The organism is Kitasatospora sp. NPDC002227 (assembly GCF_040296285.1).
Classification (GTDB): domain Bacteria; phylum Actinomycetota; class Actinomycetes; order Streptomycetales; family Streptomycetaceae; genus Kitasatospora.
Window position 1 is genome coordinate 102974 of record NZ_JBEOWY010000008.1, and the last position, 55206, is coordinate 158179.

55 protein-coding genes and 2 pseudogenes (1 of these 57 running past the window's edge) are annotated in these 55206 nt (G+C 72.5%); 26 read left to right on the plus strand and 31 right to left on the minus strand.

Features of this window, described 5'->3' with window-relative positions; genetic code table 11:
* Positions 1-133: 133 nt before the first annotated feature.
* Complete coding sequence (locus ABT095_RS09830) at positions 134-943, plus strand: TerD family protein (RefSeq protein WP_502884846.1); 810 nt, start codon at positions 134-136, stop codon at positions 941-943.
* 3 nt (positions 944-946) lie between these two features.
* Here ABT095_RS09830 and ABT095_RS09835 read toward each other — a convergent pair whose 3' ends face one another.
* On the minus strand, positions 947-1672 hold the full coding sequence (locus ABT095_RS09835; RefSeq protein WP_350528813.1) for a TerD family protein: 726 nt from the start codon (positions 1670-1672) through the stop codon (positions 947-949).
* A 197-nt stretch (positions 1673-1869) separates the two neighbouring features.
* Between ABT095_RS09835 and ABT095_RS09840 the strand changes: the two genes are divergently transcribed.
* Positions 1870-2919 carry a DUF2637 domain-containing protein gene (locus tag ABT095_RS09840; RefSeq protein WP_350528814.1) on the plus strand — a complete coding sequence of 350 codons (1050 nt, stop codon included), beginning with the start codon at positions 1870-1872 and terminating at the stop codon, positions 2917-2919.
* 71 nt (positions 2920-2990) lie between these two features.
* Here the strand turns inward: ABT095_RS09840 and ABT095_RS09845 are convergent, their stop codons facing one another.
* The 5 genes from ABT095_RS09845 to ABT095_RS09865 form a co-directional block, all read right to left on the minus strand.
* The gene (locus ABT095_RS09845; RefSeq protein ID WP_350528815.1) at positions 2991-4067 is read right to left on the minus strand and encodes a DUF475 domain-containing protein; all 1077 of its coding nucleotides are present in this window, start codon (positions 4065-4067) and stop codon (positions 2991-2993) included.
* 41 nt (positions 4068-4108) lie between these two features.
* On the minus strand, positions 4109-4684 hold the full coding sequence (locus tag ABT095_RS09850; protein WP_350528816.1) for a TerD family protein: 576 nt from the start codon (positions 4682-4684) through the stop codon (positions 4109-4111).
* A 230-nt stretch (positions 4685-4914) separates the two neighbouring features.
* Entirely contained in the window at positions 4915-5490 is a 576-nt protein-coding gene (locus tag ABT095_RS09855; RefSeq protein WP_350528817.1) for a TerD family protein, read from the minus strand.
* 77 nt (positions 5491-5567) lie between these two features.
* Complete coding sequence (locus tag ABT095_RS09860; protein ID WP_350528818.1) at positions 5568-6026, minus strand: peroxiredoxin; 459 nt, start codon at positions 6024-6026, stop codon at positions 5568-5570.
* Between the two features lie 298 nt (positions 6027-6324).
* Positions 6325-6762 carry a DUF3052 domain-containing protein gene (locus ABT095_RS09865; protein ID WP_350528819.1) on the minus strand — a complete coding sequence of 146 codons (438 nt, stop codon included), beginning with the start codon at positions 6760-6762 and terminating at the stop codon, positions 6325-6327.
* A gap of 490 nt (positions 6763-7252) precedes the next feature.
* On the opposite strand from ABT095_RS09865, the gene aceE reads away from it, so the two are divergent.
* Positions 7253-10003 (plus strand): pyruvate dehydrogenase (acetyl-transferring), homodimeric type, encoded by a 2751-nt coding sequence (gene aceE / locus ABT095_RS09870; protein WP_350528820.1) that lies wholly within the window; start codon positions 7253-7255, stop codon positions 10001-10003.
* Positions 10004-10048: 45 nt separating this feature from the next.
* On the opposite strand, the gene ABT095_RS09875 is transcribed toward aceE, so the two are convergent.
* The gene (locus ABT095_RS09875; protein ID WP_350528821.1) at positions 10049-11671 is read right to left on the minus strand and encodes a serine/threonine-protein kinase; all 1623 of its coding nucleotides are present in this window, start codon (positions 11669-11671) and stop codon (positions 10049-10051) included.
* The gene (locus ABT095_RS09880; RefSeq protein WP_350528822.1) at positions 11668-12291 is read right to left on the minus strand and encodes a TetR/AcrR family transcriptional regulator; all 624 of its coding nucleotides are present in this window, start codon (positions 12289-12291) and stop codon (positions 11668-11670) included. Before ABT095_RS09880 ends, ABT095_RS09875 begins: the two co-directional genes overlap by 4 nt.
* A 56-nt stretch (positions 12292-12347) precedes the next feature.
* Here ABT095_RS09880 and ABT095_RS09885 point away from each other — a divergent pair, with 56 nt between their 5' ends.
* Entirely contained in the window at positions 12348-13214 is an 867-nt protein-coding gene (locus ABT095_RS09885) for an alpha/beta fold hydrolase (protein WP_350528823.1), read from the plus strand.
* A gap of 78 nt (positions 13215-13292) precedes the next feature.
* Positions 13293-13835: a dihydrofolate reductase family protein gene (locus tag ABT095_RS09890; RefSeq protein ID WP_350528824.1), complete on the plus strand. Its 543-nt coding sequence runs from the start codon at positions 13293-13295 to the stop codon at positions 13833-13835.
* Here the strand turns inward: ABT095_RS09890 and ABT095_RS09895 are convergent.
* Positions 13819-14229, minus strand: a complete 411-nt coding sequence (locus tag ABT095_RS09895) for a carboxymuconolactone decarboxylase family protein (RefSeq protein ID WP_350528825.1) — start codon at positions 14227-14229, stop codon at positions 13819-13821. The genes ABT095_RS09890 and ABT095_RS09895 overlap by 17 nt on opposite strands.
* Positions 14226-14891: a class II aldolase/adducin family protein gene (locus ABT095_RS09900; RefSeq protein ID WP_350528826.1), complete on the minus strand. Its 666-nt coding sequence runs from the start codon at positions 14889-14891 to the stop codon at positions 14226-14228. The genes ABT095_RS09895 and ABT095_RS09900 overlap by 4 nt, the downstream gene beginning before the upstream one ends.
* A gap of 125 nt (positions 14892-15016) precedes the next feature.
* On the opposite strand from ABT095_RS09900, the gene ABT095_RS09905 reads away from it, so the two are divergent.
* Entirely contained in the window at positions 15017-15394 is a 378-nt protein-coding gene (locus ABT095_RS09905) for a MerR family transcriptional regulator (RefSeq protein WP_350528827.1), read from the plus strand.
* Here the strand turns inward: ABT095_RS09905 and sigJ are convergent.
* Positions 15342-16232, minus strand: a complete 891-nt coding sequence (sigJ, locus tag ABT095_RS09910) for an RNA polymerase sigma factor SigJ (RefSeq protein WP_350528828.1) — start codon at positions 16230-16232, stop codon at positions 15342-15344. The genes ABT095_RS09905 and sigJ overlap by 53 nt on opposite strands.
* A gap of 75 nt (positions 16233-16307) precedes the next feature.
* Between sigJ and ABT095_RS09915 the strand changes: the two genes are divergently transcribed.
* Complete coding sequence (locus tag ABT095_RS09915; protein WP_350528829.1) at positions 16308-16700, plus strand: hypothetical protein; 393 nt, start codon at positions 16308-16310, stop codon at positions 16698-16700.
* 60 nt (positions 16701-16760) lie between these two features.
* Here ABT095_RS09915 and ABT095_RS09920 read toward each other — a convergent pair whose 3' ends face one another.
* The gene (locus tag ABT095_RS09920; protein ID WP_350528830.1) at positions 16761-17252 is read right to left on the minus strand and encodes a YcxB family protein; all 492 of its coding nucleotides are present in this window, start codon (positions 17250-17252) and stop codon (positions 16761-16763) included.
* Positions 17253-17478: 226 nt separating this feature from the next.
* Between ABT095_RS09920 and ABT095_RS09925 the strand changes: the two are divergent.
* Positions 17479-18456, plus strand: a pseudogene (locus tag ABT095_RS09925) (translation factor GTPase family protein); the annotation flags it as partial.
* A 393-nt stretch (positions 18457-18849) separates the two neighbouring features.
* On the opposite strand, the gene ABT095_RS09930 reads toward ABT095_RS09925, so the two are convergent.
* Positions 18850-20445, minus strand: a complete 1596-nt coding sequence (locus tag ABT095_RS09930) for an MFS transporter (RefSeq protein WP_350528831.1) — start codon at positions 20443-20445, stop codon at positions 18850-18852.
* Between the two features lie 205 nt (positions 20446-20650).
* On the opposite strand from ABT095_RS09930, the gene ABT095_RS09935 reads away from it, so the two are divergent.
* Positions 20651-21340, plus strand: coding sequence for a TetR/AcrR family transcriptional regulator (locus ABT095_RS09935; protein WP_350528832.1), 690 nt, complete (start codon positions 20651-20653; stop codon positions 21338-21340).
* 31 nt (positions 21341-21371) lie between these two features.
* Here ABT095_RS09935 and ABT095_RS09940 read toward each other — a convergent pair whose 3' ends face one another.
* Positions 21372-21821: a hypothetical protein gene (locus tag ABT095_RS09940; protein WP_350528833.1), complete on the minus strand. Its 450-nt coding sequence runs from the start codon at positions 21819-21821 to the stop codon at positions 21372-21374.
* A gap of 137 nt (positions 21822-21958) precedes the next feature.
* On the opposite strand from ABT095_RS09940, the gene ABT095_RS09945 reads away from it, so the two are divergent.
* Together ABT095_RS09945 and ABT095_RS09950 are read left to right on the plus strand one after the other, a co-directional pair.
* The gene (locus ABT095_RS09945; protein ID WP_350528834.1) at positions 21959-23236 is read left to right on the plus strand and encodes a sensor histidine kinase; all 1278 of its coding nucleotides are present in this window, start codon (positions 21959-21961) and stop codon (positions 23234-23236) included.
* Entirely contained in the window at positions 23233-23898 is a 666-nt protein-coding gene (locus tag ABT095_RS09950) for a response regulator (RefSeq protein WP_350528835.1), read from the plus strand. The genes ABT095_RS09945 and ABT095_RS09950 overlap by 4 nt, the downstream gene beginning before the upstream one ends.
* Here ABT095_RS09950 and ABT095_RS09955 read toward each other — a convergent pair.
* The gene (locus ABT095_RS09955) at positions 23882-24193 is read right to left on the minus strand and encodes a hypothetical protein (protein WP_350528836.1); all 312 of its coding nucleotides are present in this window, start codon (positions 24191-24193) and stop codon (positions 23882-23884) included. The two genes, ABT095_RS09950 and ABT095_RS09955, sit on opposite strands and share 17 nt — an antisense overlap.
* A gap of 172 nt (positions 24194-24365) precedes the next feature.
* Between ABT095_RS09955 and ABT095_RS09960 the strand changes: the two genes are divergently transcribed.
* The 4 genes from ABT095_RS09960 (at position 24366) to ABT095_RS09975 (ending at position 28416) form a co-directional block, all read left to right on the plus strand.
* Complete coding sequence (locus ABT095_RS09960) at positions 24366-25478, plus strand: alpha/beta hydrolase (RefSeq protein WP_350528837.1); 1113 nt, start codon at positions 24366-24368, stop codon at positions 25476-25478.
* Positions 25465-26679: an acyltransferase family protein gene (locus ABT095_RS09965; RefSeq protein WP_350528838.1), complete on the plus strand. Its 1215-nt coding sequence runs from the start codon at positions 25465-25467 to the stop codon at positions 26677-26679. The genes ABT095_RS09960 and ABT095_RS09965 overlap by 14 nt, the downstream gene beginning before the upstream one ends.
* A 19-nt stretch (positions 26680-26698) precedes the next feature.
* Positions 26699-27061, plus strand: coding sequence for an MmcQ/YjbR family DNA-binding protein (locus ABT095_RS09970; protein WP_350528839.1), 363 nt, complete (start codon positions 26699-26701; stop codon positions 27059-27061).
* A gap of 149 nt (positions 27062-27210) precedes the next feature.
* Positions 27211-28416 (plus strand): alpha/beta hydrolase, encoded by a 1206-nt coding sequence (locus tag ABT095_RS09975; protein ID WP_350528840.1) that lies wholly within the window; start codon positions 27211-27213, stop codon positions 28414-28416.
* Positions 28417-28423: 7 nt separating this feature from the next.
* Here ABT095_RS09975 and ABT095_RS09980 read toward each other — a convergent pair whose 3' ends face one another.
* Entirely contained in the window at positions 28424-28924 is a 501-nt protein-coding gene (locus ABT095_RS09980; RefSeq protein WP_350528841.1) for a DUF6624 domain-containing protein, read from the minus strand.
* A gap of 114 nt (positions 28925-29038) precedes the next feature.
* Positions 29039-30022, minus strand: coding sequence for a helix-turn-helix transcriptional regulator (locus ABT095_RS09985; RefSeq protein ID WP_350528842.1), 984 nt, complete (start codon positions 30020-30022; stop codon positions 29039-29041).
* 116 nt (positions 30023-30138) lie between these two features.
* Between ABT095_RS09985 and ABT095_RS09990 the strand changes: the two genes are divergently transcribed.
* Complete coding sequence (locus ABT095_RS09990; protein WP_350528843.1) at positions 30139-30720, plus strand: TIGR03086 family metal-binding protein; 582 nt, start codon at positions 30139-30141, stop codon at positions 30718-30720.
* Positions 30721-30755: 35 nt separating this feature from the next.
* On the opposite strand, the gene ABT095_RS09995 is transcribed toward ABT095_RS09990, so the two are convergent.
* Together ABT095_RS09995 and ABT095_RS10000 are read right to left on the minus strand one after the other, a co-directional pair.
* The gene (locus ABT095_RS09995) at positions 30756-31760 is read right to left on the minus strand and encodes an aldo/keto reductase (protein ID WP_350528844.1); all 1005 of its coding nucleotides are present in this window, start codon (positions 31758-31760) and stop codon (positions 30756-30758) included.
* A complete protein-coding gene (locus ABT095_RS10000; protein WP_350528934.1) occupies positions 31757-32215 on the minus strand; it encodes a MerR family transcriptional regulator in 459 nt (152 codons plus the stop codon). The genes ABT095_RS09995 and ABT095_RS10000 overlap by 4 nt, the downstream gene beginning before the upstream one ends.
* 138 nt (positions 32216-32353) lie before the next feature.
* Here ABT095_RS10000 and ABT095_RS10005 point away from each other — a divergent pair, with 138 nt between their 5' ends.
* On the plus strand, positions 32354-33187 hold the full coding sequence (locus ABT095_RS10005) for a serine hydrolase domain-containing protein (RefSeq protein WP_350528845.1): 834 nt from the start codon (positions 32354-32356) through the stop codon (positions 33185-33187).
* A 147-nt stretch (positions 33188-33334) separates the two neighbouring features.
* Here the strand turns inward: ABT095_RS10005 and ABT095_RS10010 are convergent, their stop codons facing one another.
* Positions 33335-34111: a pirin family protein gene (locus tag ABT095_RS10010; protein ID WP_350528846.1), complete on the minus strand. Its 777-nt coding sequence runs from the start codon at positions 34109-34111 to the stop codon at positions 33335-33337.
* Between the two features lie 81 nt (positions 34112-34192).
* Here ABT095_RS10010 and ABT095_RS10015 point away from each other — a divergent pair, with 81 nt between their 5' ends.
* From ABT095_RS10015 to fabF, 5 genes are all read left to right on the plus strand, one after another.
* Positions 34193-35566: a PucR family transcriptional regulator gene (locus tag ABT095_RS10015; RefSeq protein WP_350528847.1), complete on the plus strand. Its 1374-nt coding sequence runs from the start codon at positions 34193-34195 to the stop codon at positions 35564-35566.
* 90 nt (positions 35567-35656) lie between these two features.
* On the plus strand, positions 35657-36607 hold the full coding sequence (locus ABT095_RS10020) for an ACP S-malonyltransferase (RefSeq protein WP_350528848.1): 951 nt from the start codon (positions 35657-35659) through the stop codon (positions 36605-36607).
* Positions 36604-37635: a beta-ketoacyl-ACP synthase III gene (locus ABT095_RS10025; protein ID WP_350528849.1), complete on the plus strand. Its 1032-nt coding sequence runs from the start codon at positions 36604-36606 to the stop codon at positions 37633-37635. The genes ABT095_RS10020 and ABT095_RS10025 overlap by 4 nt, the downstream gene beginning before the upstream one ends.
* A gap of 121 nt (positions 37636-37756) precedes the next feature.
* Positions 37757-38005 carry an acyl carrier protein gene (locus ABT095_RS10030; protein ID WP_350528850.1) on the plus strand — a complete coding sequence of 83 codons (249 nt, stop codon included), beginning with the start codon at positions 37757-37759 and terminating at the stop codon, positions 38003-38005.
* 114 nt (positions 38006-38119) lie between these two features.
* The gene (fabF, locus tag ABT095_RS10035) at positions 38120-39385 is read left to right on the plus strand and encodes a beta-ketoacyl-ACP synthase II (protein ID WP_350528851.1); all 1266 of its coding nucleotides are present in this window, start codon (positions 38120-38122) and stop codon (positions 39383-39385) included.
* 109 nt (positions 39386-39494) lie between these two features.
* On the opposite strand, the gene ABT095_RS10040 is transcribed toward fabF, so the two are convergent.
* The 9 genes and pseudogenes from ABT095_RS10040 to ABT095_RS10080 form a co-directional block, all read right to left on the minus strand.
* Entirely contained in the window at positions 39495-39989 is a 495-nt protein-coding gene (locus ABT095_RS10040; protein WP_350528852.1) for a DUF3145 domain-containing protein, read from the minus strand.
* Positions 39990-40281: 292 nt separating this feature from the next.
* On the minus strand, positions 40282-41442 hold the full coding sequence (locus tag ABT095_RS10045; protein ID WP_350528853.1) for a M6 family metalloprotease domain-containing protein: 1161 nt from the start codon (positions 41440-41442) through the stop codon (positions 40282-40284).
* Positions 41443-41520: 78 nt separating this feature from the next.
* Positions 41521-42708 carry a M6 family metalloprotease domain-containing protein gene (locus tag ABT095_RS10050; RefSeq protein ID WP_350528854.1) on the minus strand — a complete coding sequence of 396 codons (1188 nt, stop codon included), beginning with the start codon at positions 42706-42708 and terminating at the stop codon, positions 41521-41523.
* 87 nt (positions 42709-42795) lie between these two features.
* Positions 42796-44049 carry an alpha/beta fold hydrolase gene (locus ABT095_RS10055; protein ID WP_350528855.1) on the minus strand — a complete coding sequence of 418 codons (1254 nt, stop codon included), beginning with the start codon at positions 44047-44049 and terminating at the stop codon, positions 42796-42798.
* Positions 44046-45011 carry an ABC transporter ATP-binding protein gene (locus ABT095_RS10060; RefSeq protein WP_350528856.1) on the minus strand — a complete coding sequence of 322 codons (966 nt, stop codon included), beginning with the start codon at positions 45009-45011 and terminating at the stop codon, positions 44046-44048. Before ABT095_RS10060 ends, ABT095_RS10055 begins: the two co-directional genes overlap by 4 nt.
* Positions 45012-45031: 20 nt before the next feature.
* Positions 45032-45817, minus strand: a pseudogene (locus ABT095_RS10065) (ABC transporter ATP-binding protein); the annotation flags it as partial.
* Positions 45814-46806, minus strand: a complete 993-nt coding sequence (locus ABT095_RS10070; RefSeq protein ID WP_350528857.1) for an ABC transporter permease — start codon at positions 46804-46806, stop codon at positions 45814-45816. The pseudogene ABT095_RS10065 and the gene ABT095_RS10070, both read right to left, overlap by 4 nt.
* The gene (locus ABT095_RS10075) at positions 46803-47681 is read right to left on the minus strand and encodes an ABC transporter permease (protein ID WP_502884847.1); all 879 of its coding nucleotides are present in this window, start codon (positions 47679-47681) and stop codon (positions 46803-46805) included. The genes ABT095_RS10070 and ABT095_RS10075 overlap by 4 nt, the downstream gene beginning before the upstream one ends.
* On the minus strand, positions 47678-49351 hold the full coding sequence (locus ABT095_RS10080; protein WP_350528858.1) for an ABC transporter substrate-binding protein: 1674 nt from the start codon (positions 49349-49351) through the stop codon (positions 47678-47680). The genes ABT095_RS10075 and ABT095_RS10080 overlap by 4 nt, the downstream gene beginning before the upstream one ends.
* A gap of 101 nt (positions 49352-49452) precedes the next feature.
* Here ABT095_RS10080 and ABT095_RS10085 point away from each other — a divergent pair, with 101 nt between their 5' ends.
* Positions 49453-50400, plus strand: a complete 948-nt coding sequence (locus ABT095_RS10085; RefSeq protein WP_350528859.1) for a LysR family transcriptional regulator — start codon at positions 49453-49455, stop codon at positions 50398-50400.
* Positions 50401-50404: 4 nt separating this feature from the next.
* Here the strand turns inward: ABT095_RS10085 and ABT095_RS10090 are convergent, their stop codons facing one another.
* Together ABT095_RS10090 and ABT095_RS10095 are read right to left on the minus strand one after the other, a co-directional pair.
* Positions 50405-51064, minus strand: coding sequence for an HAD family hydrolase (locus ABT095_RS10090; RefSeq protein ID WP_350528860.1), 660 nt, complete (start codon positions 51062-51064; stop codon positions 50405-50407).
* 34 nt (positions 51065-51098) lie between these two features.
* Positions 51099-52124 carry an NADP-dependent oxidoreductase gene (locus ABT095_RS10095; RefSeq protein ID WP_350528861.1) on the minus strand — a complete coding sequence of 342 codons (1026 nt, stop codon included), beginning with the start codon at positions 52122-52124 and terminating at the stop codon, positions 51099-51101.
* A gap of 97 nt (positions 52125-52221) precedes the next feature.
* Here ABT095_RS10095 and ABT095_RS10100 point away from each other — a divergent pair, with 97 nt between their 5' ends.
* The 3 genes from ABT095_RS10100 to ABT095_RS10110 all read left to right on the plus strand — a co-directional run.
* Positions 52222-52683, plus strand: a complete 462-nt coding sequence (locus ABT095_RS10100) for a MarR family winged helix-turn-helix transcriptional regulator (RefSeq protein WP_350528862.1) — start codon at positions 52222-52224, stop codon at positions 52681-52683.
* A gap of 168 nt (positions 52684-52851) precedes the next feature.
* Positions 52852-54372, plus strand: a complete 1521-nt coding sequence (locus ABT095_RS10105; protein ID WP_350528863.1) for an LCP family protein — start codon at positions 52852-52854, stop codon at positions 54370-54372.
* Between the two features lie 40 nt (positions 54373-54412).
* Positions 54413-55206: the 5' portion of an alpha/beta hydrolase gene (locus ABT095_RS10110; RefSeq protein ID WP_350528864.1), read on the plus strand. The gene runs 382 nt beyond the window's last position; only the first 794 of its 1176 coding nucleotides appear in the window; it begins with the start codon at positions 54413-54415; its stop codon lies off the right edge, out of view.

Genomic DNA, 55206 nt, shown 5'->3' on the forward strand with positions numbered 1-55206 from the left:
ATCGAGGCCGGTGCGCTGCCCGGGCTGCTGCCCGGCGGGCGCCCGGTGACGGCCGCCGCCGCCCGCGCTCCCCCGCCCGGCGCGGCACCCAGGCCAGCCGGGCCTCGACCGGCTGCCCCCCGAGGTGGACCGGGTGGTGCTGGCGGCCTCGGCCGAGGGCGGCTCCTTCCCGGCCGTGGCCGGGCTGCGCCTGCTGCTGCACGAGGCCACCGCGGGCCCGGGCGCGGCCCCGGTCGCCGAGTTCGCCGTGACGGACGCGGGCGAGGTCACCGCCCTGGTCGCCGCCGAGCTCTACCGCCGCGACGGCGGCTGGAAGCTGCGCGCCGTCGGCCAGGGCTACGCGAGCGGCCTCAGCGGCCTGGCCACCGACTTCGGCATCACCGTGGACGACGCGGACTGCCCCGGCGCCGCCGCCGAGACGCTCCAGCCCCAGGACCGGCCGCAGGGCCAGTCCCAGGACCAGCCGCAGGACCAGATCCAGGACCAGCCCGAGGCGCAGCAGCCCGAAGCAGCACAGACCCAGGACGAGCCCGAGGCGCAGCAGCCCCGGAACGAAGAGCCCGAGAGCTACGCCCTGGCCGCTCCCCAGCCCGTCCCGACCGCCACCGCGGCCCCGACGCCCCCCACCCTGCCCGCGCAGCCCGTGGCACCGCCCCCGCCGCCGACGTACGCCCCTCACCAGCCTGCCTACGCCCAGCCGCAGCCGGCCTACACCCACCCCGGCTACCAGCAGCCCGCCCCGACGGCCTACGGCCACCCTCAGCCGACCTACACCCAGCCGGCCTACACCCACCCCGGCTACCAGCAGCCCCAGCCCGCCTACGGCTACCCGCCACAGCCGGCCCCGCAGCCGATCACACAGCCGGTGCAGCCGCCCGTGCCGCACCCCGCCCAGCCCCAGGTCGCACTCCCCCCGCAGGGCCCCCAGTTCCAGCCCCGCTGACCCCTACTCCCCGCCCTTGTAACCCCGCTGCCACTGCATGCCGAAGCCGTACAACCGGTCCAGGTCCGACTGGAATCCGTGCACGTACCGCACCTCGCGACGGACCGTCAGCTGCCCGTCCCCGGTGTTCTCGATCAGCACCACCGCGCAGGAGCGCGCGGTGGCGGCCCGCTCGTCGAGGCTGATCTCCAGCCGCGGGCCGCTCTGCGGCACGATGGTGACGGTCGCGTGGGTGCGGTCGAAGGCGGGCGTGTCGTCGTAGATGTAGACGAAGATCAACAGCCGCTTGAACTGGTCCTTCTTCTCCAGGTTGATGTACATCGTCTCGCCGGAGGGAGCGCCGTACTGGTCGTCCCCGCTGAGCTTGATGTACGGCGGGCGCTGGAGGTCGCCGAAGAGCTGGCCGAGCGGCTGCACCACGCCCCGGGTGCCGTCGGTGAGTTCGTACATGCAGGCCAGGTCGAGGTCGACGTTGACCTGCTGGGACTGGTAGGAGGTCGGCTCCATCGGCCGCAGGATGCGCGGGTCGAAGAGCTTGCGCAGCGCGCTGCCCCGGGCCGGCTCGGCGGTGCGGGTGGTCCAGTGCAGGTTCACGTACAGGTAGCCGGTGGTGGCGGCGGGGCCCGTGATCGCGTGCTGCGGCTGGGACTTGGTGAGCGTGATCTTGTGCTGCCCGCCGGTGTCGAAGGTGTTCCGGTCCCCCTTCAGGAACTCCCAGACCGAGACCATCGTGCCTCCCCATTTCCGCGCCCACCCGAGCCGGGCATCCGGCCGCTGACCTGTCCGGACCGGCAGCCCGTCAGATCTCCGACAGTCACGGAAAGCGGACCCAGTGTCAACTCCCGTACGATGCCGTTCCCTCGGATGCGATATGGTCCCAGCCGCACAGGTGTACCTTCCCGCCGAAAGCCGAGGCTCGACCCCCGATGAACCTCTCTTCCATACAGCTGGTCTGGGCCGTAGTCGGTGGCTCCGCCCTGCTGTTCGTCGCCGTGATGGTGGCGCTGCTGCGTGTCAAGAACAACGGCCAGAACGACGACTCCAGTGACTCCTGGGAGCGGAGCGAGGAGCGCCGCCGCCGTAAGGAGATGGTCTACGGCATCGCGTCCTACGTGCTGCTGTTCTGCTGCGCCGGCGTCGCGGCCGCCCTCTCCTTCCACGGCCTGGTCGGCTTCGGCACCGAGAACCTCGGGCTCTCGGGCGGCTGGGAGTACCTGGTGCCGTTCGGTCTCGACGGCGCCGCGATGTTCTGCTCCGTCCTCGCCGTCCGCGAGGCCAGCCACGGTGACGCCGCGCTCGGCTCGCGCCTGCTGGTCTGGGTGTTCGCCATCGCCTCGGCCTGGTTCAACTGGGTGCACGCCCCGCGCGGCGGCTCGCACGACGGCGCCCCGCAGTTCTTCTCCGGCATGTCGATCTCGGCGGCCATCCTGTTCGACCGCGCGTTGAAGCAGACCCGCCGCGCCGCGTTGCGCGAGCAGGGCCTGATCCCGCGCCCGCTCCCGCAGATCCGCATCGTGCGCTGGATCCGCGCCCCCCGCGAGACTTTCGCCGCCTGGTCCCTGATGCTGCTGGAGAACGTCCGCAGCCTGGACGAAGCCGTCGAGGAGGTGCGCGAGGAGCGCCAGGCCAAGCAGGACGCCAAGCTCCGCGCCCGCAACGCCGACCGCCGCGAGCGCGCCGAGCTGAAGGCCATCTCGCGTCAGACCGGTGTGCTGGCCCGTGCCCGCGGGGGCCGCCAGGTGCCCGCCCTCACCGCCGGCGGCGGAGACGGCCAGCCCGCTACGGAGCCTGCCCTAGCCGCCGAGGTAGCCACCTCCACCCGCGAGAGCTACGACCGGACCGCTCTCGAGCCGGCCTACCTGAGCAAGCCCCGCAGCAGCACCATCGACCTGACGGCCGATGACGACACCCTGGCGATGCCCAAGCTCGACTCCCTGGAGCGCAAGCTGCGCGCGATCGAGCAGCAGCTCGGCTGAGCCGAGAGCTGAGCCCGGAAACGACGGAGGGGCGTACGGAACCGAGTTCCGTACGCCCCTCCGTGCTTCGACTAGGACGCTTCTTCGAGCTCCTGCTCCCGCTTGTTGCGGATCATCGAGGAGACCAGCGCCGCGCCGATGAAGGCGACCCCGATCAGACCGGTGACGATCTCCGGGATGTGGTGCTTGATCGAGACCAGCAGGATCAGCGCCAGCGCACCGATCGCGTAGTGCGCGCCGTGCTCCAGGTAGACGTAGTCGTCCAGGGTGCCCTTGCGGACCAGGTAGACGGTCAGCGAGCGGATGTACATCGCGCCGATGCCCAGGCCCAGGGTGATCTGGAAGATGTCCTGCGAGATGGCGAAGGCGCCGACGACCCCGTCGAAGGAGAACGAGGCGTCCAGGACCTCGAGGTAGAGGAACAGGAAGAACGCGGCCTTGCCCGCCGCCAGCACGAGCGGCTTGCCCTTGCGCTCGGCCTCCTCCTCCGCCTCCTCCTCGGCCTCCAGGCCGGACTCGAAGACGCCCGAGAGCCCGTTGACCGCCAAGTAGGTGGCCAGGCCCAGCAGACCGGCGAGCAGCACCGTCTCGGCCTTGCCCTCGGCGAACAGGTTGGCCGACACGGCCAGCACCACCAGGGCGATCACCGAGGAGAGCGCGTCCAGCTTGCCGATCTTCTCCAGCGGCTTCTCCAGCCAGCTGAGCCAGTTGAACTCCTTCTCCTCCAGCACGAAGTCGAGGAAGATCATCAGCAGGAAGATGCCGCCGAAGGCCGCGATGGCCGGGTTGGCCGCCTGCAGGAAGTCACCGTAGTTGCTGCCGTTGTAGGTCTTGCTGGAGTCCAGCGCCAGGTCGATCACGGTGGCCGGGTTCAGATGGGCCGTCAGGGCCACCACGGCGAGCGGGAAGACCAGCCGCATACCGAAGACGGCGATGAGCACGCCCACGGTGAGGAAGATCTTCTGCCAGAACGGGTTCATCCGCTTCAGGACGGTGGCGTTGACGACCGCATTGTCGAACGACAGGGAGATCTCGAGGATCGAGAGGATCAGCACCACGCCGAATCCTTCGGCCCCCCAGATCAGGCCGGCCGCGATGAGGCCGACGATCGTGATGGCGAAGGACCATCCGAATGTACGGAGGAACACGGAGTCAGTTACCTTTCACATTCATGTACTTGACAAGGGGTTTACTGTACGTTCACCCCGAAATCGAGGGCAATTCCCCGCAGCCCGGAGGCATAGCCCTGGCCGACCGCGCGGAACTTCCATTCACCCTGGTAGCGGTAGAGCTCGCCGAAGATCATCGCCGTCTCGCCGGAGGCGTCCTCGGTGAGGTCGTAGCGGGCGATCTCCTGCTCGGTGAGCGCGTCCACCACCCGGATGTACGCGTTGCCGACCTGCCCGAAGTTCTGCAGCCGGGCGTCTGCGTCGTAGATCGAGACCGCGAAGACGACCTTGTCGGCCTGCACCGGGACGAGATCGAGGTTGACCAGCACGACCTCGTCGTCCCCCTCGCCGTCACCGGTGAGGTTGTCGCCCTGGTGCTCGACCGAGCCCTCGGGGCTCTTCAGGTTGTTGTAGAAGACGAAGTACTCGTCGCCCATCACCTTCCCGCCGCTGCACAGCAGTGCACTGGCGTCGAGGTCGAAGGGGGCACCGGTGGTCGACCGGGCGTCCCAACCCAGCCCGATCCGAACCTGGGTGAGGTTCGGCGCGGCCTTGGTCAGCGAGACGTTCCCGCCCTTCGCGAGCGTGACACTCATGGTTGTACGTCCTCCGTTCCCCCGTAGCCGGGGATGTAATAACCCAATGTGTATGCCCCCACGACCCCCAGCGGGCGCTTACCGCCCCGCTGAACTTGCTGAACTCCGCCCGTGTCGGCGGGGCGAAGCGGCAGGTGGGGGGCCGTGGGCATGCAGAGGGCCGGGGCCCGGGAAGATGGTCTTCCCCGGCCCCGGCCCCAGACCAAGCGTCAGACGTTGACGACCGAGCGTCAGACGTTGACCCCGAAGTCCTGCGCGATCCCGCGCAGACCCGAGGCGTAGCCCTGCCCGATGGCGCGGAACTTCCATTCCGCGCCGTTGCGGTAGAGCTCGCCGAAGACCATGGCCGTCTCGGTGGAGGCGTCCTCGGAGAGGTCGTAGCGGGCGATCTCCTGGTTGTTGGCCTGGTTCACCACGCGGATGAAAGCGTTGCGGACCTGGCCGAAGTTCTGGTTCCGGGCCTCGGCGTCGTAGATCGAGACCGGGAAGACGATCTTCGCCACGTCGGCCGGCACGGCGGCCAGGTTGACCTTGATCGCCTCGTCGTCGCCCTCGCCCTCACCGGTGAGGTTGTCCCCGGTGTGCTCGACCGAGCCGTCCGGGCTCTTGAGGTTGTTGAAGAAGACGAAGTTCCCGTCCGAGCCGACCTTGCCGCCCTCGTTGCAGAGCAGTGCGCTCGCGTCGAGGTCGAAGTCGGTGCCGGTGGTGGTCCGCACGTCCCAGCCGAGGCCGACGACCACGGCGGTGAGCCCGGGCGCCTCCTTGGTGAGCGAGACGTTGCCACCCTTGCTCAGGCTGACTCCCACTGGTCCTCCAAATGCCGCTGGTGTCCTGTCAACGGCCCGATCGTAGGGCAGGGTTCCCCGGAACGGAGGGCAGGCGCTCAGAGAGCCGCGAGGGCGGTCAGGTACTCCTCGACGTCCCGGGCGTCCGGGAGGCCGTTGACCACCGACCAGCGCACCACCCCGGCCTTGTCGATCACGAAGCTGCCCCGCACCGCGCAGCCCTTCGTCTCGTCGAACACGCCGTAGGCGCGGGCCGCCGCGCCGTGCGGCCAGAAGTCGGAGAGCAGCGGGAACCCCAGGCCCTCCTGCTCGGCGAAGACCCGCAGCGTGAAGGGCGAGTCGCAGGAGAGCGCCAGCAGCTGGACCGAGTCGTTCTGCAGGCCCGGCAGCGCCCGCTGGAGCGCGCCGACCTCACCGGTGCAGACGCCGGTGAAGGCGTACGGATAGAAGACCAGCAGGACGTGCTGCTCCCCCGCGAAGTCGGAGAGCCGGACCAGCTCGCCGTGCTGGGTCTTCAGCTCGAAGTCCGGAGCCTGGGTGCCGACCTCGATCGCCATAGGGGGTGGAGCCTTCCTACGCAGGTGCCGCGGCCCTTGCCGCTAGGGGCATCCTCGCATCAGTTCCGGCCGAATCCGCCGAACGGGTGAGGCGGGCCCGCGTGGCGGAGAGGCAAGCCCGCGTGGCGCCCCGATTCGCCGTGAGTGAACGCGGCCTCCGGAATGAACATTCATTCCAGGCCTGGCGGGCGGAGACGACCGGAGACGACCCCGGAATGAACATTCATTCCGGCCGAAGACGGCCGAGCCCCGCCGGAGCAGGCTCCGGCGGGGCTCGGCCGACAGGCTCTTCGAGCGCTCAGCGCTTGCCGGTCTTGGCGGCCTTCGGGGAGGCCAGGCGGGTGCCGGCCCAGTCCTTGGCCACGGCCACCGAGCTGGTCTGCGAGAGACCGGCCGTCTGGGCGGCCTCGGCGATCTCGTGCGCCTCGACGTGCCCGTCACGGCCCGTCTTGGGGGTCAGCAGCCAGATCAGGCCGCCGTCGGCCAGGTAGTCCAGGGCGTCGACGAGGGCATCGGTGAGATCCCCGTCCTCCTCGCGGTGCCACAGCAGGACGCCGTCTGCGACGTCGTCGTAGTCCTCGTCGACGAGTTCGGTGCCGGTGACGTCCTCGACGCCCTCACGCAGCTCCTGGTCACAGTCTTCGTCGTACCCGAGCTCCTGGATGACCTGCCCGGCGGTGAAGCCGAGACGGTGCGCCGGGTTGGACTTGTCCGCGGGGTCCGCGGTCGCGCTCACGGGAATAACCTCCAGTATTCGGCTCGGCATCATGCCGAGGCTTGGCCGTAGTCCACACGGGAGTGGCGGTTCGCGCAAGTACCCGCTCCCCGATCCCACCCAAAGGTTGACGCCACAGGGCCGGACACGCCGAGTGGTGTGCCGTGAATCACACCGATTTGCCCTTTTCTGTATGCCTCCGTGATGCTGCGGATGCCGACCTGTGGCCCGACCGTGGCGGACCGGACAGCTGACCGATATGCGAACGCCATTCGGGGGCTGCACCCTCGCGGGCGTAGAGTCTCCTGTTGGCCCTCACCTCGACCGGCCGCCATCGGCTGGTCGAGCGCCTGAACAACCTCAGGTAAAGGTCGGACCACCTCCTTGTAGTACCCGGTTTTGCAGCACCCGGTGCGGTTACCGATCGGTAGAGATGACGGATCTCCGAGCAGCGGTAGACGATGGAGGCGGCGCGACACACCTCAGTTACGACCGACAGTGAAGGAACAGCGTGGCTTCCGGATCAGATCGCAACCCGATCATCATTGGCGGCCTTCCGAGTCAGGTCCCGGACTTCGATCCCGAGGAGACCGCGGAATGGCTGGAGTCGCTCGACGCGGCCATTGACGAGCGGGGGCGCGAGCGCGCCCGTTACCTGATGCTCCGCCTGATCGAGCGCGCCCGCGAGAAGCGTGTCGCCGTGCCCGAGATGCGCAGCACGGACTACGTCAACACCATCGCCACCAAGGACGAGCCGTTCTTCCCCGGCAACGAGGAGATCGAGCGCAAGGTCCTGAACGCGACCCGCTGGAACGCGGCCGTGATGGTCTCCCGGGCGCAGCGCCCGGGCATCGGCGTCGGCGGGCACATCGCCACCTTCGCCTCCTCCGCGTCCCTGTACGACGTGGGCTTCAACTACTTCTTCCGGGGCAAGGACGCGGACGGCGAGTCCGGCGACCAGATCTTCTTCCAGGGCCACGCCTCCCCCGGCATCTACGCCCGCGCCTTCCTCCTGGACCGGCTCTCCGAGCAGCAGCTCGACGCCTTCCGGCAGGAGAAGTCCAAGGCGCCGTACGGCCTCTCCAGCTACCCGCACCCGCGGCTGATGCCGGACTTCTGGGAGTTCCCCACCGTCTCGATGGGCCTCGGCCCGCTCGGTGCGATCTACCAGGCCCGGATGAACCGGTACCTGGAGCACCGCGGCATCAAGGACACCTCCCAGTCGCACGTCTACGCCTTCCTCGGCGACGGCGAGATGGACGAGCCCGAGTCGCTCGGCCAGCTCTCCCTGGCCGCCCGTGAGGGCCTGGACAACCTGACCTTCGTCGTCAACTGCAACCTGCAGCGCCTCGACGGCCCGGTCCGCGGCAACGGCAAGATCATCCAGGAGCTGGAGTCGCAGTTCCGCGGCGCCGGCTGGAACGTCATCAAGCTCATCTGGGACCGCAGCTGGGACCCGCTGCTCGCCCAGGACCGCGACGGCGTGCTGGTGAACAAGATGAACACCACCGTCGACGGCCAGTTCCAGACGTACGCCACCGAGACCGGCGCGTACATCCGCGAGCACTTCTTCGGCGGCGACCTGCGCCTGCGCGCCATGGTCGAGAACATGACCGACAAGCAGATCCAGCACCTGGGCCGCGGCGGTCACGACCACGCCAAGGTGTACGCGGCCTTCAAGGCGGCGCGCGAGCACGTCGGCCAGCCGACCGTGATCCTCGCCCAGACCGTCAAGGGCTGGACGCTGGGCCCCAACTTCGAGGGCCGCAACGCGACGCACCAGATGAAGAAGCTGACGGTCGAGGACCTCAAGCGCTTCCGCGACCGCCTGCACCTGCCGATCACGGACAAGCAGCTCGACGAGGGCTACCCGCCCTACTACCACCCGGGCAAGGACTCCGAAGAGATCCAGTACATGCACGACCGCCGGCGCGAGCTGGGCGGTTACGTGCCCACCCGCAAGGTGCGGCCGCGCCAGCTGGAGCTCCCGGGCGACGACGCGTACAAGGCCGTCAAGAAGGGCTCGGGCAACCAGACCATCGCCACCACCATGGCGTTCGTCCGGGTGCTCAAGGACCTCATGCGGGACAAGGGCATCGGCAACCGCTTCGTGCCGATCGCGCCCGACGAGTACCGCACCTTCGGCATGGACTCGCTCTTCCCCTCGGCGAAGATCTACAACCCGCTGGGCCAGACCTACGAGTCGGTCGACCGCGACCTGCTCCTGGCCTACAAGGAGTCGCCGACCGGCCAGATGCTGCACGACGGCATCTCCGAGGCCGGCTGCACCGCCTCGCTGATCGCCGCCGGTTCGTCCTACGCGACGCACGGCGAGCCGCTGATCCCGGTCTACGTCTTCTACTCGATGTTCGGGTTCCAGCGCACCGGTGACCAGTTCTGGCAGATGGCCGACCAGCTGGCCCGCGGCTTCGTGATCGGCGCCACCGCCGGCCGCACCACCCTGACCGGTGAGGGCCTGCAGCACGCCGACGGCCACTCGCTGCTGCTCGCCTCGACCAACCCGGGCGTCGTCGCGTACGACCCCGCGTACGGCTTCGAGATCGCGCACATCATGCAGGACGGTCTGCGCCGCATGTACGGCTCCTCCGCCGAGCACCCGCACGGCGAGGACGTCTTCTACTACATGACGGTCTACAACGAGCCGATCAAGATGCCGGCCGAGCCCGAGAACGTGGACGTCGAGGGCATCCTCAAGGGCATCCACCGGTACGCCCCGGCGACCGCCGGCCAGATCCCGGCCCAGATCCTCGCCTCCGGCGTGGCGGTGCCGTGGGCCCTGGAGGCCCAGCGCATCCTCGCCGAGGAGTGGAACGTCAAGGCCGACGTCTGGTCCGCGACCTCCTGGAACGAGCTGCGCCGCGACGCCGTCGAGGCGGAGGAGTTCAACCTCCTGCACCCCGAGGAGCCGCAGCGCGTCCCGTACGTGACGCAGAAGCTGACCGGCGCCGAGGGCCCGTTCGTGGCCGTCTCCGACTGGATGCGGGCCGTGCCGGACCAGATCTCGCGCTGGGTGCCGGGCCAGTACCAGTCGCTCGGTGCCGACGGGTTCGGCTTCGCCGACACCCGTGGTGCGGCGCGCCGCTTCTTCCACATCGACGCGCAGTCGGTGGTGCTCGGCGTGCTCACCGAGCTCGCCAAGCAGGGCAAGATCGACCGCCACGCGCTGAAGGAGGCCGTCGACCGCTACCAGCTCCTGGACGTGGCCGCGGCCGACCCGGGTGCGGCGGGCGGCGACGCCTGAGCTGCCCCGAAATGACCGAAGGGCCCGGCACGCCGGGCCCTTCGGTCATTTCGGGGCGAAGTTGTCCAGGACGGTGGCGAAGGTCTGCTGGCCCTGGGTCCAGTCGGCGGCGGGGACGCTCAGGTAGACGGCGTACTCGGTGCCGTTCCCGGCGATGTAGGCCTCGTCGGCGGCGACGCGGGGGCCGCGCTGGGTGTCCGTCCAACTGAACTCCCAGAGGGCGGCGGCGCGGCCCTGGTAGGTGTTCGGGTCGAGCACCAGGCGGGTGTAGTCGGGCAGGGTGCCGACGGTCTGTTCCAGCTGCTGGAAGTGCGCGAGCGAGCTCTGGGCGGCCGCCGGGGTGAGGCCGAACCGCAGCAGGTGCGTACCGCCGTCCGGCGAGTAGTCGATCTGGCCGCTCGCCTCGCTGCGCGTCCAGCCCTGCGGTACGGCCACCCGGAACCCGGCCGGGTCGTCCACCCAGCGGTAGCCGGCGGGGGCGGCCTGGACGGTGGGCTGCACGGGGGCCTGCGGCAGCTGGACGGTCTGGGTCACCTGCACGGTGGCGGTGGGTGCGGGGGTGGGGGTGGGTGCCGGGGTCGGCGTGGGGCTGGGCGTCGGTGTCGGCGTCGGGCTCGGTTGGACGGTGACCGTGGCGGCGGCCGTCGGCTGCTTGGCGGAGCTGCCGCTGTTGACCACCGCGAAGGCGACACCGCCGACCAGCAGGGCGGCCAGGGCCGCCGCGGCGGCGATCAGGCCGGTCCGCCGGCGCCGGGGTGGTGCGGGCGGGGGTGCCGACGGCGGGGCGGGGAGCGGGTACTCGGTCGGTGGCGTGGCGGCCCGTTCGGTGACGGGGTGCAGGGCCGTGCCGGAGGTGCGGGCGGCGGAGACGGCGAGCAGGTCCTGGTGGGCCTCGGTGGCGGTGGGGCGTTCGGCCGGATCCTTGCGGAGCAGGGCCTCGAGGACGGGGGTGAGGGCGCCCGCGTGGCGGGGCGGGGGCAGGGGGTCGGTGATCACGGCCTGCAGGGTGCTCAGGGTGGTGGTGCGGTGGAACGGCGAGTCGCCCTCGACCGCCGCGTACAGCGTGGCGCCCAGCGACCAGAGGTCGGACTCCGGGCCGGGGCGGTGGCCCATCGCCCGCTCGGGGGCGATGTAGTCGGGCGAGCCGACGATGTCCCCGGTGCGGGTCAGCCCGGGCGTGCCCTCCAGCCGGGCGATGCCGAAGTCCGTGAGCACGGCCCGGCCGCCGCGCTCGAGCAGCACGTTGGCCGGTTTCACGTCCCGGTGCAGCACGCCGAGCCGGTGCGCCTCGGCCAGCGCCAGCACCAGCTGGGCGCCGATCCCGGCGGCGTCGCGCGGGAGCAGGGTGCCCTCGGTGGCGATCACCTCGGCGAGCGAGCGGCCGTCGATCCGCTCCATCACGATCCACGGGCGGCCGTCCTGTTCGAGCACGTCGTGGATGGTGATCACGCCGGGGTGCTTGATCCGGGCGGCGGCCCGCGCCTCCTGCTGCATCCGGCTCTGCAGGGCCGGGAGTTCGCTCTCCGGCACCCCCGAGGCGCTCAGCTCCTTCACCGCCACCTCGCGGTCGAGCAGCTCGTCCCGGGCCACCCAGACCGTGCCCATTCCGCCACTGCCGAGCCGCTCCCCCAAGCGATACCGCCCGGCCAGTAACCGCCCGCCGTTCATACCTCAAGTCTCGGCCCGGGCCGGGCGAACAGCTCGTCGAGGTGGTACCCGAGCACGGCCAGCGCCGCCTCCCCGTCCCGCTGGCCGCCGAGCACGCTGGAGCCGAGCCCGTTGACCATGGCCAGCAGCCCGGCGGCGGTCAGCTCCGGATTGCGGCGGGGGTCGGCCTCACCGGCCTCCTGGGCGGCGCGCAGCTGCTTGGCGAGGAAGCCCTCGAGCAGGTCGGGCTGGGCGGTGACGTGCTGCTCGGCCAGCGCCGGGTCGCTGAGCACCAGGGTGTAGTACGCGGCGTAGGTCCGGGTGATCCGGCGGCTCTCCGGGTCGGTCGGCAGGATGCAGGAGAGCACCGCCGTGATCATGGCGCGCGGGGTGGGCGGGTCGCCCGCCGCGCTGATCCAGCTCGCCATCCGGGCCTGCAGCTGGCCGCCGAGCCGGGCCAGGGCGTCCATCAGGAGCCCTTCCTTGGTCGAGAAGTAGTACTGCACGAGCCGCAGCGAGACCCCGGCCTCGGCCGCGACCGCCCGCATGCTCGCCGACTGCAGCCCCTGGGTGTCGGCGATCCGCAGCAGCGCCTCGGCGATCTGCCGCCGGCGCTCCTCATGGTCGACCTGCGCGGCCATCCTGCCGCCTCCTCGCTCTCTGGTACACCCGTATCATGCTGTGATACAGATGTATCATGCGAATCGGCGAATTCAGGAACGACCAGGCCCGGGCCCGTTTCACGGCGGCGTACGAGCGGGCGCTGGCGCAGCTGTGGCCGGGCGGGCACACCGCCCTCGACCTGCCGACCTCCTACGGCACCACCCGGGCGTACCTCTGCGGCCCGGCCCGGGGCGGGCCGATCGTGCTGCTCCCCGGCTCGGGCGGCAACTCCCTGATGTGGCACCGGTACCTGGCCGAGCTGAGCCGCGAGCACCGGGTGATCGCCGTGGACACCGTGGGCGAGCCGGGCGCCAGCGTGCAGCGCGCCCCGATCGCCGACGGCCGGGCGGGCGCGGCCTGGCTGGACGAGCTGCTCACCGCGCTGGACGTGACCGGTGCCCACCTGGTCGGCTGCTCCTACGGCGGCTGGCTGGCCCTCAGCCACCAGCTGCACCACCCCGGCCCCCGGGTGGCCGGTCTCACCCTGGTCGAACCGGCCGGGCTGGCCCCGCTCGACCGCCGCTTCTACGGCTGGGTCGTCGCCGGCGGCCTGGCCGCCCTGGCCCCGCGCGCGCTGCGCCCCCGGCTGGCCCGGCTGGTCGGCAACAGCGCGATCCTGGAGACCGAGCTGATGACCCTGATGCGGGCCTCGACGGGCTTCCGCCGCGCCCTGCCCGTCCCGTCCGCCCTGACCGACGAGGAGCTGAGCGGCCTTCCGGTCCCCGTCCAGGTCCTCCTCGGCGAGCGCAGCGCCCTGCACGACTCGCCCGCCGTGGCCGCCCGCCTCGCCGCCCACTGCCCGGCCGCCCGGACCGAACTGGTCCCCGGCGCCGGCCACGCCCTGCCCACCGACGCCCCGGCCCTGGTCACCGCCCGCATCCTGGCCGCCGTCCGGGCCTGAGGTCCGTCTTCCAGCCCCCGGCTGACAGTGGCGGGCCCCACCATGGAGCTGACGCACCGTCCGCCCGGGGAGAGAAGCATGGCCGAACTGGTACTCAAGATGTCCGTGTCGCTCGACGGTTACGTCGCACCGGCGGACGGCAGCGGCGACTGGATCGCGGCAGGGGGCTCCGCCGACTCGCTCGCCTGGGTGGTGGAGACCGTGCGCAAGGCCGGTGCGCACCTCATGGGTGCCACCACGTACGCGGCGATGGCCGCCTACTGGCCCACCGCCGCCGGGCCGTTCGCCGAGCCGATGAACGAGATCCCCAAGGTGGTGTTCTCCGATTCGCTCAGGACCGCCGGGTGGGGCGGGACGACCATCGTCGGCGGGGGCCTCGCGGAGGCCGTCACCCGGCTCAAGCAGGAGCACACCGGCGGGTACCTGCTCGCCCACGGCGGGGCCCGGCTGGCCAGGGCCCTGGTCGCCACCGGGCTGATCGACGAGTACCGGCTGATCGTCCACCCGGTCGTCCTCGGCGGCGGTGAGCGGCTCTTCGAGGCCCCGCTCACCCTCACGCCGAGCAGCACCACCGCCTTCAGCGGCGGCGCCGTCGCCCACGTCTTCACGGCGCAGCGCTGAACCCTTCGGCACTCCGAAGGAGTTCCGCGACGATCTCGATGCCGAGCGCGTAGGCCGGGGTGCCCGAGGTGATCAGGGCTGTCTCGGCCACCCCGGCCAGCTCGGCGAGCTCCGCGCCCGCGTGCAGGGCGCCGATGGCGTGGATCCGGGCCGGGCCCGGGCGGCCGAGGGCCAGCAACTGGCCGAAGTGGACGAGCTGTTGGACTCGGGCGCCGAGCGGGCTGTCGGTCAGCACGATGTGCCGCAGCGCCATGAAGGCCTCCTCCGTGTGGAGCCGGCCGAGCGCCTGGGCCACCTGCAGCCGCTCCTCCGCGCCGTGCGGGACGGCGCCCAGGGTCTCGCGGTAGCGGTCCCGGAGGGTTTCGGCGCGCGCGGTGTTCTCGTCGTGGGTCATCGGGCGGCCCGGGCCATCGACGCGCGGACCGCTTCCAGGGCGCCGTCGGGGAAGTCCACGGCCCCGCCGAGCGCCTTCGCCGCGATCTCCGCCTCGGCGCTCTCCTCGATCGCCGTCACGAGCAGGGCGGCGGCCGCGGCGTCCGGGCCGAAGACCAGCAGGCCGTGGTTGGCGAGCAGCACCGCGGACGTGGTCGGGCGCTGCTCCAGCACCTCGGCGACGCCCCGGACCGAGACGTCCGACCCGCGCGGCCCCCAGGGCACCACCGGCACCTCCTCGGCCTGCCCGAAGCGGAGCATCGGCTCGGTGCGGCACGGTAGCGGCCGGTGGGCCACCGCGAAGGCCGTCGCGGCCGGCGAGTGGGTGTGGATCACCGCTCCCACCTGCGGGCGGGCGCGGTAGACGGCGGCGTGCATCGCGATGATCTCGGCTCCGGCGGCGCGCAGTTCGCCGTCCAGGACCTCCCCCTCGAGGCTGAGGGTCGCCAACTGCTCGGGCCGCAGGTCGCGCACCCACCCCGGGGAGAGCAGGAACCGCCCGGTGTCGAGCCGCACGCTCAGGTTGGCGTGGCCGGAGTGCGACATCACCCCGGCGACGAAGAGCTGCCGTGCCGCCTCCACGAGTTGGTCGGCCAGATCCTTCGGTTCAACTGTGCCTGCCATCGCAGCACCTCCAAGTCTCCTGGTCGGCGGCCCTGTTGCGCCGCCGTCCCGCTGACCGCAAGCCTCCGACTTGAACTATGGTTCAAGTCAAGCGACGGCACAGGGCCAGGAGGAACGAAGTGCTGATGACGATCGGTCGACTGGCCGAACTGACCGGGGTGCCCGCCTCCGCGATCCGGTACTGGGAGCGCCACGGCCTGCTGCCGGCGCCCGAACGCCACAGCGGCCAACGCCGCTACCCGGCGGAGGCCGCCGGGCGGATCGTCCTGCTCCGCAAGTGCCAGCAGGCCGGGCTCACCCTCGCCCAGATCCGGGAGTTCCAGGAGGACCAGCCCCGGCGAGCCGCGATGATCCGCACCAAACTCGCCGAGATCGAGCAACTGCGCACCGACCTCGACCACGCCCACCAGCTCCTGGAGCACGCCCTGCGGTGCAGCCGGCAGGACATCGTCACCTGCCCCACCTTCCAGGCACAGATGGCTGGTTGGCGGACCACACCCTGAGCTTCTCCGGGTTGCGGACCACCCAGATCCGGCTGATCCGGCCCTCTCCCGTCAGGTCGAAAGCGGCCACCGTCAGCACCACGCCGTCCCGGCAGGCGACCAAGCCCGGGCGGCCGTTGACCGTACGCTCCAGAAGCTCCAGCCCCGGCGCCCGGTCGACCACGGCAACCATGTACTGCGCGATGAGCGCGCCGCCCTCGACCGGGCGCAGCGCCGCGCCCGCCAGCCCGCCGCCGTCGGCGGTCAGGACGGCGGCGGGGTCGAGCAGCCCGACCAGGGCCGCGATGTTCTTCGCCTCCCAGGCCTGCTTGAGCCCGCGCACTGCCTCCGTCTGCCCGGCCGCCGGGGCGGCGGGGGCGGGCACCCGACGGCGGGCGCTGGAGGCCAGTTGCTTGCAGGCCGCCGGGGTGCGGCCGAGCACGGCGGCGATCTCGGCGAAGGGGTAACGGAAGACGTCGTGCAGGACGAAGGCCACCCGCTCGGCGGGCGTCATCGCTTCCAGCACGACCAGGAAGGCCATGCTCACCGACTCGTCCAGCACCACCTGGTCGGCCAGATCGGCCGGTTCGGGCAGCGGCTCGGGCAGCCACGCGCCGACGTACCGCTCCCGGCGGGCCCGGGCCGAGCCGAGCACATCCAGGCAGATCCGCCCGGTCACCGTGGTCAGCCACGCCCCCGGGGCCGCGATCTCCGCCCGCCGCGGGGCCGCCAGCGCGTACCAGCGGGCGTACGCCTCCTGTACGGCGTCCTCGGCCTCGGTCAGCGAACCGAGCAGCCGGTAGGCGATGTTGATCAGCTGCCCCCGCTCACCGGCCACCTCGTCGGCCCTCGCCCCCATCGCCCCCGCCTTACCTTTCGCAGCCCCGTGTCGTCGGGTCGGTGAGACCTTACCGACCGACCGAAAGGCCCCGACATGAGCGCCCGTTTCCTGCAGTTCGCCATAGCCCTGCAGACCCTGACCATCTTCCTGCAGGCCGTCTCCGCCGGACTGCTGCTCACCGCCTCGTACGGCGAGACGCTGCACGGCATCGGCGCCCGGGTGATGTACGGCGCGTCGATGCTGTACGTCCTGGCGGCGGTGCTGGCCTGGAAGCCGGGCGGCGGCCCGGCCCGCCCGGTGTGGCAGGCCGTCGGCTTCCTGGCCCTCGCCTCGGTCCAGGTCGTCCTCGGTGTCGCGCACGTCCCCGCCGTCCATCTCCCGCTGGGCGTCGCGATGTTCGGCCTGAGCATGCTCGCGCTGGCCGACCGTACGACGCGCCGCCTCGCTTCTGCGGGTTCGGACCCCAGCCCGCGGCGTTCCGCCTGACTGTTCCCCGAACCGGGCCGGGCCGGGCCGGGCCGGGCCGGGCCGCCGACTGTGCCGCGGTCACGAGAACGGGAGGTACCAGGGGCGCTTGAGCGGCGGCAGCCGGTCGGCGAAGAAGGCCGACACCTGGGCGAGTTGCGCCTCGTCGAAGGCGTGCTGGGGGAGGAAGGAGACGGCTCTGTTGGTCTGCTGCAGGTACCAGAAGCCGGACCGGGAGGTCACCTGGCGGTACGCGCTCCACGTGACCTCGGCCTGGCTGACGGCGGTGCTGAGGCCGTAGTTCTGCTCGGTGATCCGTACGGTCCAGGGCTCGGCGAGCAGCGGAGCGCTCTTCCTGGTGGCCTGGCGGACGACGGCGAGCTCGGTGTAGGCCAGGAGCCCGGGGCCGAAGGCCATCCACCAGAGATTCGGCTCCGCATCGACGACGAGCTTGAGCAGACTCATCAGCAGGAACAGGACCCCGAATGCCGACAGTGTGCGGGCAGCAGGGCTGTTGCGTATCGCTCTGCGGAAGTCGGTCTCGGTCAGCCCGAACGTGGTGGTGATGTCCATGTGGAGTCGTTGATCTCTCTCGGTGTCGCGGTCGGCGTCGAAAAGTCGCGCGGCCCCGTGCTGTCGACGTACGGTCTGGGGTCGCGCAGGCTGCCCGGCGCGCCTCCGGGCCGGCACATGATCCGCCAAGATCCCACGCTCGGTGCGGGACCGTCCAACCGGTTCTCGGGGCTGGCCGTTCCGTCCGCGCGGCCGAAGGTGACGGCCCGGCCGTCCACTCCTGGCGGGCGCCGGCGCTATCGTCGCCGTCATGGGTCCGAACAACACGTTCAACGGTGGGACGCGGTCCGACCGCATACAGCCGGTGGTTCTGGAGCCCGTGGGCAACTCCGCTCCGGTTCTCCAGGTCACCGTCGAACCCCGGTCGAAGGCCGACCAGGAACGGCTCGGCGTCGCGCTCGCACACCTTTCCAAGGAGGAGGCCTCCTTCCGGGTCCACACGGACGAGGAGACGTGCCAGACCTTCATCGGCGGCATGAGCGAACAGCACCTCGAGGTCCTTGTCGGCCGCCTGGAGCGCGAGTTCCAGGTCGGGGCCAACGTCGGCAGGCCGCAGGTCGCCTACCGCGAGACCATCCGCAGGGCCGTCGAGTGCGTCGAGTACACCCACCGCAAGCAGACCGGCTGCGCCGATCAGTACGCCCGGGTGCGGATCGGCATCGAGCCGACCGCCCTTGACGGCGCCCGGTACGAGTTCACGAGCCTCGCCGGTGGTGGAATTCCGGCGGAGTACGTCCCTTCGGTCGACGCCGGCTGCCAGAACACGATGCAGGTCGGCGTCATCGCCGGTTGTGAGGTGATCGGCGTGCGCGTCACGCTGCTCGGCGGCCTCTTCCACGAGGTCCACTCCTCCGAAGTCGCCTGCCGGGAAGCCGGATCAAGGGCTCTCCGGGAGGCCGTGCGCCAGGCCGACCCGGTACTCGTCGAGCCGGTGATGGCCGTGGAGGTCAGCACACCCGAGGACTGTTTGGGGGACGTCATCGCCGACCTAGGCTCCCGCCGCGGCGAGGTCCAGGCGCGGGAGGAGTACGCCGCTGGCCGGGTCGTGAAGGCCCTGGTGCCCGTGTCCGGGCTGCTCGGCTACACCGGCGACCTCGCGGGCAGGACGGCGGGGCGGGCGAGCTGGACGATGCGCTTTCACTCCTATGCCGAAGTACCGCACGATGTCGCCGAGCAGCTGGTCGCAGACGCGGAGAGGAAGTAGCCGCGGGCCTGGTGGACGTGCGCGTAGGTCGCCCCCGCCTACGGGCTGATCTGCGGGAGACACCCTCGCCCGCAGGGTTGAGGATGCCGTCAGGGCGTGCCGGCAGCCCCGGGTGCGCGACCGTGGTGGGGCTGGTGAGCGGGTCCCAGGCTGAGGCAAGGGGAGTGGCCGTGGGGGACGAACGGCTTGATGCTGAGTGGCTTCGTCATGCAGGAGTGCGACCGGAGGGGCGTACCCCCTCCGGCCGCACTCCTGGCTGTGCGGACAGTGACGCTCCGCTCCTGTTGCCGCAGCCGTTGGCGGGGAGTGCTCAGGCAGCAGCAACGGACAGATCCAAAGCACCCACATGACCCGGCACGGGACCGGACGGCGCGTCAGTAGTGGCGGGAGGCGTCAGATGTGGACGGCCGGGCCCGCGTCCGTCGTCCCGCGCTTGGTGAGCAGGCCGAGCACCGCCGCCGCGAAGGCGACGACCGCGGCCACGGCGAAGGCCATCGACATGCCGCTCACGAAGGAGTGGTGGATCGCGGTGGAGAGGCCCTCGGAGACGGCGGCCGGGGTGCCCGGGGGAAGCGGCGGGGTGAGGCCGAGCTGGGCGGCCTGCTTGAGGCCCTCGCCCTGCGGGCCGGGCGGCAGGGCCTGGCCGACGGCGGTGAGGTTGCCGGGCAGCACCGAACTGACCTTGGAAGCCATCACGGCGCCGAGCACGGCGGTGCCCAGGCTGCCGCCGACCTGCATCGCGGCCTGCTGCAGCCCGCCCGCGACGCCGGACAGCTCCAGCGGCGCGTTGCCGACGATGACCTCGGTGGCGCCGACCATGACCGGGCTGATGCCCAGGCCCATCAGCACGAACCAGAGCGACATCACGCCGGTGCCCGAGTCGGTGTCCAGGGTGGACATCCCGTACATCGCGGTGGTGGTGAGCAGCATGCCGACCACGATCGGGATCCGCGGGCCGACCTTGCCGATCGCCGCACCGGCGGCCGGGGCGCCGATGATCATCATGCCGGTCATCGGCAGCAGGTGGACGCCGGCCTGGACGGGCGTCATGGCGTGCACGTTCTGCAGGTAGAAGGTGACGAAGAAGATCGCGCCGAAGAAGGCGAAGGCCATCAGGACCATCAGCAGGGTGCCCGCCGAGAGCGGCACCGAGCGGAACAGGCTGAGCGGGATGAGCGGCTCCTTCGCCTTCGTCTGCCAGAACGCGAAGGCGATCAGCGCGAGGATCGCGCCGCCGAGGAAGAGCAGGGTGCTGGCGTCTCCCCAGCCCCAGGTCGGGGCCTTGATGATGCCCCAGACCAGCATGAACATCGCGGCCGAGAGCAGCAGGATGCCCGGGATGTCGAAGGACTTCGCGGCGTTCTCGGCCCGGACGTCGCGCAGGATCCACAGGCCCAGCGCCAGGGCGATCAGGCCGACCGGGATGTTGATGAAGAAGACCGACTGCCAGCTGACGTGCTCGACCAGCAGGCCGCCGACGATGGGCCCGGCGGCGGTGGAGGCGCCGATGACGCCGGCCCAGATGCCGATCGCCATGTTCAGCTTCTCGACCGGGAAGGCCCCGCGCAGCAGACCGAGCGCGGCGGGCTGCAGCAGCGCGCCGAACAGGCCCTGCAGCACCCGGAAGGCGATCACGGTCTGGATGTTGGTGGCGAAGCCGATCGCCGCCGAGGTGGCGGCGAAGCCCGCCGCGCCGACCAGGAAGGTGCTCTTGTGGCCGAACCGGTCACCGATCTTGCCTGCCGTGATCAGGAAGACCGCGAGCGCGAGCAGGTAGCCGCTGGTGACCCACTGGATGTCGGCGGGCGAGGCCTTGAGGTCGGTCTGGATGACCGGGTTGGCGATGGCGACGACGGTGCCGTCGAGGGCGACCATCATGACGCCGACGGCGACGGTGAGCAGCGTCAGCCAGGGGTGTCCCTTGAGGCTGCTGCCCCCGGCGGGCCCGGCCGGGGCCGGGGCCTTGCGGGCTTGGACGGACTGACTCATGGCTGGGGCCCTCCGGGAGTACAGGACTGGGGAGTGGCGCCCCGGCCCACCCGTCCCCACGAGTCGTCCGGCCGGACGGGCGCCACTCTCGAAGGACAATATGTCAGTGCCTGACATTCGGCAAACACTGTCTTCTGCTAATGGCTGACATATGTCAGAACGCTAGAGTTGACCACGACACACCCACGTCGGAAGGCCCCTCGCCATGACCGCGCGGCTCACGGACCCCGTCCACCCCGGCGCCGTTCTCGGCCCTGCCCTCGGCCTGCGCGAACGCAAGAAGCGCCGCACCCGGGACGCCCTGGTCGAGGCCGCCCACCAGCTCTTCCTGGTCCAGGGCTACGCGCACACCACCGTGGACGAGATCGCCGCCGCCGTGGACGTCTCGCAGCGCACCTTCTTCCGCTACTTCGCCAACAAGGACGAGGTCGCACTCGCCGTCCTCGCCGAGGCCGAGGACCACTTCATCGCGCACCTGCGGGCCCGCCCCGCCGCCGAGACCCCGATCCAGGCGCTGCGCAACGCCATCGTGCTGACCTGGCGCGAGCTGGGCGCCGCCCCCGAAGGCGGCGCGAGCACCATCACCACGGCGCTCGAGCTCATCCAGCTGATCGAGACCACCCCGACCCTGCTCGCCGCCCACCTGCGCCGCATCACCGAGCAGGAGCTGGTCGTCACCGGCATCCTGGCCGAGCGCGAGGGCCTCGACCCGGCCGAGGACCTGCGCCCCCGCGTGATGGCCGCCGTCTTCAGCGGCGTCCTGCGCAGCGCCCACCTCTCCTGGAGCGCCGAGGCCGACACCGCCGGCACCGGCGGGCCCGAGTCGATGATCCAGCTGATCGAACGCCACTTCGACCAGCTCGGCCCGGCCCTGACCGGCCGCTGGCGCGGCTGAGGCCGGTCCGGCGCGATCGGCCGGACAGGCCTCAGCCGTACGGGTTCAGGGCCCAGAAGCGGACGGTGGAGCTACGGCGGTCGAACCACAGCTTGACGGCCGGGCCGCTGCCGTCCCGGTCGAGGTAGGGCGAGCGGATCCACTGCGGGTCCTTCGGGCCCTGGCCCTTGAGCGGCTGCTCGAACCAGGAGGTGAACTCCGCCGGTGGCCGGGCGGCCTCGAAGGGGTGCGCCGCCGTCAGCCGGTCGAGACCGCCGGGGGCCAGCCGGGCCAGGCCCGAGATCACCAACTCCGGTGCGGGGACGCCGCGGTCGTCGTCCCGGCTGCTCACCCAGCGGGCCTCGGTCAGCGGGCCGATCAGCGGGAACGCCCGCTCCAGCGGCGCGCTGTCGGTGTGCCAGCCCCCGCCGGGGTCGTTCACCACCTGGCGCAGCGCCCACCAGGCGGGCAGCACCGCCAGCCCGGCCCCGATCCCGATCACCTTCCGCCGCTCCACCGCGACCACCCCCTGCCTCGATTCGCGGCCACCGACGTCGCCGTGCCGTGCTACCCAGGTATGACCCGGGTTGCTACCCCGGTGGCACGACGCGGGCCGCCCCGCCTCCTAGGCTGGCCCCCATGACAGCCCCGCAGACGTTTCGAGCCCTGCTGGGCGCCCTGCTCCGCCCGTCCGCCGACCAGTCGGTGCTGCTCTCGGCGAGCACCCGCCGCTGGCTGCGGCTGCTGCCGTACGTGCTGGGGGTCGCCGCCACCGCCGCGCTGCTGCCCACCGGTGTCCTGGTGCTCGGCAACGACTACCACCTGGCCCCCGCGCTCGCGGGCGGCCTGGCCGTCGGGCAGGCCGTGCCGCTGCTGCTCTCGGTGAGCCGCCCGCTGCCGGCCTGGTGGATCGTCGGCACCGCCGACCTGCTCACCGGTGTCCTGACCGCCGTCCAGGACGACGCGCCGGACGCGGGGTGGCCCTGGTCGGTGCCCGGCATCATCGGCTACACCCTGCTGATGGTGCCGCTGGCCCTGCGGGAGAGCCGCCGCACGCTGTTCGCCGTCTGGCTGGCCACCGCCGCCGGCTGCCTGGGGCTGCCCCTGTTCTTCGACGGCCTGCACTACCGCTCCAACAACAGCCTGCTGGTGCTCGCCCTCTCCGCCGTGACCCTGCTGATCGTCGGCAGCCTGCGCGAACGGGCCGAGGCGCAGCGGCTGTTGAGCGCCCAGGAGGCGATCAGCGAGACCGAGCGGGCGCAGCGCACCCTGCTCGAGGAACGGGCCCGGATCGCCCGTGAGCTGCACGACGTGGTGGCCCACCACATGTCGGTGATCACCGTGCAGGCCGACAGCGCGCCGTACCGGCTGACCGGCCTGCCGCCGGAGGCCGTCGAGGAGTTCGGCTCGATCGCCGCCGCCGCCCGGGGTTCGCTCACCGAGATGCGGCGCCTGCTCGGGGTGCTGCGCAGCGCTTCCGAAACCTCGGAGAAGCTGCCGCAGCCGGGCCTGGGCGATCTGCCGGGGCTGGTCGAGACGGTGGCCCAGGCGGGCGTGCGGGCCGAGCTGACCGTCACCCCCGAGGTCGAGGCGCTGGGCGAACTCCCGCCCGCCGTGGGCCTGTCCACCTACCGGATCGTGCAGGAGGCGCTGGCCAACGTGGTGCGGCACGCGCCCGGCGCGCAGACCTGGGTGTCGCTGGCCGCCGAGGACGAGACACTGCGGATCACCGTGGTCAACGCCGCCGGTACGGACGGCCCGGCGGTCGAGACCGGTGGCACCGGGCACGGGCTGACGGGGATGCGTGAACGCGTCCGCCTGCTGGGTGGCAGGCTGGACACCGGCCCGCTCCCGGAAGGCGGCTTCCGGGTCGCGGCCGTCCTGCCGATCGAACACCCCGGGGAGCCCACCGCATGACCATCCGCGTACTGATCGTCGACGACCAGGCCATGGTCCGGGCCGGCTTCGCCGCGCTGCTCGCCGCCCAGAGCGACATCGACGTGGTCGGGGACGCCGCAGACGGCGCCCAGGCCCTGGAGGCCAGCGGGCGCACCCACCCGGATGTGGTCCTGATGGACGTCCGGATGCCGGTGATGGACGGCCTGGAGGCCGCCCGCCGCCTGCTCGACCCGGCCGCGGCGCGCCGCCCCAAGGTGCTGATGCTCACCACCTTCGACGTGGACGACTACGTATACGAGGCGCTGCGCGCCGGGGCCAGCGGCTTCCTCCTCAAGGACGCCCCGCCCGCCGACCTGATCGCCGCCGTCCGCGTGGTCGCCGCCGGCGAGGCGCTGCTCGCGCCCTCCGTCACCCGCCGCCTGATCGAGGACTTCGCCCGCACCCGCCCCGCCCCGCGCCGCGACGCCCTGCGCCTCAACGGCCTCACCCCGCGCGAGACCGAAGTCCTCGAACTCATCGCCCGGGGCCTGTCCAACCAGCAGATCGCCGAACGGCTCGTCCTCGCCGAACAGACCGTCAAGACCCACATCGGCCGCATCCTCGCCAAGCTCGACCTGCGCGACCGCGCCCAGGCCGTGGTGCTGGCCTACGAATCCGGCCTGGTCACGCCTGGTCAGTGAGGTGCTCGCCGCCGGTGTCGAAGTACGCGTCGAGGTACTGCTCAGGCTCCAGCCCGCTGTCCCGGAGCAGTGAGAACACCTCGGCGCCCTGACCCGGGGTGTCGTACAGGTGGTAGGACTGGGCGAGTTCCAGGTACCTGAAGCCGTTGTCGGCCGCGTACGTCAGCGCCTCCGCCTCCGCGAGGGCGATCGCCTCCTCGGCCGAGGCGGCCTGCCAGAGCGTGATCCGCTCCTCGTAGGTCCGCCCCTCCCAGGACGTCCACTCGAACACGCACCGGACGGCGTACCAGTCCACGTCCCGCTCCCCTCGCCTCGCCTCGCGCCATTCGATCACGCCCGCGAACTGACGGCCCGTCCGTCATACCCGGGTACTACCTCCGACTTGGCCCTCCGGTCTGACGCCCGGGGGGCCGTCGTCTTCCTACCTTCCTCCCGTCGCAAGCAGTCGTGGAGACGAGGAGGACGGGATGCGCGGGCGTCTGGGGAGGGCGGTGGCGGCGTTGGTGCTGGCCGCCACCGCCGTGGCGGGAGCCGGCGGGTGGGCCGCCGGGGAGGGGCAGGTGCCGCTGAGGGGGCTGCCCGGCAGTTGGGCCGCGGGGCTGCCCGACCCGGGTACGACGCCGCCCGCCGAGGTGGCGGCGTTCTTCGCCGCGCTGACCCCGCGGCAGGCCGAGCGGCTCGCCGCCGAGTACCCCGAGGTGCTGGGCAACCTCGACGGCGCCCCCGTCGAACTGCGCTACCGCGCCAACCACCTCGCCCTCACCCGGCTGGCCGCGCAGGAGCGCGCCCGCGCCGCCGACCCCCGGCTCGGCACCGACGCCCGGGAGCACGCCCGGGCCCGGGCCGAGCGGTACGAGTCCCTGACCGGCCGCCAGATCCTCGCCTTCGACCCGCGCGGCCGCGGCCTGGTCGCCGAGGTGTACGGCGAGCTCGCGCCCGGCCGGCCGACGGCCGTGACGGTGCCCGGGGCCGACATCGACCTGATGAGCTACGACCGCACCAGCTCCCCGTACGGCACCCCCGCCGGCATGGCCCGCGCCCTGCGGGCCGCCACCGGCGGGCAGCTCCCGGTGATCGCCTGGGCGGGGTACACCACCCCGACCGTGACGAGCCTCGACATCGCCACCGAGGGCCTGGCGAAGGCCGGGGCCGAGCGGCTCACCAGGCTCCTGGACGGGCTCACCGCCCCCACCACCCTGTACTGCCACAGCTACGGCTCGGTCGTCTGCGGCCAGGCCGCCCTGCACCCCGGCCGCACCACCGCCGTGGTCGCCCTCGGCTCCCCCGGCATGGGCCTGCGCCGCGCCGCCGACCTCCCCGTCCCCGTCTGGGCCGCCCAGCGCAACAGCGAGGACTGGATCGGCGACGTCCCGAACGTCCACCTCCTCGGTCTCGGCCACGGCACCGACCCGACCGACCCCGCCTTCGGTGCCCGCGTGGTCACCAGCACCGGCTCGACCGGCCACTCCGGCTACTTCGCCCCGGGCACCGCCTCCCTCGCCAACTTCGCCGCGATCGCCCTCGGCCGCCCCGTCACCTGCGCCACCACCAGCAAGGAGTGCCGCGATGCCGCTCACTGACCTCCGCCGGGCCGCCCTCCGGGTCGACGCCAGGACCCCCGCCACGCGCGACCGCGCCCTGGACGGCCTGCGGGCGCTCGCGCTGCTCGCCGTTCCGCTCGGGCACTGGATGCTCGGCGGGTTCACCGTCAACGCCGACGGCGAGCTGCACAACGCGAGCCCGCTCACCGCCCTCGGCTCCCTCGCCCCGCTCAGCTGGGTGCTGCAGCTGCTCGGGATCTTCTTCCTGGTCGGCGGCCACTCCGCCCACCACTCGCTGCAGCGGGCCCGGGCCAAGGGCGCCACCACCGCCGCCTGGCTGCGCGGGCGCTGCGTCCGGCTGCTGCGTCCGGTGCTCGGGGTGGCCGCCGTCTGGGCGCTGCTGATCCCGCTGCTGCGCGGGCTCGGCCTGCCCGAGGCGACCGTCCGGACCGGCACCACCCTGGTCGTCCAACCCCTCTGGTACATCGGCATCTACCTGGTGCTCACCGCCCTCACCCCGTACTGCGCGGCGGCCGGGCGCCGCCTCGGCGCCTGGGCGGCCGCGCCGCTGCTCGCCGCCGTGGCCGTGGTCGACCTGCTCCGGTACGGCCCCTGGGCCGAGGCGATGCCCTCCTGGCTGAGCCTGCTCAACCTGCTGCCGGGCTGGCTGTTCGGCTACCAGCTCGGGGTCAGCTGGGCCCAGGGCCGGATCGGCAGGGCGGGCGCCCGCACCCTGCTCCTCGGCGGCGCCGCCCTCTTCGCCACCCTGCTGCTGGTCTTCCACTACCCGGCGAGCATGGTCGGCGTCCCCGGTACGGCCCGCACCAACTCGCACCCGCCGTCCCTGCTGGTCCTGGCCCTGGCCGCCCTGCAGATCGGCGCCGCCCTGCTCCTGCACGGGCGCCTCGGCCGGGCCCTGCGGCGGCCGCTGCTCTGGCTGCCGGTGGTGGTGGTCAACCTCTCCGCGATGACGATCTTCTGCTGGCACCAGACCGCGATGTTCACGGCCGGCGCCCTCGCCGCCCGCCTCGGCGGCGCCGTCCCCGGCCTGACCACCGCTCCCGACTCCCCCGGCTGGGTGCTGGCCCGGCTCGCCTGGCTGCCGGTCTTCGCCCTCCTGCTGACCGCCGTCGGCCACCGCACCCGCCACTTCGACGGCCCCTGGGCCTCCCGCACCCTGAAGACCCTCGGCGCCGCCGGCGCGGCCCTCTTCACGGCGTACGCCCTCGGCGTCGTATGACGCACCGTAAGGTGGGGCCATGGTGACCTTCGAACAGTTCCTCGCCCTGGGCCTCGCGCTGCCGAGCGCGACGGAGCGGCTCACCTGGGAGACCAGGGTCACCCTGCGGGTCGGGGAGAAGATCTTCGCCATGGGCACCCCGGGCGAGAGCGCGGTCTGTGTCAAGGCCACCAAGGAGGACCAGGCCGAACTGCTGGCCGCCGCGCCCGAGGTGTACTCGGTGGCGCCGTACGTGGGCAGACACGGCTGGGTGCTGGTCGAGCTGGCCGGGGTCGACGCCGAGGAACTGGGCGATCTGCTCACCGACGCCTGGCGGAGCACCGCCCCGAAGAAGCTGGTCCGGGAGTTCGACCGCGAGCTTGGTACATCCCGGCGAACTTGATCGCTTGAAGAGTCCCCTGTGAGCCTTCCCACAGTTTAGACTCTGCACGCCTCTCGCTCGGAGCACCTACGCTGGCTGACGAGTACCAGGCGGTCGTACCACCATCGGGCCCCGCCCGCTGAGTCCAGGGTCCGAGGGAGTTGTCGCCCATGCAGTTGCATCCGAAGCGGCGCAGTCCGCTGCAGCGCCGCCGGCTCAAGCGCGTGCTGATAGGTGTCTTCGCCGCCTCCGCCGTGCTCGCCGACGCCGGGGCCGCCGCCGCGCAGGCCGTCTCCTCCAACGAGCAGCTGGCCATCTCGACCCCGCCGGCCGGGAGCGCCGCCTGGGTCGCCGACCACTCGCTCGGCCTCGACCTGCCCGACCCGGCCACCGCCGCCCCGCAGGCCGTCGCCGCCTTCTTCGCCACCCTCACCCCCGAGCAGACCGCCCACCTGGTCGCCGCGTACCCGCTGGTGGTGGGCAACCTCGACGGCGCCCCGCTGCAGCTGCGCTACCAGGCGAACCGGGTGGCCATCGCCGCCGAGCGCGACCGCGCCCGGGCCCGGGCGGCCGACCCCAAGCTCGACGCCGACACCCGCGCGCTGGCGAAGTCCCGGGCCGACGACAGCGAGGGCCTGCTCGCCAAGGGCCGCCAGATCCTGGCCTTCGACCCGCGCGGCCGTGGCCTGGTCAGCGAGGTGTACGGCGACCTCGCCGCCGCCCAGCGGGTCTCCGTACTGGTGCCCGGTTCGGACGCCGACCTCGGGCACTTCGACCAGACCGTCGACCCGCTGCGCTCCCCCGCCGGGATGGCCCGCGCGCTGCTCGCCGAGGAGCACCGGCAGGCCCCCGACACCCACAGTGCCGTGATCGCGTGGACGGGGTACGTCACCCCCTCCGGCCTCGGCCCGGACGCGGTGACCTCCCGGCTGGCCGACGTCGGCGCCCCGCGCCTGATCCGGCTGCTCGGCGGGCTCGCCGTCACCAGCTCGCCGGCCGCGCCGCCCACGCTGTTCTGCCACAGCTACGGCTCGGTGGTCTGCGGGGTGGCCGCCCCGAAGATCCACGACGACCGGAAGACCGACGTGGTGGTCTTCGGCAGCCCCGGGATGGGCGTGCAGAACACCGGCGAGCTCGGCGACGGCGTCCGGATCTGGGCCACCCGCAACCCCACCGACTGGATCGCCAACGTGCCGTACCTGGAGGTGGGCGGCCTCGGCCACGGCGCCGACCCGACCAACCCGGAGTTCGGCTCCGTCCAGGTCTCCTCCGCCGGAGCGGTCGGCCACACCGGCTACTTCGCCCAGCACACCGACAGCCTGCGCAACTTCGGCTCGATCGCGCTCGGCGACTACTCGGACGTCACCAACCACTGACATTCCGTCAGATGTACTGCGCCACGTACTCGTCGAACGGCGGGATGCCCACCTCGGCCCGCCGCTCGTCCATCCGCTCCGGCTCCCGGCACGGCCAGGGCACCGGCCGGCCCTCGCGCACCCCGGCGATCTGGGTGCCGTAGAGCTGCTCCTCCCCCTGGTTGACCAGCACCCGGTCGCGCAGGAAGGCCAGCTCGCGCCCGCTGGCCCGGCCCGCCGCCACCTCGGCGGCCAGCAGCCGCACCGAGCGCCGCTGCAACTCCAGCTGGCGGTCGGCATGTTGGGCGATCAGCCAGGCCGCCCGGGCCGCCTCCGTGCCGACCAGCTCGGCCGTCGGCCAGCCGTGCTCGTCCAGGAACTCCCCGAGCCAGTCGGCGTGCTCGGCCGTCAGCCGGCGCCAGCGCAACTGCTCGGCCGGGTCCGCGCTGTTGGCCAGCGGAGCGGCTTCGTGGTCGGCGGCGGCCATCGCGGTGAGTTCCGCCGCGCGGGCGGCGAGGTCGGTGGGCACGGTCAGCTCCCCGTGGGTCGACAGGTGGGACGACGAAACCCTACGAGCCCCGCGAGCGCCGAAGATCGTCCCTGAAGACGATGACAGACCGGCCTGCGGCTTGAGAGACTGGCCTCAGCCCCGGTGAGAGGCGTACAGCGCGAGGACTTCCCGCGCGGCGGCCGCGAGTTCGGCCCGCACCGGCTCCGGCTCCAGCACCTCGACGTCCGCGCCGTAGGTCAACAGCAGCCGCGCCGCCCGCACCGAGGCCAGCCCGAGCTCCAGCTCCGCCCACTCCCCCGGCTCGCCCGCCTTCCCGCACGGCCCCGGCGGCGGGCTCAACAGCAGCCCCTGGTGGATGCGCAGGAACATGTCCAGCGAGCGGCGGCGCAGCCTGATCCGGGCCCGCACCTCCACCGGGCGCCGCTCCACGTACTCCCGCAGGCCGGCCCAGACCTCGGCCAGGCCCTGCCCGGCCCGCCGCCGGACCGGCTCCGGCAGGGTGCGGGCCGCCTGCACCCGGTCCGCCCGGAGCAGCTTGGGCGCGCCGTCCACGTCCGCCACCAGGTACCAGACGCCCGCCTTGCTCACCAGGCCGTACGGGTCGACGGTGTACTCCACCTGCTCGCGCGAGCCGCTGTGCCGGTAGCGCAGGGCCAGGCGCCGGTCGGCGAAGACGGCCCGCTGCAGCTCGCCGAGGTCCACCTCCCGGGAGTCGGGGGCCCGCCAGCGGGCCGGGTCCACCAGCACGCGCTCGCTGGTGCGTTCGGCCGCCGGGCGGTGCGGGGCGGGCAGCGCGGCCATCACCTTGCGCAGCGCCGAGTCGATCGCCCCGCCCAGGCCGAGCGCCCGGTGCGCGCCGTCGGCCGCGAGCACGAACAGGGCCCGGGCCTCGTCGCTGGTCAGGCCCGTGACGTCGGTGCGGTAGCCGGCCAGCAGCCGGATCCCGCCGTGCCGCCCGCGCTCGGCCCAGACCGGCACGCCGGCGGCGGAGAGCGCCTCCACGTCCCGGTAGACCGTGCGGACGGACACCTCCAGGCGCTCGGCCAGCTCGGCCGCGGGCACCTGGCCACGGGTCTGGAGCAGGAGCAGGATCGAGAGCAGGCGGTCGGCCTTCATGGCTTCAGAAGATAGCCGGAAAAGCTGACATGAGGTGTCAGGTAATCCCGGCAGAGTGCTCCTTGTCATCAGGACGGGCCGGGCGAACCCCGGTCGGCGAACAAGGAGTTCCCCGCATGAACAGCAACACCTTCGACCCCCGCCCCGGCTACCAGGGCGCCCTCGACCAGCTGGAGAAGCTGATCGCCGCCATCACTCCCGAGCAGCTCGGCCTGCCCACCCCCTGCACCGAGTACGACCTGCGGGAGCTGCTCGGCCACACCGTCGGCGGCATCCACCGGATCGCCTACGTCGGCGAGGGCGGCCGCTCGCAGGACGTCGCGGCCGGGGTCGGCGAGATCGCGGACACCGCCTGGGCCGAGGTCTTCGAGCGGGCCCGGGCCCGGGTCACCGCCGCCTGGGCCGACGACGCCCGCCTGGACGCCCCGGCCTTCGTGCCGTGGGGCGAGGTGCCCGGCCGGGCCGGGCTCGGCGGCTACTACATGGAGGCCGTCACCCACTCCTGGGACATCGCCCGCGCCACCGGTCAGGAGGCCCTGCTGGACGAGGAGTTGGCCCAGGTCGCGCTCGGCGTGGCCCAGGCCGTCCTGCCGGCCGAGCCGCGCGGCGGCGGCGTCCCCTTCGGCCCCGTCCAGCCGGTCGCCGACGACGCCCCGGTCTACCACCGGCTCGCCGCCTGGCTCGGCCGCGGCGTCTGATCCGGTGCCAGGCGGCCCGGGGCACCCGCCCCGGGCTACTCCCGGCCGGCCGAGGTGAAGCTCATGTCGGCGTACCGGTTGCCGGTCACCTGCCCGGCGATCGGCTCGAGCACCGCCAGCTCCTCCTCGCTCAGCCGCAGCGTCGCCGCGGCGGTGTTCTCCGCCAGCCGGCTGCGCTTGCGCGTGCCCGGGATCGGCACCACGGTGAGCCCGTGCACCTCGGCGCGCTGCTGCACCCAGGCCAGCGCGATCTGCGCCGCCGTGACGCCGCGCGCCTCGGCCAGCTTGCCGATCGGCTCGACCAGCGCCGCGTTGCCCGCCGCGTTCGCCCCGCTGAACTGCGGGTGGTAGCGCCGGTAGTCGTCCGCGCTCAGCGTCTCGGCCGCCGCGAACGAGCCGGTCAGGAAGCCCCGCCCGAGCGGCGAGTACGGCACGAAGGCCACGCCGAGCTCCGCGGCGGCCGGCACCGCCGTGTGCTCCACGTCCCGCGAGAAGATCGACCACTCCGACTGGACGGCCGCGATCGGGTGCACCGCGTACGCCTCCCGCAGCTCGGCCCCGGTCACCTCGGACAACCCCAGGTGGCGCACCTTGCCCGCCGCCACCAGTTCGGCCATCGCACCGACCGAGTCGGCCAGCGGCACCTCGGGGTTGCGCCGGTGCATGTAGTACAGGTCGATCACGTCCACGCCGAGCCGGCGCAGCGAGGCGTCCACCGCGGTGCGGATGTACGCCGGGTCGTTGCGCACCCCCCGGTACGTCGGGTCCTCCGCCTTGCGCTCGATGGCGAACTTGGTGGCCAGCACCACCTTGTCCCGGTTGGCCCGCACGAACGGACCGATCAACTCCTCGTTGTGGCCCGACCCGTAGATGTCGGCGGTGTCGAACAGCGTGACCCCGGCCTCCAGCGCGGCGTCCAGCGTGGCCAGCGCCTCGGCGGTGTCGGTCGGTCCGTAGAACTCGCTCATGCCCATGCAGCCGAGGCCCTGGATGCCGACGGTCGGGCCGTTCGTGCCGAGCACGGTGGTGGGGAGAGTCATGCGCTCTGCTTCTTCCTGTCGGTCGTGGCGCAGGTGGCCGCGTCGGCGGCCTTGCCCGCGTACAGGTCGATCTTGTAATCGAGGACGGCGAGGGTCGCGTGGAGGTCGGCCAGCTGCTGGCGGACGGCCTCGCGGTGCTCCACCAGGAGCTCGTGGCGGGCCTCGTAGGTCTGGTTGCCGAGGCGGGCCAGTTCGACGTAGCGCAGCTGGTCGGCCACCGACATCCCGGTCAGCCGCAGCCGGCCGAGGAAGGCCAGCCGGGCCAGGTCGGCGTCGCTGTACCGGCGTTGGCCGGAGTGCGTGCGGTCGACCGGGTCGAGCAGGCCGATCCGCTCGTACCAGCGCAGCGTGTGGGCGGTGAGCCCGCTCGCGGCGGCGACCTCGCTGATGCTGTGCCGGGGGGTGCGGTCCGCGTCCGCGACCGGAGTGCTGTACGCCTGCCCACAGGTGAGCAGGTCGAGACGGATCGGAGCGAGCGTTGCCACGGTTGAACCCCCTGGTTTCGGCGACACGTAAGACGCTACTGAGTTAGAGCGCACTCCAAGCAAGCCTCCCACGCCGGGTCGCGCCAGCGGGTGGTTAGAGTTCGGGCCATGGAGAGCTTGCGGATGATCGAGGACTGGCCGGTGCCGAACGCGGCCACGGTGGTGGTACGGGGCGCCGACGGTGCGGTGCTGGGCTCGCACGGGCCGCAGGAGCAGCTGTTCCCGCTGGCCTCGGTGACCAAGCTGCTGACCGCGTACGCGGTGCTGGTGGCCGTCGAGGAGGGCGTGTTCGAGCTGGACGACCCGGCGGGGCCGGAGGGTTCGACCGTGCGGCACCTGCTGGCGCACACCTCGGGTCTGGCCTTCGACGAGCACAAGGCGATGGCCGCGCCGGGCACCCGGCGGCTGTACTCCAACGCCGGGTTCGACGTGCTGGCCGAGACCCTCACCAAGGCCGCCGGGATCGGCTTCGCCGACTACGCGGCCGAGGCGGTCTTCGCCCCGCTCGGCATGAGCGCCACCCTGCTCAACACCGCCCACCGCTCGCCCGCCGGGGCCGGCGGCCTGTCCACCGCCGCCGACCTGGCCCGCTTCGCCGCCGAGCTGCAGGCTCCCCGCCTGCTCGACCCCTCCACGGTGGCCGCGGCCACCCGCGAGGTGGCCTTCCCCGGCCTGAGCGGCGTGCTGCCCGGTTTCGGCCACCGGCGGCCCAACGACTGGGGCCTGGGCTTCGAGATCCGCGGCGAGAAGTCCCCGCACTGGACGGGCACCACCAGCTCCCCCGCCACCTTCGGCCACTTCGGCCAGTCCGGCACCTTCCTCTGGGTCGACCCCGGCGCCGGCGTCGCCTGCGTCGCCCTGACCGACCGCGACTTCGGCCCCTGGGCCGCACAGGCCTGGCCGGCCTTCACCGACGCGGTCCTCGCCGAGCTCGGGGGGTAGCCGACCGGGGCAGCGCTCCGGGGGCGCGGGGAACTGCGCGGCCGGCCCTGCACGGAGGTGCACGGTTGCGCGCGCCGTTCCCCGCGCCCCTGTTGTGGTTGCTCCGAGCTGTTCACCTGACCGCCCGCAGCGCAGCCCCGGACAGGTTCAGCCGTACTTGACCGGGCTGTGCATCTCCCACACCAGCAGCTGTGCCCCGTCCTCCCCCGCCGTCGGGTCCACGAACGCCGGGCCGGTCGCCCGTACCGAGTCCCCCGGCGCCATCGAGCGCCCGCCGCCCTGCGGGCCGGGGACGGTGCGGTAGCCGAGCCCGCCCGCCGTCAGGTGCAGGTAGCGGTACGGCGCCTCCGGCAGCGGCGGGAGGGCCTCCCAGGGCCCGGCGGTCACGAGCCACAGCGCGGCGTCCGACCGCCGCAGCCGCAACGCCTCCGTACCCGCGTCCCGCTCGAGCCCGGAGGCGAGCAGCGTCAGCCCGTCCGCCGAGGGCGTGGCCTTGCGCAGGCCGTACGCCGGAGCGGCGCCGAACTCGTCGGGCTGGAGCCACATCTGGACGAACCGCACCGGCCCCTCGGCCCCGCCGACGTTGCGCTCCGAGTGCGTCACCCCGGCGCCCGCGCTCAGGTGCTGGATCATCCCGGGGCGCACCACCCCGGCGTGCCCGTGGCCGTCCCGGTGCGAGAGTGCGCCCTCCACCACCCAGGTGAGGATCTCGGTGTCCAGGTGCAGGTGGTCGTCGAATCCGGCGCCCGCCGCCAGGCTCTCCTCGTTGCAGGCGAGCAGCGCGCCGAAGTGGGTGTTCTTCGGGTCGTAGTGCCCGGAGAAGGAGAAGGCGTGCCTGGTCTCGATCCCGTCGGCCGGGGTGGAGAGGTAGCGCTCGGCCGCGCGGCGGAGGTCGGCCCGGGGCCGGGTGGGTGCATCGGTCACGGGCTTCACCGTAGCGGCCCCGGGGCCCGAGCCGAGGGGGGCGTGCACGAGCACCCCTCGCGGTGAGGCAGTCTTGTCTCTGTGCCAGCCGCTTCAGCGAATTCCGACAAGAAGACCGCAGCCAAGAAGGCCGCCACCGACAAGACCGTCGACAGGTCCGCCGACATGACCACCGACCAGGGCGCCGACCAGGGCGCCGAGCAGGCCACCGCCAAGGCGGCCGCCGAGGAGTCGCCCCGGCCCGCCCGGCGGGGGCGGCTGACGGCGCAGGAGCGCCGTCTCGCCTCCGAGCGGGCCGAGCTGCGGGCCGCGACGCTCAAACGCCTGGAGAAGTCCTCCGGCAAGCTCGCCACCGCCGCCATCGCCCGGATGGACGACCAGCTCGGCTGGTACCGGCGGATGCCGCCCGAGCACCGGTCCTGGATCGGCCTGGTCGCCCAGGCCGGTATCGCGGCCTTCACCGAGTGGTACCGCCACCCGGACGCGCCGCAGGCGATCTCCACGGACGTGTTCGGCACCGCGCCGCGTGAGCTGACCAGAGCGATCACCCTGCGCCAGACCGTCGAGCTGATCCGCACCACGATCGAGGTGATGGAGGAGGCCATCGAGGAGGTGGCCGCCCCGGGCGACGAGGCCGGGATGCGCGAGTCCGTCCTGGTCTACGCCAGAGAGATCGCCTTCGCCACCGCCCAGGTCTACGCCCAGGCGGCCGAGGCGCGCGGCGCCTGGGACGCCCGGCTGGAGGCCCTGGTGGTCAACAGCCTGCTCTCCGGGGACGCCGACGAAGGCGTGCTCTCCCGGGCCGCCGCACTCGGCTGGGGCCAGCCCAGCCAGGTGCGGGTGGTGATGGGCAGCGCGCCGGACGGCGACAGCGAGCTGGTGGTCGAGGCGATCCGCCGGGCCGCCCGCTACGCCAAGCTGCACGTGCTCACCGGAGTGCTCGGCAAGCGCCTGGTCGTGGTGGTCGGAGGTGACAAAGAACCGGTGCATGCGGCCCGCGCGCTGATCGGCCAGTTCGCCCCCGGCCCGGTGGTGGTCGGCCCGACCGTCGGCGACCTGCTCTCGGCCACCAAATCGGCCCACGCGGCCGCCGCCGGCCTCAAGGCCTGCGCGGCCTGGCCGGACGCCCCGCGCCCGGTGCTGGCCGACGACCTGCTGCCCGAGCGGGCGCTCGCGGGCGACCAGGCCGCCCGGCGCCAACTGGTGGAGGAAATCTATACACCGCTGGACGAGGCGGGTTCGGCACTCCTGGAGACACTCAGTGTCTATCTGGAGCAGGCCTCCTCGCTGGAGGGCGCGGCCCGGATGCTCTTTGTGCACCCGAACACCGTGCGCTACCGGCTCCGACGTGTGACTGACGTCACGGGCTATGCTCCGTCCGACGTGCGTTCGGCGTTCACGCTGCGCATCGCACTGGCGCTGGGCCGACTTGGAGCCGTTGTCGAACAGGGCTGAGCGGGCTGTAGGGAGTCCACAATCAGCACCGCTTTTCTTCGTTACCGTCGCCTACCCGCCCCTGGGTGCCTGGCGAGAGAGGGTTGAACCGTGCTCGTAATCGTCGCCCCTGGACAGGGTGCTCAGACCCCTGGATTCCTCCGCCCCTGGCTTGAGCTGGACGGCGCCGCCGACCGGCTGCGGCGGTGGTCCGACGTGGCCGGGCTCGACCTCGTCCACTACGGCACCGAGGCCACCGAGGAGGAGATCAAGGACACCGCCGTGGCCCAGCCGCTGCTGGTGGCCGCCGGGCTGCTCACCGCCCGTGCCCTCTTCCCGGACGAGTCCGAGGCCCGCCGGGTCGTCGGCGCGGTGGCCGGGCACAGCGTCGGTGAGATCACCGCCGCCGCCGGGGCCGGTGTGCTCGACGCGGCCGGCGCGCTGACCTTCGTCCGTGAGCGCTCGCTCGCGATGGCCGAGGCCGCCAAGCTCACCCCGACCGGCATGACCGCCCTGCTCGGCGGGGACCCGGAGCTGGTGGCCGCCAAGCTGGCCGAGCACGGGCTGACCGCGGCCAACAACAACGGCGGCGGCCAGATCGTCGCGGCCGGCACGCTGGAGCAGCTGGACGCCCTCAAGGCCGACCCCCCGGCCGGCTCCCGGGTGATGCCGCTCAAGGTCGCCGGTGCCTTCCACACCGAGCACATGGCCCCCGGGGTGGAGCGTCTCGCCAAGCTGGCGCCGACGCTCACCGTGGCGGACCCGCAGGTCGCGTACGTCTCGAACCGGGACGGCAAGGTGATCGGCAACGGCGCCGAGGTGCTGAGCCGCCTGGTGTCGCAGGTCTCCAACCCGGTCCGCTGGGACCTCTGCATGGAGACCCTCGGCGAGCTGGGCGCGACCGCCGTGATCGAGCTGGCCCCGGCCGGTACCCTCACCAACCTGGTCAAGCGCAACCTCAAGGGTGTGGCGACGCTGGCCCTCAAGACCCCCGCCGAACTGGACAAGGCCCGCGAGCTCGTCGCGGAGCACGGCCACGGCGGTCAGGAGCAGAGCGCATGAGCACCCCGCAGATCAAGCCCACCTCCGGCGCCGCGTACTCCCGCATCCACGGCGTGGGCGGCTACCGCCCCACCCGGGTGATCCCCAACGCCGAGGTGCTGGAGTGGATCGACTCCTCGGACGAGTGGATCCGCACCCGCAGCGGCATCGCCGAGCGCCGCTGGGCCGGCCCGGAGGAGACCGTCGCCGAGATGTCGGTGCAGGCCGCCGGCAAGGCGATCGCCCAGGCCGGGATCGACCCCGCGCTGATCGGCGGCGTCATCGTGGCCACCGTCTCGCACCTCAAGCAGACCCCGGCCATCGCCACCGACATCGCCGAGCGGCTCGGCTGCGGCACCGCCCCGGCCTTCGACATCTCGGCCGCCTGCGCCGGCTTCGGCTACGGCCTGAGCCTGGCCGACGGCATGGTGCGCGGCGGCAGCGCCGAGTACGTGCTGGTGATCGGCGTCGAGCGCCTGAGCGACATGACCGACAAGTCGGACCGCTCGACCGCCTTCATCTTCGGTGACGGCGCGGGCGCCGCGATCGTCGGCCCGTCCGACACCCCCGGCATCGGCAAGGTGATCTGGGGCTCGGACAGCTCGCAGAAGGACGTCATCTCGCAGACCCAGGCCTGGGACACCGCCTTCGCCAAGCCGGACGCCGTCAACGGCTCCGGCGAGGAGATCAAGTGGCCCACCCTGCGGATGGAGGGCCAGGCGGTCTTCCGCTGGGCGGTCTGGGAGATGGCCAAGGTGGCCCAGCAGGCGCTGGACGCCGCCGGGATCACCGCGGACCAGCTCGGTGCCTTCATCCCGCACCAGGCGAACATGCGCATCACCGATGCGATGATCAAGAAGCTCGAACTGCCCGAATCGGTGCCCGTCGCCCGCGACATCACCTACACCGGCAACACCTCCGCGGCCTCCATCCCGCTGGCCATGGAGCGCATGCTGGAGAGCGGCGAGGCCCGCAGCGGCGACCTCGCACTGATCATCGGCTTCGGGGCGGGTCTCGTGTACGCCGCGACAGTCGTTACTCTCCCCTAGGCGTCACCAGGCCTCCGGGCCTGACTGAACCTCCGGACCCCGCACCCGCGGTGGCCCGGGAAACGAACTGCCGACTGCCCGCCGGGCAGCGGTCGACACACAGTGAAGAGGAGCAGCCGCTATGGCTACCAAGGACGAGGTCCTGGCCGGTCTCGCTGAGATCGTCAACGAGATCGCCGGTATCCCGGAGGAGGACGTCCAGGAGGACAAGTCCTTCACCGACGACCTCGACGTCGACTCGCTCTCCATGGTCGAGGTCGTCGTGGCCGCCGAGGAGCGCTTCGACGTGAAGATCCCGGACGACGAGGTCAAGAACCTGAAGACCGTCGGCGACGCCGTGAACTACATCCTCGCCAACGCCGAGGCCTGATCCGGCCCTTGCGCCGGCCGGTCGGCCGGGGCGCCCTGAGCGCCCCGGCCGGCCTCCCCTCCCACCCCGGCCGCCCAGGCCACCACCCCAGCTCACGTGAGAGAAGAAGAACCAGTGACCGCTGAAAACCGCACCGTGGTCGTCACAGGTATCGGCGCCTTCACGCCGCTCGGCGGCGATGCCGCCTCGTTCTGGGCGGGCCTGGTCGAGGGCCGCTCCGGGGTGGCCCCGCTCACCGAGGAGTGGGCGGCCGAGCTGCCCGTCCGGATCGCCGCCCGGGTCGCGGTCGAGCCTGGCGACGTGCTGCCCCGCCCGCTGACCCGCAAGCTGGACCGCTCGGCGCAGTTCGCGCTGATCGCCGCCCGCGAGGCCTGGGCCGACGCCGGCTTCGAGACCCCGGCGACCGACGAGTCCTCCAAGCTCGCCCCCGAGCGCCTGGGCGCCGTGATCGCCTCCGGCATCGGCGGCGTCACCACCCTGCTCGACCAGTACGACGTGCTGCGCGAGAAGGGTGTCCGCAAGGTCTCCCCGCACACCGTCCCGATGCTGATGCCCAACTCCCCGGCGGCCAACGTCGGCCTGGAGGTCGGCGCCCGCGCGGGTGTGCACACCCCCGTCTCCGCCTGCGCCTCCGGCGCCGAGGCGATCGGCTACGCGATCGAGATGATCCGCAGCGGCCGCGCCGACGTCGTGGTGGCCGGCGGCACCGAGGCGGCGATCCACCCGCTGCCGATCGTCGCCTTCGCCAACATGATGGCGATGTCCAAGAACAACGAGAACCCCACCGAGGCCTCCCGCCCGTACGACACCGCCCGTGACGGCTTCGTGCTCGGCGAGGGTGCCGGCGTGGTCGTCCTCGAGTCGGCCGAGCACGCGGCCGCCCGCGGCGCCCGGGTCTACTGCGAGGCGGTCGGCCAGGGCCTCTCCTCCGACGCCCACCACATCGCCCAGCCCGAGCCGACCGGCTCCGGCGTGGCCCGCGCGATCGCCGACCTGTTCGAGCGCAACGAGCTCGACAAGGCCGAGCTGGTGCACGTCAACGCGCACGCCACCTCGACCCCGCAGGGCGACGTCGCCGAGATCAAGGCGCTGCGCAAGGAGCTCGGCGAGCACCTGGACCACATCGCCGTCTCCGCCACCAAGTCGATGACCGGCCACCTCCTCGGCGGCGCCGGCGGCATCGAGACGGTCGCCACCGTCCTCGCCCTGCACCACCGCCTGGCCCCTCCGACCGTCAACCTCGACCACCTGGACGAGGAGGTCGAGGCCGACATCGTCACCGGCGAGCCCCGCAAGCTCCCCGAGGGCCCCATCGCCGCCCTCAACAACTCTTTCGGCTTCGGCGGCCACAACGTGGTGCTCGCGTTCCGTTCCGTCTGAGTCCGCTAGCTGGGGCAGCACCACAGGGGCGCGGGGAACTGCGCGACCAGCCACGCACCTCCGTGCACGGTTGATCGCGCAGTTCCCCGCGCCCCTGCTGTGGTTTCTCTCAGACGACTTGGTGCAGCCAGCGGACGGGCGCCCCGTCCCCCGCGTACCGGAACGGCTCGAGCTCGTCGTCCCAGGGCTTCCCGAGCAGCCGAGCCAGCTCGGCCTCCAGATCGGTCCCCTCGGTCTTCGACCGCAACAGCACCGCCCGCAGCCGGTCCTCCGGAATCAGAATGTCCCCGTGCAACCCGGTGACAGCATGGAAGATCCCCAGCGTCGGCGTACTGCTGTACCGCTCACCCTCCGCCGTGGCGCAGGGCTCACTCGTCACCTCGTACCTGATCAGCTGCCACCCCCGCAGCGCGGAGGCCAGCTTGGACGCGGTGCCGGGCTCCCCCTGCCAGGAGAGCTCGGAGCGCCAGTGCCCGGCCGCGGCCGGCTGCCGCAGCCAGTCGAGGCTGACTCGCACCCCGAGCACCCCCGCGACGGCCCACTCGACGTGCGGGCACAGCGCGCGCGGCGCGGAGTGGATGTAGAGCACACCACGTGTCGTCATCGGGACCTCCTGGCGGTGGACGAGGGTCGCCTTCCCCAGCTGCCTCGTACCGTGTACCGATCCGGCCCGGTGTGACTGTCTTGTGCCCCCACGGGACTCAACTTATTCGACATTAGGTCATCAAGTTGAGCAAAACGGACAACCTTTCACACCATGCTAGTCGGATACCCGCCGTGGTCTAGCCCTCGTCCGGTTCTCTCCCCCGAACGGCCCCATCGCCGGGTGGGCACCACCGTAGCGCCCGCACCGGCAAGGCGTATGACGGTCCGTCGGATTGACGCAAAGCCGACCGTCACCAACTCGTGGCCCGCACGGTGTCGCCATAAGCGCCACCGTTCAGGACCTCGATCCGCACACCCCAGTACGGATCGGTGAAGGTCTGTCCGGCCTGGTACGCCGCCAGATCCAGCCCCGCGCACCCGTTCGGCCCCGCCCCGCCGGGGTTGGCCATCACCCGCACCGGCCCCTGCCCGGTCTGCACCGAGGTGTCCACCCTGTACACCAGCACGCCGGTCGAACAGGGCGCCTGGTCCGCGTAGGCCGCCCGCCGGGACTCCACCACGTACGCGAGCGTGTCGGTGAGCTTGAGCACCACGAGCTTCGTACCGCCCACGTACTCCACCGCCGTCAGCGGCACGGTGGTCTGTCCCACCCCCGGCACACAGGCGACCTGACCGTCCGCCAGCCAGCCGAGCTTCCAGGCCTCCCAGCCGACGTACTCCGGCGCAGGGCCGCCGACCTTGCCCATCAGGTCCCAGCCGCCGACGTAGCGGTGGATGTCCGGACCGTCGTAGGCGTACAGGTCCGGCAGCCCGAAGGTGTGCCCGGTCTCGTGGTCGGCGATCTTCGGGCCCCAGTACCAGAGGTCCTGGCCGAAGGTCACCGCCCACTTGATCCGGGTGCCGTTCACGGTGACCCCGGCCGTGCTCGGGTCGTAGACGTAGGTGGGGGTGAAGGTGATCGCCGTGGCCGTCCGGGGCGGCACCACGTAGACCAGGTCGTACTGCGAGAAGTCCGCGTACGGCGCCGCCGCCTCGACGGCCTGGCGGACGTACAGCTCGTGCTGCTCGAAGCTGATGCCCCGGCTGAAGCCGTAGGTGGTGGAGGCCTGCGGCATCCGCAGCCAGCGCGGGAGCTGGGTCATCGCGAGCCAGGTGCGGCCGTAGGAGGCCTGCCACATCCAGTCGGCGGCGGGGGTGATCTGGGCGCCGTAGCTGCTGGTGGGGGCGTCGGCGGGGGCGTCGGGGAAGTCGACGAAGAGCATCAGCACCCGCTTGGTGCCCAGGGGCGACTGGAAGCGGTTGCGGTCGGTGTCCTGGCCCTCGTCCATCCAGCCGGTGGTGCCGGTCAGCGCGCAGGGCGAGGAGCTCGCGGCGGCGGCGTGGTGGACGGGGGTGAGCAGCAGGGTGAGCAGCGTGCACAGGGCGAGCACGAGCGCCCGGAACTTGGCCATGGCGGAACCTCCTGGGTATGGGGGGGTGGAGGTGCCCCGGCCCGGGCATCAGCCGCCCGGGCCGGGGAGTACAGGGGGTTACCGGCTGAGCGTCACCAGGTCGTCGTGCGGGCCCTTGCTCCGCACCTCGATCCGGACGCCGCTCGCCGGGTCGGTGAAGGACTGGCCGGGCTGGAAGGCGGCCATGTCCAGCGCGGTGCAGCCGGTGGGGGGCACGGCGGCGGGGTTGCCGTTGACCACCCGGACGGGGCCCTCGCCGGTCTGCGCGGCGGTGTCCACCCGGTAGACCAGCACACCGGTCGAGCAGGCCTTGGCGTCCGCGCCGAGGGCCCGGCGGGACTCGGCCACGTACGCCGTGGTCGGGCCGGTGGGCAGCACCGCGATCTTGGTGCCGCCGGTCCGCTCGATCGCATTCAGCCGCACCGTCCGCTTGCCCGCCGTGGGGAGGCAGGCCACCTGCCTGTCGTCGATCCAGCCCAACTTCCAGCGCTCCCAGCCCAGATGCTGGGGTGCGGCACCCGCGATGTTGCCCATCAGGTCCCAGCCGCCGACGTAGCGGTGGTAGTCGGTGGCGGTGAAGGCGTAGAGGTCGGGTAGCCCGAAGGTGTGGCCGGTCTCGTGGTCGGCGACCGTCGGGCCCCAGTGGTAGCGGTCCTGGCCGAAGGTGACGGCCCACTTGATCCGGGTGCCGTTCACGGTGATCCCGGCGGCGGTCGGGTCGAAGAGGTAGGTCGGCGAGAAGGTGATCGCCGAGGCCGTCTTCGTCGGCACCACGTAGACCAGGTCGTAGCGCGAGAAGTCGGTGTACGGCGCCGCCGCCTCCACGGCCTGGCGGACGTACAGCTCGTGCTGCTCGAAGCTGATGCCCCGGTCGAAGCCGTAGCTCGTGGAGGCCTGCGGCATCCGCAGCCAGCGCGGGAGCTGGGTGAGCTCCAGCCTGGTGCGGCCGTAGGAGTCCTGCCGCATCCAGTCGGCGGCGGGGGCGAGCTCCTTGAAGTAGTCCTGCGGCGCGCCGTCGGCGGGGGCGTCGGGGAAGTCCACGAAGAGGGTCAGCACGTGCTTGGTGCCGAGCGGCTGGAGGAACTGGGTGCGGTCGGTGTTGTGGCCTTCGTCCGTCCAGCCGGTGGTCCCGGCCAGGGCACAGGCCGAGGTGTCCGGCGCGGCGGCTGCCGTGTCCGGCGCGGCGGCTGCCGTGGCCGGGGCGGCGGCGACCAGGGGGGCCGCCAAGGCGAGGGCCAGGACGGCGGCCAGGGAATGAACTTTCATTCAGCGCTCCTCTTGTCACGGTGCATCAGATCCGGTCGGCAATCGCGGAATGAATGTTCATTCCGCGATCCCCCATGCAACGGCAGTTCAGACCCGGCCGGCGGCCAGGTCCATCAGGCGGGCGAGCACCCGGCCGCCGGAGGCGGTCACGCCGTCGTGCTCCCACTCGTTGGTGACCCAGGTGCGCAGGCCCCCGACGGCCCGGGCGGTGCGCAGCGAGAGGCCGGCGTCCACGTACATGTCGTCGTGGTAGACGGCGGCGGCCACCGGTACGCGGTTGGCTGCCAGCCGGGCCGGGTCGTAGAGGGCGGGCCAGTCGGTGCGCGCGGCGAGCAGGTCGGCGGCCGCGGCGAAGGGGCGCAGGGCGGAGATCTCCTCGAACATCCAGGGGTAGACCATCTCGCCGGTGAGCTGCAGGGGGTCCGCGTACTCGGGGTGGTCGGCCAGGGCCCGGTCGGCGGCCCAGCGGGTGGCGGCACCTTGGCCGTAGATGGTCTCCTGGAGCACCGCGAAGAGCGGGTTGTCGGTGAAGCCGGTGAGCTGCTGGACCTGGTGCAGAAAGGTGGCGCCGAGCCGCCCGTCGGGGGCTTCGTCCAGCAGCCAGTGCAGCCGCTCGGCCCCCTCGCCCATGCCGAGCAGCAGCCCGAGGGTGCGCAGCCGCCGTACGGTGAGCTGGTCCCCGTCGGGCAGGCGTACCGGCAGCTGTTCGGCGATCCGGGCGAGCACGGCGCGGTCGCCGGGGTAGCGGGCGTAGTACGCGGCGACCTTGTCGCGGACCCGGGGGTAGGTGGCGGCGTACACCTCGTCGGCGGTGGCGGTGAGACCTGGCAGCCCGCCGGTGATGTAGCAGGCGCGCAGGCCTTCGGGGGCCGTCGACAGGTAGCTGAGCGTCACGAACCCGCCGTAGCTCTGCCCCAGCGTCTCCCAGGACTCGACACCGAGCCGGCGTCGGATCAGCTCGGCGTCGGCCACGATCGCGTCCGCCCGCAGCAGGCCGAGGTACTCGGCCAGGGCCTCGGTACCTGGGAACCGGGCCGCTTCCCGCGCCGTGAGCGGGGTGCTGCGGCCGGTACCCCGCTGGTCGAGCAGCAGCACCCGGTGGGTCCTGAGCGCCTGCCCGAGCCAGCCGCCGCTCGCGTTGAGCGGGCGCGGCGACTTCCCGCCCGGGCCGCCCTGGAGGTAGAGCAGCCAGGGCAGTTGCTCCCCCGAGCGGGCCGGGTCGGCCACCTCCCGGGCGAACACCTCGATCGTCCGGCCCCCGGGGTCGGCGTGGTCGAGCGGCACGGTGAAGACGTGGTCGGTCACGACGAGCCCGGGCATCCGGTAGCTGGCGTGGATCATCGGGCCCCTTCGGGGTAGTGGCAGGCGACTTGGTGGCCCGGGGCCAGCTCCCGCAGCACGGGCCGCTCGACCGCGCAGCGGTCGTCGGCCTTCGGGCAGCGGGTGCGGAACCGGCAGCCGGCGGGCGGCGCCAGCGGGCTGGGCAGATCGCCGCGCAGGACGATCCGGTCCCGGCCGCGCTCGAGGGCCGGGTCGGGGCGGGGCACGGCGGAGAGCAGGGCGTGGGTGTACGGGTGGGCGGGGGCGGCGAACAGGGTGTCGCGGTCGGCCGTCTCGACCACCGCGCCCAGGTACATCACGGCGATCCGGGTGCTGATCTGCCGCACCGCCCCCAGGTCGTGGGCGATGAAGACGTACCCGAGGCCGCCCTCCTCCTGGAGGTCCTGCAGCAGGTTGAGGATCTGCGCCTGCACCGAGACGTCCAGCGCGGAGACCGGCTCGTCGCACACCACCACCTTCGGCCGCAGCACCAACGCCCGTGCAATGCCGATCCGTTGGGCCTGTCCGCCGGAGAATTCGTGCGGGTGCCGGTCGGCGTGCTCGGCCTTCAGGCCGACTCTCGTCAGCAACTCCTCGACCGGCTCGGCCGGTTCGAGCCCTTGGTAGGCGTACGGCGCCGCCAGGATCTGCCGCACCGTCATCCTCGGATTCAGCGAGGAGTACGGGTCCTGGAAGACAAGCTGCAACTCACGCCGCAGCGGCCTCAGTTCGGATTCGCTGAGCCCGGTGATCTCCCGCCCGCCGAGGCGGACGCTGCCGGAGGTCGGCCGGTCCAGCCGGGTGAGCAGCCGGGCCACGGTGGACTTGCCGCAGCCGGACTCGCCGACCAGGCCCAGGGTCTCCCCCGCGTCGAGGCGCAGCGACACCCCGTCCACGGCCGTGACGTGCCCGACCAGCCTTCTGGTCAGCCCGTGCCGCACCGGGAAGCGGCGGACCAGATCGGTGGCTTCGAGCAGACTCACGCGGTCACCTCCAGGGTGGGGAGCCGGCGCGGCAGCGGCCCGTCGATCCGGGGCACGCAGGCCAGCAGACCCCGGGTGTACGCCTCCTGCGGCCGGTGGAAGACCTCGCCGACGGGGCCGCGCTCGACGGCCCGGCCGCCGCGCATCACCACCACGTCGTCGGCCAACCCGGCCACCACGCCCATGTCGTGGGTGATCAGCATGATCGCCGTGCCGGCCTCCTCCCGCAGCTGGCGCAGCAGGTCGAGGATCTGGGCCTGCACGGTGACGTCGAGCGCGGTGGTCGGCTCGTCGGCGATCAGGAGGTCCGGCTCCAGGCAGAGCGCCATCGCGATCATCACGCGCTGGCGCATGCCGCCGGAGAACTCGTGCGGGTAGGCCTTGGCCCGCCGTTCGGGCTCGGGGATGCCGACCCGCTCGAGCATCCGCACCGCCACTCGGTGCGCGGCCCGGCGGCTCGCCCGGTGGTGGGCCCGGTAGGCCTCGGCGATCTGGAAGGCCACCGAGTAGTAGGGGTTGAGGCAGGAGAGCGGGTCCTGGAAGATCATCGCGATCCGCCGCCCGCGCAGCGCCCGCAGCCGCCGCACCGGCAGCTCGGTCAGTTCCGACCCGTCGAACCGGATCGAGCCGCCCACCTCGGCGCCCTGGAGCAGCCCGAGCACGGCCAGGCTGGTGACGGACTTGCCGCTGCCGGACTCCCCCACCACCCCGAGCACCCGCCCGGGTTCGAGGTCGAGGTCCAGCCCGTCCACAGCACGGGCACCGCCAAACGAGACCCGCAGGTCCCGTACGGTCAGCAGGGTCATCCGACGGCCCTCACTCTCGGGTCGAGCACGGCGTACACCAGGTCCACCAGCAGGTTGGCCAGCACCACGAAGGCGGCGGCGAAGAGGGTCACGCCGAGGATCACCGGCTGGTCGGCCCCGGCGATCGCGTCGGCGGCGAGCTTGCCGACGCCGGGTAGGCCGAAGACGGACTCGGTGATCAGGGCGCCGCCGAGCAGGGCGCCGAGGTCCATGCCGAAGATGGTCACGATCGGCATCAGGGCCGGGCGCAGGGCGTGGCGCCGTACCACCGTCACCTCCGGCAGGCCCTTGGCCCGGGCGGTGCGCACGTAGTTGTGACCGAGGCTCTCCAGGAGTTCGCCCCGGGTGATCCGGGCGTAGACGCCGGCGTAGAGCATGGCGAGGGTGAGCCAGGGCATCACCATCGACTGCAGCCAGCCGGCCGGGTCCTCGGCGAGCGGCACCACCCGGGGATAGGGCAGCACCCGCAGCTCGACCACGAGGAGGTACTGCAGCACCAGCGCCGTGAAGTAGACCGGCAGCGAGGCGCCGCCGAGCGCGGCCGTCATCGCCGCGCGGTCCCACAGGCTGCCGCGCCGCAGCGCCGAGACCACCCCGGCGCTCACCCCGGCCAGCAGCCAGAGCACGGCCGCGCCGCAGGCGATCGAGGCGCTGACGGGCAGCCGGGCGGTGAGCAACTGCCAGACGGGCTGGTCGGTCTGGAAGCTGAAGCCCAGGCACGGCAGGTGGCAGCTGACGGCCTGCGCGCCGGTGCCGTAGGTACGCCCGGCGACCAGGCCGAGCAGGTAGTCGCGGAACTGGACCAGCGGCGGGTGGTCCAGGCCCAGGGTGGTGCGGATCTCGGCCAGCCGCTCGGGGCTGCAGGCCTTGCCGCAGGCGCCCTGGGCCGGATCGGCCGGCATCAGGTAGAAGACCGCGAAGGTGGCGGCGCAGATCACCAGCAGGATCACGGCCGTGACGGCGAGGCGCCGCAGCAGGTAGACGATCACCGTCGGCTCCTGGGGTCGAGCGCGTCCCGCACCGCGTCGCCGAGCACGTTGAAGGCGAGCACGGTGACGAAGAGGAAGACGCCGGGGATGAGGAAGTAGGCCGGGTCGGTGGCGTACCAGGGCACGGCGGTGGCGATCATCTGGCCCCAGGAGGGGGTCGGCGGCCGGACGCCCACGCCGAGGAAGGACAGGCCCGCCTCGGTGGCCACGCAGCCGGGGATCGACATGGTGGCCACCACCAGCACCGGCCCGGTCAGGTTGGGCAGCACCTCGCGCAGCAGCAGCGCCCGCCGGGACGCACCCAACACCCTTGCCGCCGCCACGAATTCGCCCCGGGCCAGCACCATCGCCTGCCCGCGCACGATCCGGCCCACGTACGGCCAGCCGAAGAAGCCGAGCACCACGACCAGGAGCAGCCGCCGGTCGACGCCGGGGGCGGCGGCGATCAGCGCGATCATGAAGATCAGGCTGGGGAAGGACATCAGCAGGTCCATGGACCGCCCGATCAGGGTGTCCGCCCAGCCGCCGAAGAAGCCGGCGAGCAGCCCGAGCGCCGTGCCGAGCAGCACCGACAGCGCGGTGGCCAGCACCGCGATCAGTAGCGACACCTGGGCGCCGTGCACGACCCGGGCCAGCACGTCCCGCCCGTTCACCGGCTCCACGCCGAGCCAGTGCTCCGCGCTGATCCCGCCCGCCGCTCCGCGCGGCAGCCCGCCGAGCGCCGGGTCCACGGCCTCGCCGTGGAAGGCGGTGGGCGAGTTGCCCGTCGCCCAGCTGATCAGCGGCGCGGCCACCGCGAGCAGCACCAGCAGGGCGACCACTCCCAGCGCGAGCGCGGCCGAGCGCTGTCTGAGCAGACTCCGCAACAGGCTCACTTGCGCAGCCCCAACGAGACCAGGTCGAGCCGGCCGACGAAGGCCGTGTGCCCGTACGCGCCACCGACGTTGGGCCCGACCAGCACGGCCGCCTTGTCCCACAGGAAGGGCACCACGGGCGCGTCCTGCATGATCTGCTTCGCCAGTTCGCCGTACCCGGCCTGGGCGGCGGCGGGGTCAGCAACACCGGCGAGCTGATCGAGCTTGGCCTCGACGGGCTTGGAGTCGTACTGGGCGCGGTTGTTGTTGCCCTCGGCCGTGATCAGGCGGCCGTCGAAGAGGATCGGCAGGTAGGTCGAGGCGCCCGGCCAGTCGGGCGTCCAGCCGTCGATCACCAGATCGTGCTCCTGGGCGCTGTTGCCGACGGTGCTGTAGAAGGCCGAGGAGCTGATCTCGTTGATCTTCACGGTGATCCCGGCCCGGGCCAGCGCCGCCTGCACGGCCTCGCCCTGCGCCTTGCCCCCGGCGGAGGCCACGGTGTCCAGGGTCAGCGTCAGCCCCTCGGCGTGGCCGGCCTCGGCGAGCAGCGCCTTGGCCTTGGCCGGGTCCCCCTTGCCGTCCGGGCTCGGGTACGGGTCCTCGGCGGCGTAGCCCGGCAGGGTGGGCGGCAGCAGCGTGGTGGCGAGCTGCCCGGCGATCGGGCCGCCACGGGTGGTCCGCAGGGCATCCTTGTCGAGCGCGTACGCGATGGCCTGGCGCACCTTGACGTCGGGGACGCGCCTGGTGTTGATCGACAGGAACCGGGTGTTGATCGACTCGCCGGTGACCAGCCGCTGCTTCACCTGCGGGTCGTTCACCACCCGGGCCACCGAGGCCGGGCCGATCGGCTCCAGCGCGACGGCGTCCGCGTCCTCACCCTGCCCGGCGATCAGCCGCTGGTCCACCACGGCGGAGTCCAGGTTGAGGTCGATCACCACCTTGTCCGGCAGGCCCTTGCGGACGGTGTCGGTGGCCGGGTCCCAGGAGGTGTTGCGGGTGAGGGTGAGCCGCTTCTTGGGCTCGAAGCTCTCGATCCGGTACGGGCCGGAGGAGAACGGCCGGGCGTCGTAGGAGACGCCGGTGTCCTTGTCCTTGGGCACGGGGGCGAACATCGGCAGCGAGACGGCCGAGCCGAAGTCGGCCACCGGGCGGTTGAGGTGGAACACCACCGTCCGCTCGTCCGGCGTCTCGATCGAGGCCAGCCCGCCCGGGTCCTTGTACGGCCCGTGGTACGCGCTGCCGCCCGCCAGCCAGAGCCGCCCGTACGGCGGGCCCTCGGGCAGCTCGGGGGCGAAGGTGCGCTCGACGCCGTACTTGATGTCGGCGCTGGTGACGGGCCGCCCGTCCTCGTACTTGACCCCGGCCTTGAGGGTGAAGGTCCAGGTCTTCGCGCCGTCGCTGGGGCGGCCGGTGTCGGTGGCCAGGTCCGGTACGACCGTGCCGCCGGCCTGGCCGGGGGCGGCGGCGAAGGTGGTGAGCGTCCGGTAGAGCAGGCGGCCCACGTCCTGGGTGGAGGTGACGTAGGCGCGGGCCGGGTCCAGGTGCTCCAGGTCCAGCGTGGACAGCACGTGCAGCGTGCCACCGCGCACCGGCGCGGCATCCGTCGTCGCCGCCGTGCCGCCCCCGCCGGTACAGCCGGTCAGTCCTGCCGTCACTGCCAGGGCTGCGGCCAGCCCTCTGCGTATCCTCACTCGTCTTGCCCCTTTTGAACTGTGTGACATTTCACATGTGGGACAAGACTGGGGGTTCATAACCCCTTACGGGAGCTGTCACCTGCCCATAACATCCGCGCATGGAGCTTGAAGTACGGCATCTGCGGGTCATCTGTGCGATCGCGGAGACCGGCAGTCTGACCCGTGCCGCCGCCGCGCTGCGGCTGACCCAGCCGGGGCTGAGCACCCAACTGCGCCGGATCGAGGGGCTGTTGGGCGGGCCACTGTTCGAGCGGCGGACCTCGGGGGTGGTGCCCACCGCCTTCGGGCAGGTGGTGCTCACCCGGGCACGGGCGGTGCTGCCCACCATCGACGAGCTGATGGACGCCGCCGCGCTGGCCGCCCGGGCCGAGCCCGGCCCCCGGCACTTCCGGCTCGGTTCGGTCAACGCCCCGCTGCTCGGCGGACTGCTGACCGCGCTCCGCGAGCTGCACCCGGCCGCGCGGCTCACCTCGCGGGGGCAGGGCTCCCCCGTACCGCTGGTGGACGACGTCGCGCACGGGCGGCTGGAGGCCGCGGTGGTGGGCGACAGCCCCGGTTACGAACTACCCGCCCGGCCCGAGGTGGTGCTGCACCCGGTGGTCACCGAACCGGTCTTCGTCGCACTCCCGGCCGCCCACCCGCTGGCCGCCCGCGGCGAGGTCGACCTCGCCGACCTCGCCGAGGAGGCCTGGGCCTCCCCGCACCCGGACGACGACCGGACGCGCGAGTACTGGTGCGCGACCTTCCTGGCGGCGGGCCACCGGATGCACACCGTGCACGAGGTGGACGGCCGCCTGCTGCTCGAACTCGTCCGCAGCGGGCACGCGGTGAGCCTGTGCCAGCCCACCTTCGAGGAGCTCCCGGGCATCGCCGTCCGCCCCATCGCGGGCAGCCCGCTGCACTACCGCCACCTGCTCGCCTGGCACCGCGACGGCCCGCTGGCCGACGCGGGCGCGGCCCTCGCCGCCCACGCGGCGGCGGCCTACCGCACCGCCACCGCGCGGAGCCGGGTCTACCGCCGGTGGCTGGCCGAGCACCGAGCCTGACGGATCACGCCGCCCCGGCCCGGGCGAGGAGGGCGGGGAGTTCGGCCATGTCGTCGAAGACCACCGTCCCGGGCCCCTCGAGCCACTGCGCCGGGGTGAGCCCGCCGGCGTAGCCGAACGCGCGCATGCCCGCGGCCCGGGCGGCCGCCACGCCGAACCGGCTGTCCTCCACGACGACGCACCGCTCCGGGCGCACCCCCGTCCTGGCGGCCGCGTGCAGGAAGAGGTCCGGCGCCGGCTTGCCCTCGGCCACCTCGCTCGCGCTGAAGATCCTCCCCTCGAACCGGGGGAGCAGGCCCGTCTGCCCCAGCGTGGCCCGCAGCCGCCGGTGGCTGCTGCTGGAGGCGACACAGGTGGGCAGCCCGATCGCGTCGAGGGCTGCCTCGATGCCCTCGACAGGGGCCAGTTCGGCGGCGAACGCCTGGTCGTACCAGGGCTGGAACTCCGCCTCCCAACCGGCGGGGAGGGCGCGCCCCAGGTGGGCTTCGACCTGCGAAACCATGGACTCGTGGGAGCGCCCCACGAACCGGTGGACGATCTCCTCGGTGCTCAGCTCCCAGCCGAGAGCGGCGAGCACCATCGCGTCCACGCGTACGGCCAGGCGTTCGCTGTCCAGCAGCACACCGTCGCAGTCGAAGATGACCAGGTCGATCGAGTCAGTCATCCCGCGCAGTGTAGTGCTGTGACGATCTTGGCCGTCAGCCGCCCAGGCGGACGACCATCTTGCCGGTGTTGTCGCCGCGCAGCAGGCCGATGAAGGCGTCCACGGTGTTCTCGACACCCTCGGCCACGGTCTCGTCGTACGCCAGCTTGCCGTCGCGCAGCCAGCCGCCGACCTCGGCGACGAAGGCGGGCTGCAGCTCGGTGTGGTCGTTCACCAGCATGCCCTCCAGGCGCAGCCGCTTGCCGATGGCGAGCGCGAGGTTGCGCGGGCCGGCCGGGGCGCTGGTGTCGTTGTACTGGGCGATGGCGCCGCACAGCACGGCCCGGCCGCGCAGGTTGAGGGCGCCGATCGCGGCCTCCAGGTGGTCGCCGCCGACGTTGTCGAAGTACAGGTCGATGCCCTCGGGCGCGGCCTTGGCGAGCTGCTCGCGGACCGGGCCGTCCTTGTAGTTGAAGGCCGCGTCGAAGCCGTACTCCTCGACCAGCCGGGTGACCTTCTCCGCCGAGCCGGCCGAGCCGACCACCCGGGCGGCGCCCTTGAGCTTCGCGATCTGCCCGACCAGCGAGCCGACCGCACCCGCCGCGCCGGAGACGAAGACGGTGTCGCCCTCCTGGAAGGCGCCGACCGAGAGCAGCCCGGCGTAGGCCGTGAGCCCCGGCATGCCGAGCGCGCCCAGGTAGTAGGAGAGCGGCGCGAGCGCCGGGTCGACCTTGACGGCGTGCGCGGCGCCCAGCGTCGCGTACTCGCGCCAGCCGAGCCCGTGCAGGACGGCGTCGCCGACCTCGAAGCCCTCCGCCTGCGAGGCCACCACGTACCCGACCGCCCCGCCGTCCATCGCCTTGCCGAGCGGATACGGCGGCACGTACGACTTCACGTCGTTCATCCGGCCGCGCATGTAGGGGTCCACCGAGAGGAAGGCGTTGCGGACCAGGATCTCGCCCGGGCCGGGCTGCCGGACGGGGGCCTCGACCAGCGCGAAGTCGGCCGGGGTGGGCCAGCCGCTGGGGCGCGCCACCAGCTGCCACTCGCGACCGGCGGCGGGCGTTGCGGACTCGGACATGGTGCCTCCCAGCCTGAAGAACCTGAAAAGTTGACTTAGTGAAGCAATCGTGAGCTGAAAGGTTCAGGTTGTCAAATGTTCAGCTAGACTGGAGGGCATGGAGACCACGCCCGTCACCCAGCAGCCCACCGACGCGATCACCCGCGAGGTCGTGGACCTCATGGCGGGCCTGGTCGCGCTCTTCCACCGCGAGTACGAGGAGGCCGCGGCCGCCCGCTCGCTCACCGGGGCCCAGGCCAAGGTGCTCGCCCTGCTGCGCCGCGGCCCGATGCCGATGCGGCAGATCGCCCAGACGCTCAGCTGCGAGCCCTCCAACATCACCGGCATCGTCGACCGGCTGGAGACCCGGGACTTCGTCTCCCGGCAGGCCGACCCGCAGGACCGCCGGGTCAAGCTGGTGGCCGCCACCGACGCCGGCAAGCAGGCCACCGAGGAGCTGCGCGAGTCGCTGAACTTCGCCCGCGAGCCGCTCGCCGCCCTCAGCGAGGAGGAGCGGCTCGTCCTGCGGGACCTGCTCCGCCGGATGCTCGAGGGCGCGGCCCCCGAGTCCACGGGCTGACCGCGAGAACTTCACATTCCAGTCGCAGACCGGACAAATTCGCACGCGCATTCAAATTCGTGACCGTCTCTGTGTAACCGTATGGCTCGTCAGGTCGTCCATCCAGGGTGGCAGCCCCGGCCCCGGACAGACCGCCGCACCGGCCCCATGCGTACAGAGAGCCCCACGATGACCGACGCCAAGACCCCACGCCGCCCCAGGTCCACCCGGTCGCGGGTCGCCCGGGCCGCCGGAGCGACGGCCGCCGTGCTGGTGCTCGCCACGGCCGGCACCGGATTCTGGTTCTACGAACACCTGAACCGGAACATCACCACCTTCTCCGCCGACGGCATCGCCACCAGCCGGCCGCCCGCGGCCACCCCGGCCTCCCCCGGCGGCGGCGTGCCGGTCAACCTCCTGCTGCTCGGCTCCGACTCCCGCCTCGGCGGCAACAACATGCTCGGCGGCGGGGACGCCGGCGTCGGCAACTCGGACACCGCGATCCTGCTGCACGTCTACGCCGACCACCGGCACGCCGTCGCGGTCTCCGTCCCGCGCGACACCCTGGTCACCATCCCGCCCTGCAAGCTGCCGAGCGGCCGGTGGACCACCCCGCAGACGGGCCAGATGTTCAACTCGGCCTTCAGCATCGGCGAGTACCCGCAGGGCAACCCCGCCTGCACCCAGAACACCGTCGAGACGCTCACCGGCCTGCGGGTGGACCACACCCTGGTGGTGGACTTCAAGGGCTTCGCCGCGATAACCGAGGCCGTGCACGGCGTGGACGTCTGCGTGCCGAACGACGTGGATGCCAACGGCATCAAACTCACGAAGGGCCGTCAGACCGTCTCCGGCCAGCAGGCGCTGGACTACGTCCGCGCCCGGCACGGGCTCGGGGACGGCTCGGACATCGGCCGGGTCAAGCGCCAGCAGGCCTTCCTCTCCTCGCTGATCCGCAAGGTGCAGGGCCAGGGCTTCGACCTCACCACGCTGCTCCCGCTGGCCGACGCCGCGACCAAGTCGCTCACCGTCGACCCGAGCCTGGACTCGGGGATCAAGCTGGCCCAGTTCGCCCAGTCGCTGCGCGACATCAAGCTCGCCGACATCAGCTTCGTCACCATGCCCTGGCGCTACCAGGGCGACCGGGTGGCCATCGTGCACCCCGACGCCGAGGTGCTCTGGCAGTTGCTGCGCGAGGACCGCACGCTGGACGGCCACGCCACCGGCCAGATCGGCGGCCCGGCCTCCCCCGCCCCCACCGCCTCCGCGACGGCCGCCCCGAGCGCCCCCGCCGGTCCGCTCACCGTGATCAACGCCAGCCACGTCAGCGGCCAGGCCAAGCGGGCCGAACAGGCGCTGCAGGCCAAGGGTTACCGGACGATCACCTTGGGGGCAGACGCCCCCAGCCGACGCGTCACCTTGATCAGCTACCCTGCCGAGCGCTACCAGGATGCCCAGCTGCTGGCTCAGGTCTTCCCCGGCGCCGAACTGAGCGCCGACGCCTCGGCCACCGCCGCTGACGGCATCACCCTGACCCTCGGCCGCGACTACGCGGCCACCGACCCCGGCACGGCCGCCGACAGCACCGAGGACGCCGCCACCGGGGCCACCGCTCCGCCGACCGCCCTGCCCAGCACGATGCCGACCGGCATCACCCAGAACACCCGCACCGCCGACACCGACCTCTGCAGCGACCTCAGCTTCGGCTGAACCACCAGCCCCGCACCACCTCTTTGATCCGGAAGCTTTCGTGACTCTGACCGGCACCCCCTTCCTGCTCCTCACGATCGTGCTGTTCGTGGCCTCCGTCGCCCTGGCGATGGCGCAGTGGAGCGGCAGACCGGCCCGCCGCCACCCCGAGGCTCCGCGCCGCCGGTCCGGGGGCGGCGGCCGCCGGGGCGGTCCGCTGGGGGCGCTCGGCCATTTCGCGACCATCCTGTTCTGCCAGGCCACCGCCGTGACGCTGGTGTTCGTCCTGGTCAACAACTCCAACCAGCTGTACGAGACCTGGGGCGACCTGCTCGGCACCAGCAGCCACGTCCGGGCCGTCCCGGTGCCGCCCAAGGACAACGGGCTGCCCGGGGACAAGCCCACCCCCGGCGCCCCGGCCGCCCCCAAGGAGCTGGTCAAGTTCCACGCGCCGGACTCCTCGGCCGTGCCGCGCAGCGTCAAGCAGGCCGACCTCAAGGGCAAGCTGTCGGGCGTGGACGGCGAGGTGCTGGTCTGGACCCCGCCGCAGTACGACGACCCCGCGTACAAGGACAAGACCTTCCCCGTGGTCGAGCTGCTGGCCGGCTACCCCGGCACCTCCAGCACCTGGTTCGGCGGCATGGAGGTGACCCGCCAGTTGGAGCCGCTGATGAAGGCGGGTCAGATCACGCCGTTCATCCTGGTCGCGCCCCGGGTCTACCTGCTCACCAACAACGACACCGGCTGCGCGGACATACCCGGCAAGGTCAACGCCGAGACCTGGCTCTCCCGGGACGTCCCGCAGATGGTGATGGACAACCTGCGGGCCGCCACCACCGCCAACGGCTGGGCCGT

Coding starts and splice junctions, on each gene's coding strand:
- ABT095_RS10055 (WP_350528855.1), bottom strand. CDS start 44,049: ATGATCCACGCCAGCTACCGGATGCCCGGGCTCGTCGTGACCGACCAC.
- ABT095_RS10105 (WP_350528863.1), top strand. CDS start 52,852: ATGACCGACGCCAAGACCCCACGCCGCCCCAGGTCCACCCGGTCGCGG.
- ABT095_RS09860 (WP_350528818.1), bottom strand. CDS start 6,026: ATGGCGATCGAGGTCGGCACCCAGGCTCCGGACTTCGAGCTGAAGACC.
- ABT095_RS10090 (WP_350528860.1), bottom strand. CDS start 51,064: ATGACTGACTCGATCGACCTGGTCATCTTCGACTGCGACGGTGTGCTG.
- ABT095_RS10005 (WP_350528845.1), top strand. CDS start 32,354: ATGGAGAGCTTGCGGATGATCGAGGACTGGCCGGTGCCGAACGCGGCC.
- ABT095_RS10040 (WP_350528852.1), bottom strand. CDS start 39,989: ATGACGACACGTGGTGTGCTCTACATCCACTCCGCGCCGCGCGCGCTG.
- sigJ (WP_350528828.1), bottom strand. CDS start 16,232: ATGGGGGCGAGGGCCGACGAGGTGGCCGGTGAGCGGGGGCAGCTGATC.
- ABT095_RS09965 (WP_350528838.1), top strand. CDS start 25,465: ATGCCGCTCACTGACCTCCGCCGGGCCGCCCTCCGGGTCGACGCCAGG.
- ABT095_RS09970 (WP_350528839.1), top strand. CDS start 26,699: ATGGTGACCTTCGAACAGTTCCTCGCCCTGGGCCTCGCGCTGCCGAGC.
- ABT095_RS09905 (WP_350528827.1), top strand. CDS start 15,017: ATGACGATCGGTCGACTGGCCGAACTGACCGGGGTGCCCGCCTCCGCG.
- ABT095_RS09995 (WP_350528844.1), bottom strand. CDS start 31,760: ATGACTCTCCCCACCACCGTGCTCGGCACGAACGGCCCGACCGTCGGC.
- ABT095_RS10030 (WP_350528850.1), top strand. CDS start 37,757: ATGGCTACCAAGGACGAGGTCCTGGCCGGTCTCGCTGAGATCGTCAAC.
- ABT095_RS09935 (WP_350528832.1), top strand. CDS start 20,651: ATGACCGCGCGGCTCACGGACCCCGTCCACCCCGGCGCCGTTCTCGGC.
- ABT095_RS10025 (WP_350528849.1), top strand. CDS start 36,604: ATGAGCACCCCGCAGATCAAGCCCACCTCCGGCGCCGCGTACTCCCGC.
- ABT095_RS09875 (WP_350528821.1), bottom strand. CDS start 11,671: ATGAACGGCGGGCGGTTACTGGCCGGGCGGTATCGCTTGGGGGAGCGG.
- ABT095_RS10045 (WP_350528853.1), bottom strand. CDS start 41,442: ATGGCCAAGTTCCGGGCGCTCGTGCTCGCCCTGTGCACGCTGCTCACC.
- ABT095_RS10050 (WP_350528854.1), bottom strand. CDS start 42,708: ATGAAAGTTCATTCCCTGGCCGCCGTCCTGGCCCTCGCCTTGGCGGCC.
- ABT095_RS09850 (WP_350528816.1), bottom strand. CDS start 4,684: ATGAGTGTCACGCTCGCGAAGGGCGGGAACGTCTCGCTGACCAAGGCC.
- ABT095_RS09885 (WP_350528823.1), top strand. CDS start 12,348: ATGCGAATCGGCGAATTCAGGAACGACCAGGCCCGGGCCCGTTTCACG.
- ABT095_RS09960 (WP_350528837.1), top strand. CDS start 24,366: ATGCGCGGGCGTCTGGGGAGGGCGGTGGCGGCGTTGGTGCTGGCCGCC.
- ABT095_RS09990 (WP_350528843.1), top strand. CDS start 30,139: ATGAACAGCAACACCTTCGACCCCCGCCCCGGCTACCAGGGCGCCCTC.
- ABT095_RS09920 (WP_350528830.1), bottom strand. CDS start 17,252: ATGGACATCACCACCACGTTCGGGCTGACCGAGACCGACTTCCGCAGA.
- ABT095_RS09895 (WP_350528825.1), bottom strand. CDS start 14,229: ATGACCCACGACGAGAACACCGCGCGCGCCGAAACCCTCCGGGACCGC.
- ABT095_RS09900 (WP_350528826.1), bottom strand. CDS start 14,891: ATGGCAGGCACAGTTGAACCGAAGGATCTGGCCGACCAACTCGTGGAG.
- ABT095_RS09840 (WP_350528814.1), top strand. CDS start 1,870: ATGAACCTCTCTTCCATACAGCTGGTCTGGGCCGTAGTCGGTGGCTCC.
- ABT095_RS10100 (WP_350528862.1), top strand. CDS start 52,222: ATGGAGACCACGCCCGTCACCCAGCAGCCCACCGACGCGATCACCCGC.
- ABT095_RS09945 (WP_350528834.1), top strand. CDS start 21,959: ATGACAGCCCCGCAGACGTTTCGAGCCCTGCTGGGCGCCCTGCTCCGC.
- ABT095_RS09890 (WP_350528824.1), top strand. CDS start 13,293: ATGGCCGAACTGGTACTCAAGATGTCCGTGTCGCTCGACGGTTACGTC.
- ABT095_RS10095 (WP_350528861.1), bottom strand. CDS start 52,124: ATGTCCGAGTCCGCAACGCCCGCCGCCGGTCGCGAGTGGCAGCTGGTG.
- ABT095_RS09880 (WP_350528822.1), bottom strand. CDS start 12,291: ATGGCCGCGCAGGTCGACCATGAGGAGCGCCGGCGGCAGATCGCCGAG.
- ABT095_RS09985 (WP_350528842.1), bottom strand. CDS start 30,022: ATGAAGGCCGACCGCCTGCTCTCGATCCTGCTCCTGCTCCAGACCCGT.
- ABT095_RS09835 (WP_350528813.1), bottom strand. CDS start 1,672: ATGGTCTCGGTCTGGGAGTTCCTGAAGGGGGACCGGAACACCTTCGAC.
- ABT095_RS09930 (WP_350528831.1), bottom strand. CDS start 20,445: ATGAGTCAGTCCGTCCAAGCCCGCAAGGCCCCGGCCCCGGCCGGGCCC.
- ABT095_RS09915 (WP_350528829.1), top strand. CDS start 16,308: ATGAGCGCCCGTTTCCTGCAGTTCGCCATAGCCCTGCAGACCCTGACC.
- ABT095_RS09950 (WP_350528835.1), top strand. CDS start 23,233: ATGACCATCCGCGTACTGATCGTCGACGACCAGGCCATGGTCCGGGCC.
- ABT095_RS09975 (WP_350528840.1), top strand. CDS start 27,211: ATGCAGTTGCATCCGAAGCGGCGCAGTCCGCTGCAGCGCCGCCGGCTC.
- ABT095_RS10085 (WP_350528859.1), top strand. CDS start 49,453: ATGGAGCTTGAAGTACGGCATCTGCGGGTCATCTGTGCGATCGCGGAG.